Consider the following 56,202-nt stretch of genomic DNA (forward strand, 5'->3'; position numbering starts at 1 on the left):
GCGATGGACGCCGACCCGGCGCCGATGTGGATCTCCATCCTGCGGATGGCCGTCATGGTCGGCGTGATCGCCTTCGCGGCGCTGCGCTTCGCCAGCGGTCGCGTCGGCACCAGCTTCCCGATCTCCGGCATCATCCTGCTGGTCCTGGTGATCGCGTACTCCTTCTACACCCGCAACACGGCCGGCGGCCGGCACATCTACGCGGTGGGCGGCAACTCCCGGGCGGCCGAGCTGTCCGGCGTGAAGCTCAAGCGGGTCAACTTCTTCGTCATGATGAACATGTCCGTCCTGGCCGCGCTGGCCGGCATGATCTTCGTGGCTCGCTCGCAGGCCTCCGGACCGCAGGACGGCAACGGCTGGGAGCTGGACGCCATCGCCGCGGTCTTCATCGGTGGCGCGGCAGTCGCCGGCGGTATCGGCACCATCAGCGGCTCCATCGTCGGTGGTCTCGTCATGGCCGTGCTCAACAACGGCCTCCAGCTCCAGGGCGTGGGCACCGACAAGGTCCAGATCATCAAGGGCCTGGTCCTGCTGCTGGCAGTCGCGATCGACGTCTACAACAAGAGCCAGGGGCGCTTCTCCATCATCGGGAGCCTGATGCGGCCCTTCCGCCGCGACGACTCCGCCCCACCCGCCTCACCGCCGGACGCGGAGCGCGAGCCCGCCAAGGCAGCGGTGTCCGGCTGACGGCCACCGACCTCTCCACCCGCCTCACCATCTAGAAAGGCAAGTCCTCACCATGCGTAAATTCTTCGGCACGTCGGTGGTGGCCATCAGCGCCGCCGCCATGCTGGCCCTCGCCGGCTGCGGCTCCGGCCGTGACGGCGACAGCGACTCCGGCGGCGAGGCCGCCAAGGGCTTCCCGGCGAACTCGCTGATCGGTGTGGCCCTTCCGGCCAAGACCTCGGAGAACTGGGTCCTCGCCGGTGACCTGTTCACCAACGGCCTCAAGGAGGCCGGCTTCCAGGGTGACGTGCAGTACGCCGGCGCGTCGACCACTGTGGCCGACCAGCAGGCTCAGATCACCGCCATGGTCACCAAGGGTGCCAAGGTCATCGTCATCGGCGCGACCGACGCCGCGCAGCTGGCGACCCAGGTCGCGGCGGCCCACACGGCCGGCGTGAAGGTCATCGCCTACGACCGGCTGATCACCAACACCCCGGACCTCGACTACTACGTCGCGTTCGACAACTTCAAGGTCGGCCAGCTCCAGGGCCAGGCCCTGCTGGAAGGCATGAAGGCCAAGAAGCCGAACGGCCCGTACAACATCGAGCTGTTCTCCGGCTCGCCGGACGACAACAACGCCGGTGTCTTCTTCAACGGCGCGATGGACGTGCTCAAGCCGGAGATCGACAAGGGCAACGTGGTCGTCGCCTCGGGTCAGAAGGACGTCAAGCAGACCGCCATCCAGGGCTGGAAGGCCGAGGGTGCGCAGGCCCGCATGGACCAGCTGCTGACCTCGACCTACGGCAACAAGGAGCTGGACGGCGTCCTCTCCCCGAACGACACGCTGGCCCGCGCCATCCTGACCTCGGTCAAGGGTGCTGGCAAGCCGACCCCGGTCGTCACCGGTCAGGACTCCGAGGTTGAGTCGGTCAAGTCGATCGTCGCTGGCGAGCAGTACATGACGATCAACAAGGACACCCGCAACCTGGTGAAGGAGACCATCAACATGGTCAAGGCTCTCCAGGCCGGTAACGCCCCGCAGGTGAACGACACCAAGTCCTACAACAACGGCAGCAAGGTCGTCGACACGTACCTGCTCCCGCCGGTCGCCGTCACCAAGGCGAACGCGGCTGAGGCGTACGCCAGCGACCCGAAGCTCGCGCCGCTCACCAAGTAATCACCGCACGGTAGGCAGCAACGCCGATGGGTCCCGGATCTCCTCTTCCGGGACCCATCGTCGTCCTCACAGCCCCGCACCACCCGGCACCGACCCGGAAGGAGGTCTGACCGTGGCGTCACCCGTCCGGTCCAGGCCAGCCGGCGTCGGCCGCAACACCGACTCCCCGCTGCCGTCCGTCCCCGGCGCCAGCCAGGAGGAGATCCGGCGACAGAACCTCGGCGCCGTGCTGCGCTACGTGCACCTGCACGGGCCGACGTCCCGGGCCGAGCTCACCGGTCGGCTCGGCCTCAACCGCAGCACCATCGGCGCCCTCGCTGCCGATCTGGTGGCCAGCGGACTGGTCACCGAGGAGGCACCCACCACCGCCCGCCGCGCCGGCAGGCCCTCGCTGGTGGTCAGCCCCCGTTCCGACCGGGTCTACGCACACGCCCTGAGCATCGACGCCGACCGGCTGCGCGCCGCCCGGGTCGGTCTCGGTGGGCAGATCCTCGATCTGCGAGAGATCCCTCGACCCGGTGGCATGTCGGCGATCGACGCCGTCGGGCCTCTCGCCGACCTGGTCCGTGACATGGAACGCTCCGTGGCCCCCGACGCGCTGCTGGTCGGCGGCGCGGTCGCGGTCACCGACACCACCCGGGAACCGGACGGCAGGATCCGGATCGCCGGGGTGGACGAGACGCTCGGCACCGCGCTGGCGGCCGAGTTCCGCGCCGGCCCGGGTTTCGTGGCCGGCGACCTGGCCGACATCGCCGGCCTGGCCGAGCACGTGCGGGGCGTGGCGGTGGGCATCGACGACGTCATCTACCTGCACGGCGACCGGGGCATCAGTGCCGGCATCATCGTCGGCGGTCGACTGATCATCGGTCACCGTGGCCACAGCGGCAAGGTCGGCCACATGGTGGTCAACCCGAACGGTCTGCCCTGCGGCTGCGGCTCACGCGGCTGCTGGGAGACCGAGATCTCCGAAGCCGCGTTGCTGCGGCACGCGGGCCTGGACCCGAGTGACCGCGGGGCGGTGGCCGAGGTGCTGCGCGCGGCCGCGGAAGGAGACCGGACCGCCCGGGAGGCGGTCGAGCAGGTCGCCGACTGGCTCGGCTTCGGTGTGGCCAACCTGGTCAACGTGGTCAACCCGGACGCCGTGGTGTTCGGTGGAACTCTCCGCGACATCTTCACCGCGGGTGCCGAAGTGGTACGCGATCGACTGGACACCATGCCGCTGCCGGCCTCCCGCGAGCACCTGCGGCTGCGCGCGGCGGCCCTCGGCCGCGACGCCGTCCTGATCGGCGCCGCCGAGTTGGCGTTCGACAAGCTCCTGGCCGACCCGCTCAACGTCGGTGTCGTCGGCCAGGCCGCGAGCACCGAGCCCGCGTAGCCGCGACTGCCCCGTCGGTGAACCGTCAGGGAGCCGGCACCTCCTCCACCACGCTGCTGCCGCTGCCCGGCCGGGACTCCCACGACCAGGTCTCGTGCAGCCGGACCCGACCGTCGGGCAGCACCGACACCTCCGAGACGCAGTGCCCCGAGGACGTCTGACCGTCGGTGTTGAGCTGGACGTACCGGAAGTCCAGTCGGTCGCCCGTACGGGTGCCGACCAGGTGACCGCGTCGGATGGACCCGCCGGCGTACTCGGCCCACACCTCGCCGGCCCGTTCGTGGTACGCGAACACGGTCTGCGTGCCCACCTCGCCGGCCACCACGTCCACCACGGCCCGGAACCGCCGACCGTCCAAGGAGATCGTCATCTGCCGAACCTAATCGAGGCAGCGTTCCCGTATTCCCTACCGTATGTTGTACGGTAACGGCGGTTTGACGCCTGCGGGAGGGAAGCGCTGTGACGACGAGAGACGACGCGATAGTGGCGGAAGGGCTGCGTAAGCGATATCGGGACCGCTACGCGCTGGACGGCTTCGACCTGCGGGTGCGGCAGGGCACGGTGTGCGGCCTGCTCGGCCCGAACGGGGCCGGCAAGACCACCTCGGTACGGATCCTGTCCACCCTGCTGCGGCTGGACGAGGGCCGCGCCGAGGTCGCCGGGTACGACGTGGCCCGCCAACCCGACCAGGTCCGCTACCGCATCGGGCTGGTGGGGCAGAATCCCGCGCTCGACGAGGCGCTGAGCGGCCGGCAGAACCTGGTGCTCTTCGGCCGGCTGTTCCACCTCGGTCGCCGCCGGGCCCGGCAGCGGGCGGACGAACTGCTGGAACGCTTCGGTCTCGCCGACGCGTCCGAGCAGCCGGTCAGCACGTACTCGGGGGGCATGCGCCGTCGACTCGACCTGGCCGCCGGAATGATCCTGGCTCCCGCGGTCCTCTTCCTCGACGAACCCACCACCGGGCTGGACCCGCGTGGCCGCAACGAGGTGTGGGAGTCGGTCCGGGAGTTGGTGCGCACCGGCACCACAGTGCTGCTCACCACCCAGCACCTGGACGAGGCCGACCAGCTCGCCGACCGGATCTCGGTGGTCGAGGCCGGCCGGGTGATCGCCGAGGGCAATCCGGACGACCTCAAGACCCAGCTCGGCGGCGATCGGATCGAGGTCGTCGTCGCGGACCCGACCGACCTCGCCACCGCCGTCGCCCAGGTGCGCCGGGTGGCCGACCGCGAGCCGACGGTCGACGTGGACCGGCGGATGGTGAGCGTCCGGGTCGGTCACCAGGCCGGCGCGCTCGTCGACGTGTTGCGGGCGCTCGACGCCGGGAACGTCCCGGTGGCGAATGTCGCGCTGCGCCGTCCCACCCTGGATGACGTGTTCCTGCACCTCACCGGGCACCGGACCCGGACCGCCGAGGAGATGGCGGCATGAGCGCGACGAGCATGCCGGCCCCGACGGTGGACCTGACCCCCGGCCGGCCCGCCCTCCTGACCGACAGCGGCACCCTGATCTGGCGCGGCCTGGCCCGGTGGCGACGTGATCCCGGCCCGCTGATCGCCTCGCTCGGCTTCAACATCCTGATCGTGCTGATGTTCGCCTACCTGTTCGGCGGCGCGTTGCAGGTGCCCGGCGGCGGCAGCTACCGGGAGTTCCTGATGCCCGGCATGTACGTGATGACCATGGTGTTCGGCATCAGCCTCACCACGATCGCCGTCGCCGAGGACCTGGAGCGCGGGATGACCGACCGGCTCCGGTCGATGCCCGTCTCACCGCTGGCCCCGCTGGTGGCCCGGGCCGTGGCCGACATGCTGTTCGCCCTGGTCACCCTCGCGGTCCTGCTGTTGACCGGTCTCGCCATCGGGTGGCGGGCGCACGGCGGGGCCGGTGCCACGCTCGCGGCGGTGGGACTGATCCTGCTGCTGCGCTTCGCCCTGATCTGGGTCGGCATCTTCCTCGGCCTGGTCACCCGCGGGCAGACGGCCGTGGTGGCCGTGCAGACCCTGGAGTTTCCGCTCGGCTTCCTCTCCAACGCGTTCGTCGCACCGTCCACCATGCCCGCGTGGCTCGGCGCGGTGGCCGCCTGGAACCCGCTGTCGGCAACCGTCGGCGCGACCCGCGAGCTGTTCGGCAACCCCGGTTGGGGTGGTGACTCCTGGGCGGCGCAGCACTACCCGTGGCTGGCGGTGCTCTGGCCGGTCGTCCTGGTCGCGGTCTTCCTGCCGCTCTCGGTCGCCCGCTACCGGCGACTGGCCGGCTGACCCGCTCGACGAATGCGCCCTCGGTGGTCGACCCACCGGGGGCGCAATCCGTTGGCGACGGGCCGGAATCCGACTGCGCTCACGGGTGCTCGTCGAGGCCCCCGCCCCCCGACGAGCACCCGTCGCCCGGCTACGCGATCCGGCGGATCCGGCGCACCGCGAGGTAGAGCAGGAGCAGGGCGAGAGCGACGAAGACGCCCGTCTCGATGCCCTGGAACAGCCAGAACCGGTCCGCCGGTTGGTACAACTGCCAGTTGTACGCGCCCGGCTCAAGTCCCAGTTCCGCACCGCAGACCCGGCCCTCCGGCCCCTTGCCACCCGGCGGGCACTGGATCCGGCCGCCCTCGGCGATCATCGTGCCGTCGGGGTTCCGGACGCCCTGGGCGAGGATCCAGTCTCCCCGGCTGATCTCCGGTGGCCCTTCTCCCTCGATCGGGAAGGTCTGGGTGCGGGCCGGCTGGTAGTGCCGTCGGGCCAGGAGCTCCACCGCCGCCCGTACGCCGATGAACCCGGCGAGGGTGATGCCCATGGCGGGCAGCATCCGCTTCCAGACGGTGCCGGCGAAGACGCCCAGCGCCACGGCGAACAGCGTGTACCCGATCGGGACGATGCCCTGCAGATCGAAGACGATCATGCCGAACCGGCCCTCGTACGCGGCCTGGGTGAGCGGGTCGACCCACCACGACATGCCCAACCCGTAGACCGCCGCGAGGATCACCACGGCCGCGCTCACCAGCCCGAACTTCACCAGAGCCCAGCGGGTGCGGCCGACGCCCTGGGTCCAGACGAACCGGTGCGTGCCGTGCTCCACCTCGCGGGCTACCAGCGGGGCACCCCAGAACAGGCCGACCAGCGCCGGCAGGGTGATCAACAGCACGGCCACCAGGTTGAGGCTGCCGTACTGGTTGCCGAAACGCCGGAAGCCCGCGTCGCAGGCCTCCCGGGTCGCCGTCGTCACATTGGTGTCCGCGAGCTGGCGTGCGCAGTCCGTCAACCCGAGGTCGGCGAAGGTGTGCCGCATCGCCAGGCCGATCGGCACCAGCAGAGCGGCGAGCGCCGCGACCCCCAGCAGGGTGTAGAACGCCTGCTTGCGGTGTTGTCGCCAGGTCAGCCAGATCATGCTGCCACTCCCCACTCGCTGTGACTGGTCTGCGTGGTGCCGTCGGCCAGGTAGGCCAGCACGACGTCCTCCAGGCTGACCTCGCGGACCGTCCAGGCCGGGTCGGTGACCGGGCCGTCGGTGCGGACCAGCAGCGTGGACTGCCGGTCGGTGTGGCTGGCCCGGACCACGGCGGCGACGCCCCCGATGACGCCGCCGTCGTGCCGAGGGCCGACCAGGTGCCGGTGCCCGGCGACCAGGTCGTCGACCGTGCCGGTGAGCTGCACCTGGGCCGAGTTGAGCACGATCAGGTAGTCGCAGACCCGTTCCAGGTCGGCCAGCAGGTGCGACGAGAGCAGGACCGTGGTGCCGGAGTCCGCCACGCTGCCCATCAACGACTGGAGGAACTCCCGCCGGGCCAGGGGGTCGAGGCTGGCCACCGGCTCGTCGAGCAGCAGCAGCCGGGGCTGCTTGGCCAGCGCGAGCGCGAGCGCCACCTGGGCCCGTTGGCCGCCGGAGAGCTTGCCGACCGGTCGATCCGGTGGGATGCCGAGCTGTGCCAGCCGCTGGCGGGCCAACGCGGCGTCCCACCGCTTGTTCAGCTTGCCGCCGGCGATGACCAGTTCGGCGGCGGTGAAGTCCCGGTACAGCGGGGTGTCCTGGGCGACGAACCCGATGTCGGCCAGGCCCTCCGTGTCGCCGTACGGGGATCTGCCGAAGACCCGGACCGCGCCCGCGTCGGGCCTGAGCAGGCCGACGGCCAGGTGCAGCAGTGTGCTCTTGCCCGCGCCGTTCGGGCCGACCAGCGCGGCGATCCGACCGGCCGGCAGGTGCAGCGAGCAGTCCCGCAACGCCCAGGTGCTGCCGTACCGCTTGCCCACCCGGTCGGCCTCCAAGACCATGTCCATTCTCTGTCCTCTCGTTCCGCTCATGCGTGCTCCTTGCGCGGGACGTCGTCGGCGAGGGTGGCCCGCAGGGTGGTCTCCACCAGGGCGATGACGTCCTCGGCCGTGAGGCCGGCGGCCTGCGCCCGGTCCAGCCAGGCGACCAGGTCGTCGCGTAGCTCGGCCTGGTTGGGCAGGGAGGCGCCGGCCAGGGTGCGCTGGACGAACGTGCCCACCCCGGGTCGGCCGCCGACCAGACCCTCGATCTCCAATTCCCGGTACGCCTTCAGCACCGTGTTCGGGTTGATCGCCAGGGATTGCGCGACGTCCCGAACCTTCGGCAACTGGTCGCCCGGCGTCAGCAGGCCGACCCGCAGAGCCTGTTTCACCTGCTGCACGAGCTGCATGTAGGTGTTCACCTTCGACCGGCTGTCCAGTACGAACTCGATCACTCGCGATGATCCTTCCTGTTGTCCTACGACAGTAGGACTAATAGACAGCTTCATCGGCGGTCGGGGTGCTGTCAAGGCCGGCGCGGCGTGTCCGCTCCGGCACGGCGCGTCACAGGCGATGTCCCCGCGTGTCGATGGCGGTGGCACCGGCAGGCCAGAGGTTGGCACCGACGGGTCAGCCCGAGGGGAAAGGACCGGCAGCGATCCGTATGAAGGGGAGGTGTGCGATGGTCACCAACGAACTGACGACGTCGAGGGCGACTCCACTACAGGTGGCCCGCGCACGTGGGCGGGTACGCGGCCGGTTGATCCTGCTCGGCCCCGCGTTCGTCGCCGCCGTGGCGTATGTCGACCCAGGCAACTTCGCCACCAACTCCGCCGCCGGCGCCCGCTACGGCTACCTGCTGGTCTGGGTCGTGGTCGTGGCCAACCTGATGGCGATGCTGGTGCAGACACTCACCGCGAAGCTGGGTCTGGCCACCGGGCGCAGCCTTCCCGAGCTGTGCCGGGAGCGGCTGCCCCGGCCGGTGAACCGGGTGATGTGGGTGCAGGCCGAGTTGGTCGCCATGGCCACCGACCTGGCCGAGGTGATCGGCGGCGCAGTCGCCCTGTACCTGCTCTTCGGCATCCCACTGCTGCCCGGCGGGCTCATCATCGGCACCCTCGCGTTCGCCGTGCTCGCGCTGCGGTCGCGCGGATTCCGCGCCTTCGAGATCGCCATCGCGGTGGGACTCGGTGTGATCGTCCTGGCGTTCGCGGCGAACCTGCTCGCGGCCAACTCCGATCCGGGATCGGCAGTGGCCGGCCTGGTGCCTCGGCTCCAGGGCACCGACAGCGTGCTGCTGGCCGCCGGCATCCTCGGTGCCACCGTCATGCCGCACGTCATCTACGTGCACTCCGCGCTGACCCGTGACCGCATCCCCGCCAGCGACGACACCGAGCGCCGGATCCTGTTCCGTGGCCAGCGCACCGACGTGCTGCTCGCCCTGAGCGCGGCCGGCGCGGTCAACCTCGCCATGCTGCTCATCGCCGCCGCCAGCTTCCGCGGCGGTGGTCCGGTCGGCGCGGACAGCCTGGAGGGCGTGCACGCCGGGCTCGGCCAGACCATCGGCACCGCTGCGGCGTTCGGCTTCGCCATCGCCCTGCTGGTGTCCGGGCTCGCCTCCACCAGCGTCGGCACCTATGCCGGCGAGGTGATCATGCAGGGCTTCCTGCGGCGGCGGGTCCCACTGCTGCTGCGCCGCCTGGTCACCCTGCTGCCCGCCCTGGCCGTGCTCGCCATCGGTCTCGACCCGACCCAGGCGCTGGTGCTGTCCCAGGTCATCCTGAGTTTCGGCATCCCGTTCGCGCTGATCCCCGTGGTCGCCTTCACCCGCCGACGCGACCTGATGGGCAACCTGGTCAACCACCCGCTCACCACCGCCGCCGCGTCCCTGGTCGCCGTCCTGGTGGTCGCGCTCAACGCCTTCCTGCTCTGGCAGGTCGTCGCCGGCTGAGCCTGGCTGGCCGGCTTCGCCGGTTGGTCGGGCGTGGCTGGTTGAGCCGAGCCTCCGGGCGGCGACGTCCGCACGAGCGTGATGCCTGTGAGTCATCTTGATGACTCACAGGCATCACACGCGTTGGCGGCCCTGCCCCCCGGGCATGGACGGCCGGGCCGGCGGCGTGCGTGGTCAGGTGCGACGGCCCTCGTCGCGGGTGGGGATTTCCTGGCGCTGTTCGAGGGCGTCGGCCGGGTTGGCGTCGGCCGGCAGCGACGTCGCCTCCTCGAGCGTGCCCGCCGGGAGCGCGCCCTGCTCGGCCAGATCCGCCTCGGACGCTTCCGGGTCGACGTCACCCGACACCCGGTCCGGCGGCCCGTAGTCGACGGCGTTCTGCCGCTGTTCTTGGGCATCCGCCTCCGGGGGCGGAAACGTGTCGCCCTGATCATCCCGGTACGTGCTCATCGGAGCCTCCTGACCGGCGGGTGTCGACATGCCGCCGGGCTGCTGCCTACCCGCCGCTGCCGCTGGCACGCCTGGGTGGAGGCGCCTCGTCAGTCAGCCGGGACTGGTGTGCGGGACCGTTCGGCGCAGCCAGCGCGGCGTTCGGCTCCCGTCCGTGCCGTTCCCGGTCCGGGGCACCCCGGCAATCGTCAAGCATCAATGGATGTGTCGGGCGTCGCTGGTTCTCGGCGGACCGCACCCCACCGAGGTTCCGGACCACCTGCGAGGAGAGGGAACACCCATGCGATGGAACGCACGACGGGCCGCTGCCGGCGGCTTCGGACTGGTCCTCGGCGCCGTGCTGGCGCTGGCACAGGTCGCACCCGCCCAGGCCGAGTCGAACGGCGGCGTACGCGTGATGCCACTCGGTGACTCGATCACCGACGGGTACAACGTGCCCGGCGGGTACCGGATCAACCTGTGGCAGCGCCTGGCCGGTGGCGGTTACACGGTCGACTTCGTCGGCTCGGGGTTCAACGGGCCGGCCAGCCTCGGTGACCACGACCACGAGGGTCACTCGGGCTGGCGCATCGACCAGCTCGACGCCAACATCGTCACCTGGTTGCGGGCCACCGACCCACGCACCGTGCTGCTGCACATCGGTACGAACGACGTGAACCAGAACTACGACGTGGCCAACGCGCCGGCCCGCCTCTCCGGTCTCATCGACAAGATCAGGTCGACGGCCCCGGGTGCGGACATCTTCGTCGCCACCATCACGCCGGAGTCCGACCCGAACCGGGAGGCCCGAGTACAGGCGTACAACGCGGCGATCCCCGGCATCGTGGCGCAGAAGGGCAGCAAGGTGCACCTGGTCGACATGCACGCCGCGCTCACCACCGCGGACCTCGCGGACGGCGTCCACCCCAACGCCGGCGGGTACGACAAGATGGCCGCCCGCTGGTACGACGCGCTGCGCTCGGTGCCCGACAGCCTGGTCCCGGCGGGCGGGCCGCCGGTGGGCACCCCGGTCGGCCTGGTCAATCCCACCTCCGGGCGTTGCCTGGACGTCTCCGGCGCCAGCACCACCGCTGGTGCCCCCACCATCATCTGGGACTGCCACGGCAACACCAACCAGCGCTGGACCCGTACCGCCGCCGGGGAACTGCGGGTCTACGGCGACCGGTGCCTGGACGTGAACGGCGGAGCCAGCGCCGACGGCACCCGGGTGCAGATCTGGACGTGCAACGGCACCGCCGCGCAGCGCTTCACCTTCCGCACGGACGGGACGATCGTGCTCACCTCCGCCGGTAAGTGCGTGAGCGTGACCTCCGCCGGCACGGCCAACGGCACGACCACGCAGCTCCTGACGTGCAACGGCACCGGAGCGCAGCGCTGGTCCACCCGGTAGCGGACGCCCGTCCACCCGGTAACGGACGCCCGGCCGGTCCCACCCCGTACCCCGGTGGGACCGGCCCTGGGCGGCCTGTCACCGGCGCGCGGTCGCGGCCCGCGGCGGTCAGCCGACCGGGGCCTCCAGAATGAGGCGGAGCGACACTACATCCACCAGGGGTGCGGGCGCGTACCCCCGATGACCGCCGCCGGTGGCCGGGATCGGCCAGGATGGGCGGGTGGCCGGGTCACGGCCGCGACGAGGAGGGTGGGCGATGCGGGTACGCGGGCGGTTGAGGTGGGGGCGAGGTGCCCGTGTCGGGGCGGTGCTGGCGGCCCTGCTCACCGGCGTGGTGACACCTGCCGTGCTGCTCTTGCCAGGGGTGGCGGGCGCGGCGGCGGCCGGTGCGCCGGTGTGCCAGATACGCGACGACCGGCTCAAGGAGATCTCCGGGATGGTCGCCACCGACGACGGGTACGTGGTGGTCAACGACGGCGCCGACGACGAGGCCCGCCGCCGGATCTTCTTCCTCGACCAGCGCTGCGCTGTGGTCCGGACGGTGTCGTACCCGTCCCAGCCCCGCGACACCGAGGACCTGGCCGTCGGCCGGGACGGCACCGTCTGGGTCGCCGACATCGGCGACAACGACCGCTCCCGCACCAGCGTCGCGGTGTGGCGGCTCGCGCCTGGAAAGGACAAGCCGGTGCTGCACCGGATGGCGTACCCGGACCGCCCGCACGACGCCGAGGCGCTGCTGCTCGACTCGGACGGCCAGCCCCTGATCGTCACCAAGGGCGGCAGCGGCACGGTCTTCCTGTACGCGCCGAGCACCGCGCTGCGGCCGGGCGCGACGACACCGCTGGCCCCGGCCGGCCAGGTGTCCCTGCCGATGACCGACACCAGCAACCCGTTCTCGTTCATCGGGCGGGGTGTGGTCACCGGAGCGGCGAACGCGCCGGACGGGCGTCGGGTGGTGCTGCGCAGCTACGCCGACGCCTTCGAGTACGACGTGCCCGACGGCGACGTGGTCAAGGCGTTGACCTCCGGCACCCCGCGGATCACCCCGTTGCCGGACGAACCCCAGGGCGAGTCGATCACCTACAGTCGCGACGGCGGGTCGTTGCTCACCGTCTCCGAATCCGCCGACCAGCCGCCGGGGACCCGCCCGACGATCCTGCGTTACCCGGCCACCGACGGGCCGGTCACCGCCGCGAACCCGACGGGGTCCGCCGCCCCGGTGTTGCCCACCGCCGTCCGTCCGATCGCCGAGGACACCATCGGCCTGGGTGGCCGGACCTGGCTGCTGGTGGCCGGAGGCGGGACCCTGCTGGCCCTGCTGGCACTGGCCGGTGTGCTGCGGTGGAGGTACACCGCGCGTCCGTGAGTGGGCGGGTCGGTGCGGCAGGATGGGTCCATGTCCGTGCTGTCCACGTTGCGTCACCCGATCGTCGCCGCCCCGATGGCCGGCGGCCCGTCCACGCCGGCGCTCGCGGCAGCCGTCTCCGCGGCCGGTGGGCTGGGCTTCCTGGCCGCCGGGATGATCGACACCGGCCGGCTGGTCGCCGACGTCGCCGAGGTCCGTGCGCGCACCGACCGGCCGTTCGGCGTCAACCTCTTCCTGCCCGACCCCGGCGGCGTCGACGAGGCCGCCATCCAGGCGTACGCGCAACGGCTCGCCCCGCTGGCCGCCGAGCGCGGGGTGAGCCTGGGCGCACCGGTGGGCGGCGACGACGCGTACCCGGAAAAGCTGGCCGCGCTGCTCGCGGACCCGGTCCCGGTCGTGTCCTTCGTGTTCGGGCTGCCCGACCGGGCGGTGGTGGCCGCCCTGCGCGAGCGGGGCACCGAGGTGTGGGCCACCGTCACCCGCCCGGACGCCGCGACGGCCGCCGCGGGCCTGGGGGTGGACGCGGTGGTGGTGCAGGGCACCGAGGCCGGTGGGCATCGTGGCGGCCTGCCGGACGACGACGACTACGCGTTGCTTCCGTTGCTCCGCCTGGTCGCCGCTGGTTGCGACCTGCCGCTGGTGGCAGCGGGCGGCATCGTCGACGGCCCCGCGGTGGCCGCCGTGCTGGCTGCCGGCGCCGCCGCCGCGCAGCTCGGCACGGCGTTCCTGCGCTGCCCGGAGGCGGGCAGCTCGCCGATGCACCGGGCGGCGGTGGCCGGTGCCGCGCCGACCGCACTGACCCGGTCGTTCACCGGCAAGCGGGCCCGTGGCGTGGCCAACGACTTCCTGCGTCAGCACGACGCGGCAGCGCCGATCGGCTACCCCCAGGTGTTGCACCTGACGCGTCCGCTGCTCGCCGCCGCCCGCCGCGACGGGGACGCGTCGGTCGCCAACCTGTGGGCCGGGCAGGCGCACCCGCTGGCCCGGGACCTGCCGGCGGCCGAAGTGGTCACCGAGGTGAGCGCCGGGGCGCGGGCGGCGCTCGCCGCAGTGCTCGAGCGGTCGACCCGCTGGGGATGACCAGGACGCCGGCAACCGGCCCTGCCGGGCCGGGGCGGGTGGGCCGGAGACCCGTTAGAGTCTCGCCGTGATCGAGATCGGTGCGCAGGTCGAGCTGTCCCACCCACCCGACCGGGTCTGGCTCGCACTGACCGATCGGCAGCTGCTCGGCCGGTGGTTCGCCGACGCCGACACGGTGGAGGGCGTACCGGACCGGCTGCTGCTGCACACGGCCGGGTTGCCCGGCTTCGAGGCCAACGTCGAGGTCGAGGTGACCGAGCGGCGGGAGCCGGAACTCCTCGTCCTGGCCTGCGACGAGGCCGGCCGGCTCAGCGAGCTGACCTGTGCGGTCACTGCCACCCGGCAGGGCTGTCGGCTGGAGGTGCGGGAGGTCACCACGCACGGCGCGTGGTCCGCCGAACAGCACGATCCACGCGAGCAGCAACTCCGGCAGGCGCTGACCGTACGGTTGCCGGCGATCCTCGACTGGCTCGCCTTCCAGCAGGTAGATCTGCGCCGCGGCGACGGCGGGATGACGGCGGAACTGCCGTTGGTCGCCGTGTCCGGTGGGCCCTCCCGTGCCCGTCGCCGTCGCCGGCAGGTGGCCGCCGCGCTGGTCGGGGTGGTGGCCGTCGGAGGGGTGGCGGCGTGGGTGGCGCTTCCGGCCGGATCGGAGCAGCGCGCCGCGCCGCCCTCGGCCCCGTCGCCGTCGCCGTCGCCGTCCGCGACACCCGTCGCGGTCGCCGCCACGCCGCGGCCGACGACCTCGGTACGCCCCTCGCGAACGGCCGCGTCGCCGACCGCCCGTCCGAGCCGGAGCCCGTCGGCGAAGCCCTCGCCGACCCTCACGTCGGCGCCGCCGCCCCCACCGCCGCTGACGGCCAGCTACGACACCGACTCCAGCCGGCTGTTCGGCTATACCGGCGAAGTGGTGCTCGGCAACCCCGCCGCCACCGCCGTGGACGGCTGGGTGGTGGTGGTCAGCCTCGCCGACGGCAGCACCGTGGACGACGTCGACGGCGCGGACTGGCGACAGAACGGGCGGTCGGTCGCCTTCACCGGGGCGGCCGTGCCCGCCGGTGGGTCGCAGACGTTCCGCTTCGACGTACGCGACAACCGGCCGAAGGCCCGGGAACCGGAGACCTGCACGGTGGACGGCAACCCCTGCGCCGGCCTCTGACCTAGGCTGCGGTCATGGCACTGCTGCACCGGGCCACGCTGCGCCCCACGAAGCTCGACCTGCTGGCGGCCTGGCTGCCCAGCCAACCCTGGTTCCTCGGGCCGACCGACGTCGCTGGCGAACTGGCCGGCGTTACCGGCGGTCTGACCGGCGCCGATGTGGTGAGTCGGGGCGCGTACCGCTTCGACGACCCGGCCGACGAGGTCGGCATCGAGACGATGCTGGTCGGCACCGCCGACGGGCCGGTCCACCAGGTCCCGCTCACCTACCGCTCCGCGCCCCTCGACGGTGCCGACGACTGGCTGGTCGGCACCACCGAGCACTCGGTGCTCGGCACGCGCTGGGTGTACGACGGCAGCGCGGACCCGGTCTACGCCGCCGCGCTCGCCCACGCGATCCTCGCCGGTGGTGGCCAGGCTGAGCAGTACTTCGAGGTGGACGGTCGGCGTGAGTTGCGTGAGCCGACCGTGACGATCACCGTCAGCGGCGCCGGGGACGCCGACGTGGCGCCGGTCGGCGCCGTGCGTCAGGTGGTCGACGAGGACAACACCACCATCGTCACCGACTCCGTCGACCTGGTCGTCCTCCGTCGGCCGGGCGCGGGCGACGCCACCGGGCCCACCCTGCTCGGCAGCTGGAACGGGCAGCCGACGAGCGTGCCGCTGGCGTACGCCAGAACGCGGTGAGCGTGCGGTGGGCGGCCCGACGAGTCGGACCGCCCACCGCGTTCACCACTGCGCCGGAGGCGGGGGCGGCGACACGGGTGGCCGGTCGTCGCAGGTGATGGTGTTGGGCAGCAGCCACGGGGCGAGCCAACCGCCGTCGTTGCCGCCGAGGTCGGTCAGTGTGAACTCCGAACCGGCCGGGGTGAAGTGGAACGAACCGCAGTTGTTGACGCCGACAGCGCCCACGTTGCGGGCGTCCACGTTGGCGAACGAGGCGGACCCCGCCGTACGGGCGCTGAGGACGGAGGTGCCGGTGCCGTCGACCCGGACGTCCCGGAACCGCACGTTGCTGATCGAGTAGAGGTCCTTCACCGGCCAGTCGCTGACCAGCATGATCGCGTTGTACGTGCTGTCGAGGTATGCGTCACCGGTCACCTGGACGTCCGCGTCGATGCTCCGGTCCAGGGCGAAGATCCAGATCGCGCCCAGCCCGATGTTCCAGTTCAGCTCGTACGTGCCGGCGCGGGCGGTGGTGTTGCTGGTGAACCGCAGGTGCCCGGTGAACGGCTCCGCGCCGAAGCGGGAACCCGCGTGGATGGCGCTGCCCTCGCGGACCGGGTCGGCGACGAGGTTGTGCGAGACGGTGGTGTCCGTGCCGCCGTAGATGGCGATGCCGTTGGCCAGCGTCGGTGACTGCACCGTGTTGTGGTCGAACGTGTTGCGCGCGTTCGCCGTCTTCTCCGACCACATCGCCAGGCCGTCGTCGCCGGTGTTGCGGACGAAGTTGTGGGCCACGACAGAGTCGGTCACACCAGTGTGGAAGTTGAGCGCGTCGGCGATCTGGTCGACGATGATGTTGTTGGTGACCCGGACGTTGCGCATCGGCCCGTCGAACCACACGCCCACCTTGGTGTGGTGCAGGTAGAGCCCGTCGATGGTCGAGTCGCTCATCGCGCCACCGATCGCGTTGACCTGGTCGGTGTCGATGCGTTCCCGGACGTCTCCCTCGATCGCGAAGCCGGAGAGGTGGACGTTGCGGCTGCCGCCGTCGGCGGCGTCGCGGCCGTAGAACCCGACGCCGGTGTGCACCGAGCCGTCCGGTGCGGGGGTCGGCAGGGCGACCTCACGGCCCTTGATGATGGTGTGCCAGTTGCCGGCGCCCTCGATGGTCACGTCGTCGACGGTGATGTGCCGGTTGACCTGGTAGGTGCCCGGCGGGATGTAAACCTTGAGGTGGGTGCGCCTGGCGAAGGCGATGGCCCGGTCCAGCGCATCGGCGGAGTCCCGCCGGCCGGTGGGATCGGCCCCGAAGGCCAGCACGTTCGCCGCGAGCAGCCGGACGTGCGGTGGCGCGACCAACTCGGAGTCGAGCAGGTCGATGACGGTCCAGGCGGCGGCGCTGCCGGGCGGCGCGGTGAGCCGGATCTTGTCGCCGGCCCGGTAGGTGCGGCCCAGCAGGAGCCGCTGCTCGTCGTAGAACTGGCCGGGCCGGAACGGCGTGCTGATGCTCGGGGCCGGCGTGGTGGCCGACGGCACGCACTGGCACTCGGTGATCCACCAGTCCGGGTGCAGCAGCCCGGCCTGTGGGTCGTTGGTGAACGGGTACTGGTTGTAGAGCCACGAGTACTGCGACGTGAGCGTCATGGTGCGCACGTGCTTGCCGTTGACCGCGACCCGCAACGGCGCGGTGATCCCGCCGCCCTGCGGCGCGTCCGGGATGCTGTACCGCACGGTGATCCCGTTGGCCGCGCTGGGCAGGACGAACTCCACGTACTCGCCGGGGGTGAGCCGGACCGCCCGGCGGCCGGAGGCCTCCGCGGGCAGGGTGTAGGCGGACCGGTCGGGGCCGATGACCTCGCCGGTGGTGCGGGCGTTCTCCGCCTCCTGCTCGACGAAGTCGACGTCCGCGCCGCGCCCGGCGACCAACGCCGGGTCGAGTGCGGCCCGGGTGACGACCGGCTGGGCGCCGGCGGACGCGGATGGACTGGCGGTGGCCACTGTGGGCCCGGCGACCAGTACGGCGAGGCCGGCCGCGAGCGCGACAGCGGTGCCGCCGGGCCGGCCGGGGCGTCCCCGCGCCGGCATGAGGCTGCGAAACATCGGTGACCCTCCTGGGTGGGTGGTGGTGGAGGTCCGCCCGGCGTTCCCCCGACGCCCGACATTGATCGTCATGATGCAGCACCACACATCGCACTGCAAGACGACTATCGAACAATGAAAATAACGGGCTATCAGGCCGCAAGAAATGGACGGTCGTCGAGTTGAGGTCTCGCGCGTCGCCTGCCCCGCCCAGCTCACGCCGGGCGTAGGCTGGCCCTCGTGGATCAAGAAGACCGGATCGCCCTTTTCCTCGACTACGAAAACCTCGCGTTGGGCGCACGCGACAACCGTGGCGGCGCGGACTTCGACTTCCGGCCCATCGCCGACGCGCTGGCCGAACGAGGCCGTGTCGTGGTCCGCCGTGCGTACGCCGACTGGTCGTACTTCGACGAGGACCGCCGGATGCTCACCCGGTCGCACGTCGAGCTGATCGAGATCCCGCAACGGATGGGCGCGTCCCGTAAGAACGCCGCGGACATCAAGATGGCCGTCGACGCGATCGAGCTGGCCTTCGAGCGCGACTACATCTCGACATTCGTGATCTGCAGTGGCGACAGCGACTTCACCCCGCTGGTGCACAAGCTCCGCGAGCTGAACAAGCGGGTCATCGGTGTCGGGGTCGAGGGCTCCACGTCGGCACTGCTCCCACCGGCCTGCGACGAGTTCCTCTACTACGACCGGCTGGAGGGTGTGGACATCCCGCCGACCCGCAGCCGGCGGGGCCGTTCCAGCCGGCCGGCCGGCACGGACCAGCGCCCGCCCGAGCCGGAGCAGGAGCTCGAACGGGAGCGCGAGCCCGAGGTGGACCGTCGACCCGCCGGCGAAGAGCCGGGACGGGACGTCGACGCACTCGCCGTGCTGGTCGCCCAGACCGTGGCCGGGTTGCAGGGCAGCGCCAACGGCGACGTCACCGCCTCCCGGCTCAAGCGCACCCTGCTGCGTAAGGACCCGACATTCAGTGAGTCCGACTACGGCTTCCGCACCTTCGGGGAACTGCTGCGGCACCTCGCCGAGCAGACCGTGATCGAGCTGGCCGAGGGCCCCGCGAAGGGTGACCCCGAGGTCTCGCTGCCCGAACACGGCGACCGGGAGGTGGCCTTCGGGCTGCTCCGCGGTGTGGTGGCCGAGCTGGGCAGCAGCGGCAACCCGGTGGCGCTGTCCGGGTTGAAGAACCAGCTTCGCCGGGCCCGCCCCGACTTCAGCGAGAAGAAGCTCGGCTACCGCAGCTTCCTCCAGTTTTGCAAGGCCGCGGCCACCGGGGGAGTGGTCGATTTGCGCTGGAGCCCGGAAGCCGACGACTACCTGCTCACCACCCAGGGATGAGCACCGCCGCCGATCACTCCCTGTGATGTTCACATCACAGGCGAGGGCCGCTCGCCGCACCCGGCCCTCGGGGCAGGGCGGGTCGGCAAGCGCCCTGACCGGTGTACTCAGCGATATCTCAGATCCGCCTGATCCGCCACTCAGGGCGGGGAGGATCCGCCCTCGCGGTTCCTCCCTGTCACCAGATCGGTCGAAGTGCGCCTGAATTATGGCTATCGCCCTGGTATCCACCCGCCTGCGCCGTACCCTCGACGCAAAAATTGCTATACGGTCGGCGAATGAAGGTCGAGGAGCATTGGTGGAACGGAGACACGACCCCGCGCGGGCGCCGGGACGTGTATATCCGTACTGACGGGCAGGGTTGGGAGGTCCGCGCCCAGATCGGTGGGGCGTCGGGTCGTGAGCGGGTGCAGCAGTGCCCAAGCCGGGCCTCGGCGGCCATCCTCGCCGACGCATGGCGCGGCACCCACCCTTCCTGGCGCGAGCTAAAGCAGCGCTGATCCGGCTCCGGGCCGGGCCGGCAACGCTCCTGGGCTCCAGCCCGGCGCGCTCGCCGGCCGGCCCGGTGCTCGGTGCCCAGCGGCCCGGCGTTCGGCATCCAGGGGTCCGGTGCTCGGCACGCAGTGGTCCAATGCTCGGGATCCAGTGGTCCGGTGCTCGGCATCCAGCCAACTCGGCTGCGGGCGGCCGCCGACGACGTCTTCACCGCTTCTGCGACATGACCTGCGCGACGTTTGCCGCAGGTGCCGGCACACAGTCACGTTGCGACCGTCCCGATCGAGGCAGCCGCCTGTTTCCTGAGGGCCGCGGTCTCCGGGGTCGCCGAGGACGGTTGGTCTTCTCGATCGGTTTGATGCGCAGTGGCGTCTGTGTACCGGTGTCCCCGCCGTCAGGCCGGGTACTCGGAGGTCCCCGATCGCGGGTGCTCGGAGGCGCCCGGTCATGGCTGCTCGGAGGCACCCGGTCATGGGTGCTCGGAGGCACCCGGTCGAGGGTGTCGGAGGTTCCCGGTCGCGCCCGATGGAGGTCGCCATGTCGCACGGTCCCGACGAGGAGAACCCCAGGCTCGACAAGGAGGTCCGGGAGGCCGAGCGTCGGCTCGGCGACGACGCCAAGCCGTCGGACGACGCACTGACCGACGACGACGCCCGGGTGCCGGACGACGCCCTCTCCGAGCAGGACCCGGGAACCTAGCCGGACGAACCGTCCGTGAACCCGACACGTGCGCTCCCGACCGACCCGGCGCCGGCCGGCCGCCCGCGCGCCGGCGATGCCGCCAGCCTCGCCCGTCAGGCCCTCCGCCCGCCAGCGCGTCAGGCCGCCAGCGCGTCAGGCCGCCAGCGCGTCGGGCCCCCCGCCCGTCAGTCCACCGACTCTCAGGCCATGATCGGCTCGGCTTTCTTGAAATCGGGGTGTCGCAGGCGGTCTGACACCGCGACTTCATGAAAACCGAGTCGATCAATCGCACGCCGGCAACCCGAGACGGGCAAATCAGACAGAGTCCCGTCGACGGGCAAGTCCGGCCGACGGGCAAGTTCGGTCGACGGGCAAAGTCCGGTCGACGGGCAAGTCTGGTCGGCGGGTGAAGTCCCGTCGGCGGTGCGCGGGTGGAACGCCCAGGGGCCTGCCCGGCGGAAGATGCCGGACAGGCCCGTGGCCGTAGGGAAAAGCGGTCAGTGCTTGAGGGTGAACGTGAAGTCGCCGGAGAGCTTGCCGTTCAACCGGAGCGCCGAAACGAGCTTGCCCTGGACGATCAGTCTCTCGACCTCGCCTCGGGTAAGACCGCAACCTTCAGCGATCAGTCGTACTGGTCGGACCGGGATCCGCGCCGCGAAGCGGACCGAGACGTCGATCGTCTCGCCGTCCGGGTGATCCGATCCGCCGGTGTCGAGGCGCCAGGCGCCAGTCCAGTCGAGGGCGATGCGGTTGGCGCGCTGCACGTCCGGATCCTGGAGCAGATCGGCTGTCAGTCCAGGGTCGTTGCCGTGCAACCGATCCAGCAACTCCGGTGGGATGGTGCGAACGGTCATTCGCTCCAGGACGGTGAGCTTTGCCGTCTCCCCGCAGGCGGTGCAGAGCGCGAGGAGCCAGACGTCGATGAGTTTGTGGTTGGCGTTGACTCGAAATTTTCCGCTTGGCCGGAGGCGTTCGGACGCGCACGAGCGGCAACGGCGGTTGATGAGTGGCAGGCAGGTGGGCACGACGGCCCAGTTTCTGAGCACAGAGGTACACCGGTTTCAGTGAGAGGTCCGCAGCAAAAAGGAGCGCGGCGCACACGGCGCGACGCGCGACAGATCAGCGCTTGGGATGTCTCACAGGGTGTACAACGGCACGTCCTTGCCTAGACGACCTGGTTCCGCGCACGGTAACGGCGCCCAGCGGCGCCGATCCACTGGTTTTCGAGCGCTTCAGGACCGTCCGACCGGACAGGTGCCGGTTACGACAAGGTCAGACGGTGGGGACCGGCAGCACCGCGCCTTCGACCGCGGACCGGTGGGCCAGCTCGATCAGCTCGACCGTGGCGACCGAGTCCCGTGGGTCCACCGGCATCGGCGCGCCGTCGCGCAGCGCCGTCGCCACCTGCGCGTAGAAGCTCTGGTACGCACCGGGTTCCGTCGGCACCGGTCGCAGGTCGCCGTCGACACCGAGCTTGCCGAACCGCTCCGGCGGGACCTCGCCCCAGCCCGGCTGGTCCGGCCGGCCGCCGTCGTGCAGCGCCGCTTCCTGCACGTCCAGCCCGTACGTCGTGTAGCCGGCCCGGTCGCCCAGCACGCGCAGGCGGGGGCCGAGTTGAGCGGTGACCGCGCCCATCCACAGGTGCGAGTGGACCCCGTTGGCGTGGGTCAGCGCCACGAAGGCATCGTCGTCGACAGCTGCGCCCGCGCGGCGACGGTCCACCTCCGCGTAGACGCGGTCGACCCGGCCGAAGAGCTGCACCGCCTGATCGACGAGGTGGGCGCCGAGGTCGAAGAGTGCGCCGCCGGCCTCCTCGGGACTGGCAAGCTCCCGCCAGCCTGGCTTGATCGTCGGACGGAACCGCTCGAACCGGGACTCGAAGCGCAGCACCCGCCCCAACTCGCCCTGCTCGACGAGGCGGCGGGCGGTCAGGAAGTCGCCGTCCCAACGCCGGTTCTGGAACACCGTCAGCGGCACCCCACGCTCGGTCGCCTCGTCGACCAACGTGCGACCCTCGGCAGCAGTCGCGGCCAACGGCTTGTCGACGACGACCGGCAGGCCGGCTGCGAGCGCCGCCCGTGCCATCGGCACGTGCAGCCGGTTCGGCGTGGCCACCACGACCAGGTCCAGAGCGTCCGGCGTACGCCAAAATTCGTCGGCGTCGTCGACCAGGCGGGCGTCCGGGAAGTGCTGCCGGGCCTGCTCGCGCCGCTGCGGGTCGCGGGTCACGATGGCGGCGAGCCGCAGCCCGGGCGTCGCGGCGATCAGCGGTGCGTGGAACACCCGGCCCGCCAGCCCGTACCCCAGCAGGCCAACCCGCAGCGCCTCCGCCATGCCGTGCCCCCATCTCCCTGGTCCGCGCCCGACGTGGCGGCGGTACCGCTGAGGAAAACCTATCGCCCCGAGCGGCCCGACCCGATCTCGGCCCGACGCTGGTCAGCTCGCCGGGTCGGCCCGCAGGTAGGTGAGCACCGCCAGCACCCGACGGTTGGTGTCGTCGCTCGGTGGCAGGTCGAGCTTCAACAGGATGTTGCCGACGTGCTTGCCGACCGCCGCCTCGGTGACGTGCAGCCGGAGGGCGATCGAGGCGTTCGACCGGCCCTCGGCCAGCAGCGCCAGCACCTCGCGCTCCCGGGCGGACAGCGCGGCGAGCGGATCGCGGGGGCGGTGCAGCAGTTGCCGGACCACATCCGGGTCGATGGCGGTGCCACCGGCCGTGACCCGGCGCAGCGTGTCGACGAACTCGGTGACCTCGGCCACCCGGTCCTTGAGCAGGTACCCCACCCGTTGGCCGTCTCCGCTGTCCAGCAGCGCCGCCGCGTACCCGGTCTGCACGTACTGGCTGAGCACCACGACGGGGAGGTGGGGTCGCTCGGCACGCAACGCGACGGCCGCGCGCAGCCCGTCGTCGCGGCGGCCGGGCGGCATCCGGATGTCGGTCAGCACCAGGTCCGGTTCGTGCTCGCGGGCGGCGTCGAGCAGGTCCGGCGCGGAGCCGACCGCGGCGCAGACCGTGAAGTCGAAGCGGGTCAGCAGCGCGACCAGGCCCTCCCGCAGCAGTACCTCGTCCTCGGCGAGCACCACCCGGGTCAGCGACGGCACGGCAGCTCCACCCGGACCAGGGTAGGCCCGCCGGCCGGGCTGGACAGCAACAGCCGTCCGTCCACTGCGGCGACCCGGTCGGCGAGACCGGTGAGGCCCGTACCCCGGGTCGGGTCGGCACCGCCCCGGCCGTTGTCGGACACCTCGACCACGAGGGCGCCACCGGCCCGGGTGAGACGGACGTCCGCGCTGGTCGCGCCGGCATGCCGGACCACGTTGCCGAGAGCCTCGGACACCACGAAGTACGCGGTGGTCTGGACGATCTCCGGTAGCTCGTCGTCGAGGTCGGCGCGGACGGTGACCGCGACGGTGGCCGCGTCGGCCAACTCGCGTACGGCGCCGGCCAGGCCGAGGTCGGTGAGGCTCTGCGGCCGGATGCCGTGCACCAACTGGCGCAGCATCACCATCAGGCCCCGGGCCTGCTCGTGCGCCACGGCGAGCGGCCGGGCGGCGGGGGAGTCCTCGGGTACGTCCAGTCGGGCCAGGCCGAGCTGAAGGGTGAGGCTGGTCAGTCGCGGCTGCGCGCCGTCGTGCAGGTCCCGTTCGATCCGGCGGCGTTCGGCCTCGTACGCGCCGACCAGCCGGGTGCGGGACCGGGCGACCTCGCGCAGCGCCGCGGCGTCGATCGGCGAGGCCAGCGCCCACCGGGCCACGGCGGCCTGGGCGGCGGCGAGCAGACCGACGGCGTACCAGAGCACCGGGATCAGCAGCACGCCCACGATCGCGTACGGGATGGCTTCGCCGGTGGTGTCGATCGGCTGCCAGATCACGACGGGTTGGTTGGAGTCGCCGGCCAGCCAGGGGCTGGTGATCATCCCGAGGTCGAGCAGCACCACCACCAGGAACACCCAGTACGCGACCGGGGCGACCCCGCCGAGCCAGAACAGGTACGCCACCTCCCGCCACCCGGCGGCGCTGCGGTAACGGGCGGCCAGGCCGGGCCACGGTGACGTGGGCAGTGGGCGGCCGTCGACAAGCCCCAGCCGCCACCGCTCGATGACGGCCACCGGGAAGCTCATGAGCGGCGCCAGCGCCAGCAGGGTGAGACTGCCGACCGCCAGGAACAACATGAGCGGGATGCCCGGCGGCCGGCCGTGCAGCAGCAGCGCGTTGAGGGCGGCGAAGAGGGGCGCGCCGATGACGAGCAGCCCGACGGCGAGCACGCCCGCGATCGGCAGTGTGCTGACCAGGTAGGCCAGCGCCCGCCACGGCCAGGCGGAGACTAGCCAGTCGCGGCGACGCAGCGCCCTGGCCAGGTGAGAAGGGCTTTCCGGGGTCATGCCAGAGACGCTAATCGGGGACGACCACGCGCCCCAGCCGTCCAGATCCACTTTCCGGGGTATGCCCAGCACTACCCACCGAACGCCCGTGCGGCGCTGTCCGACGACCGCGAGGCGTTTCCGACCGGCCCTCGGCGGCTGCGCGTGGCCATCGGCCAGCCGCGCGGCGTACGTCGTACGCCCGCGTTGTTAGGATGGCCGCACCATGGCGAGTGAGCGCAAGGCGACCGCGGACCCGGCCCGCAGCCTGGCCATCCTCTGGCGCACCCGGGAGCCGACCAGCCGCAGCGCCGGGCCCGGCCTCAGCGTCGACCGGATCGTCCGGGCCGCGATCGACATCGCCGACGCGGAGGGTCTCGACGCGTTGACCATGCGACGCGTCGGTGAGGCGCTGGGTGTCGGCACCATGTCGGTCTACACGTACGTGCCGGGCAAGGCCGAACTCGTGGACGTCATGGTCGACACCGCGTACGGCGAGATGCCGCGACCCGAGGTCGAGGGTGACTGGCGGGCCCGGCTGGAGCGGATCGCCCGCGACAACCTGGCGCTCTACCAGCGGCATCCCTGGATGCTGCGGGCCGAGACGACCCGACCGGTGCTCGGCCCGCACCTGCTGGCCAAGTACGACTACGAGCTCGGCGCGGTCGTCGACATCGGTCTCAGCGACGTCGAGATGGACGCGGTGCTCACGCTCGTCCTCGGCCACGTGAAGAGCGCGGCGCGGGCCGCGTCCGAGGTGGTCGACCTGGAGCGCCAGTCCGGCATGACCGACGGCCAGTGGTGGCAGTCGCACGCGCCCTGGCTGGAGACGTTCATGACGGCCGGCAGCTATCCGATCGCCTCCCGCGTCGGCACAGCGGCCGGACAGCAGCACGGTGCCGCGTACGGCCCGGAGTACGCCTTCGAGTTCGGTCTGCAACGCGTCCTCGACGGGATCTCGGTGGTGGTCGCCGAGAGGGCGGCCAGCCGGTGACCGGCCCTGCAGAGCTAGCCTGATCCGTCGCCGTCGCCGTCGCCGTCGCCGTCGCCGTCGCCGTCGCCGTCGGGTGCCGCGCCCGCCGCGCTTCGGGCCAGCCGCGCGAGCGAGCGCGCCGACGGGCCACCCGGCTCGGCGTGGTAGACGACCAGCGACTGGGTGGTGCCGCTGATGGTGAACTTCTCGTAGCGCAGCTCCAGCTCGCCCACCCGAGGATGCCGGAACACCCGTAGACCACCGCCCGCGCGAACGGTGACGTCGTGTCGGGCCCACAACCGCCGAAACCGCTCGCTGCCGGCCGTCAGCTCCTCGACCAGCTCGGTGAGCCGGGGATCGTCCACCTCGGCGCCGACCTGTGCGCGCAGGCCGGCCACCGCGTTGGCCGCGACGGCCGTCAGGGCCGGGTAGAGGGCCGGCACGCTCGGGTCCAGGAAGACCGCGCGCAGCAGGTTCACCCCGGCCGTGAAGATCGGTGCCAGCGCGGTCGCGACGGGGTTGGCGAGGAGCACGTCCAGGTGTCGCCCGTGCACGAAGGCGGGGGTCTCGCTCCACGAGCCGACCAACTGCCGGATGCCCAGGGGCACCCGCTCCTGCCGGCGCGCCGCCGGACGGGCCGGCGCCGGCCGGGCCAGGCCGTACAGGTGCGCCGCGGCCTCCGCGTCCAGCATCAGTGCGCGGGCCAGAGCATCCAGCACCTGCGTCGACGGGTGCCGGTCGCGGCCCTGCTCCAACCGCAGGTAGTAGTCGACGCTGATGCCGGCGAGCAGGGCAGCCTCCTCGCGCCGCAGGCCGGGCACCCGCCGACGGCCGTGCGCGGGCAGCCCGACGTCACCCGGCCTGATCAGCTCGCGCCGGGCACGCAGGTATTCGCCCAGCGGGCCGGCTGTGCTCACCCGCTCATCGTAGGAGCCGCCACCGGTGCCCATCCTGGTCCTGCCAGTCCCAGGAAAAGCAGGGATCCGGCTGGCACCGGCCGCCTGGGTGACAGTGTCGGGGTAAGCGTGATCGAGAGACGGGACAGCAATGACAACTCGGATCAACACTCCCTTCGGTTTCGCCTCGACCGCCGACGAGGTCCTCGCCGGGGTCGACCTGACCGGCAAGCGGGCCGTCATCACCGGAGGCGCCGCCGGCATCGGCGTCGAGACGGCCCGTTCGCTCGCCGCCGCCGGCGCCGAGGTGGTGCTCGGGGTACGCCGGGTCGCCGCCGGCGAGCAGGCCGCCGCCGACATCGCCGCGAGCATCGGTGCGGACCGGGTCAGCGCCCGCGAGCTGGACCTGGCCGACCAGGACTCGGTACGCCGGTTCGTCGCCGGCTGGGACCAGCCCCTGCACATCCTGGTCAACAACGCGGGGATCATGGCGCTACCCGAGTTGGAGCGCACCGCCGAGGGCTGGGAGATGCAGTTCGCCACCAACTTCATGGGGCACTTCGCCCTGACCGTGGGCCTGCACGACGCGCTCGCCGCGGCCGGTGGCGCCCGGTTGGTGTCGGTCAGCTCCAGCGGGAACCTCTTCTCCCCGGTGATCTTCGACGACCTGCACTTCGCGTTCCGGCCCTACGACCCGCTGCTCGCGTACGGGCAGTCCAAGAGCGCCGAGGCGTTGCTCGCGGTCGAGGCGACCCGCCGCTGGTCCGGTGAGGGCATCCACGCCAACGCGCTCAACCCGGGCGCGATCGCCACCGGGTTGCAGAAGCACACCGGCGGGCTGCGTACGCCCAAGGAACGGCAGAAGACCCCGCAGCAGGGTGCCGCCACCTCGGTGCTGCTCGCCGCGTCCCCGTTGCTGGACGACGTGGGCGGTCGCTACTTCGAGGACTGCGCCGAGGCGGCGGTCGTCACGGAGCGCCCTGCCGACTACACCGGTGTGGCCGCGTACGCCGTCGACCCGGGTAACGCCGAACGGCTCTGGAATGTCGCGTCGGACCTGATCTCTCATCGCGTCGGCACCACCGGCCGCTGAGTACGACGCGCCGATGGATGACACGCCGCACCAGCAGCGGCCCGGTCGGCAAGACGTCGTGGAGTTGCGGGTCCACGGCGTGTCGGGGGCGCGACCCGAGCAGGTCCTCGGTCGGGCGCACGTCCGGCAGGTCGCGGGTGACGACAGCGGTGGTTTCCACCGCGCCGCCGAATCGGAGGACGCCGAGCCCGACGGTGTGACGCTGGAGGCGTACCGGTGGGGTGACCTGCCCTCCGGCACCGTGGCCCGGACGCTCTCGCTGGTCTTCCTGTTGCCGTTCATGCTCAGCAACGTGGCGGTCTGGATGCGGCCGACCGACCGTCGCAGCGGCGCCGGGGTCACCGTGCTGTGCCGGCTCCTCGCCCTGAACCTCACGGTGCTGTACGTGGTGTCCATCGGCGGGGTGGCCCTCGACCTGCTCGCCTGGCGGTGTCTGGGCGCGGCCCGGTGCCGTGGTCCCTTCGACACCATGGCGGGGTTGGACGGACGGGAGGTCGGGCCGCGGTTGGCGGTGCTCGCCCTGCTGCCGATCGCCGCCGTCGCCTTCCTCCGGCTGCTGGGCACCCGTCGGCCCCGTCCGGCCGGCAACCCGTTGTGGGCCGTCGAGCCGATGGTGGGACGGCTGCGTGCGGTCCACGTCGCCGCCGCGCTCGCGGTGCTCAACCTGATGCTGCTCGTGGCCCGGACCGCCGGCGGTGCGACGGCCTCGACGACGGTGCTGCTGACGCTCAGCGCGGCGGTGCTGCCGGTCTGCGCCGTTCTGCTCGCCGTCCCCGGCCTCCTGGACCGGGCGGCGACCATGCGGATGGTCACCCGGACCGCCAGCACGGTGGGCGCGGTGGCCGTTGCTCTGAGCGTGGCCACCCTCGTCGCCGTCGCCCTCGACGAGCGCCCCTGGCCGTCGTCGGACGGGCTGCCGGGCTACGACGAGGTCGCGAGCTGGGCCCTGCTCACGCAGATGACGCTGCTGGTGGCGCTGAGCGTGCTGGTGCTGGGGCACCACGGTCGGGGAGACCGCCGCAACGCGCTGCCGCAGGGGTTGGGCGCGGCGGTGGTCGCGGCCATCGCGGTCGGCCTCGGCAGCGCGTTCGCCGCCAACCTCGTCTACCAGGCCGGCAACCTGCTCGGCGGCTACCGCGGCGACGGTGGGCCGCCGCTGCCGTACCAGTGGACGCTGTTGGCCTTCTTCGTGCACGTCATCGCGGGCGTGGTGTTGTGCGGTGGGCTGACCCTCCTGTCGCGACGCCGCCGGTGGCGGGCGGCGGCGGCGATCACCGCCCGCGACTTCCCGGCGGTGGGGCCGGAGGGCGCCGAGCGCCTGCGACAGGTGACGAGGGCGGTCGCCCGCGCGCGGTTCGTCGAGTGGCTGGGACTCCTCGCGATCACGTACGCGGCCCTCTCGGTGATCGGTCTGGCCACGAGCCTGTTGAGGCTGACCGACCTGGCGCCGGACCAACTGGCGTGGCGTGTCCTCGGGCTGCCAGCCGGGGCCGTCGGCATGGGTCTAGCCCTGGGCAGTTATCTCGTCGCCGCGGTGCTGGTGGCCCTGATCCTCGGAGGCGTGTTCGCCTACCGCACGGCGTGGTTCCGCCGGCACGTCGGCATCCTGTGGGACCTGGGGACCTTCTGGCCCCGGGCCGCGCACCCGTTCGCACCGCCGAGCTACGCCGACCGTGCGGTGCCGGAGCTGGCCGACCGGATCACCCACCTGACCGAGCGGCACGACGGGGTGCTGCTCTGTGGGCACAGCCACGGGTCGGTGCTGCTCGCCCTCGCGGTGCTGCGGCTGCCCCCGCGGGTACGCCAGCGCGTCGTCCTGCTCACCTACGGGTCGCCGCTGGACCGCCTGTACGCCCGGCTCTTTCCGGCCTATCTCAACGAGACGGTGCTCCGCGCGGTGGGGGACCGTGTCGAGTGGCGGTGGCTCAACCTGTGGCGGGACACCGACCCCGTCGGTGGTTGGATCTTCGCCCCGCACCGGCCCGGCGATCCGCCTCCGGACCCCGCCGACCCGGCCGGCCGGGTCGACCGGCGGTTACGGGACCCACAGGGCCTGCTGCCTCCTCCGGGGGAGCGCCGTCCGCCACCGGTGCGGGGGCACCATCCGGGCGAGTCCGATCCCGACTTCCGGGCGGCGATGAGCGAGCTCGCCCGACGCCTCCGTCACTGAGGCTTCCCGACCGCGTGCCGGTCACCGGTCCTCGGTCGACCTGTCGGTCTCCGCCACCGTCGCTCGGACCTTTCGCAGTGTGGCATCGGGCGCACGGATCGCGGCCCGCCAGCGGTCCAGCGTCCGGTTGAGGATCCGGACCAGGAACTGCAACTGGTTGACCTGCTCGCGGAGGACGTTCAGCTCAGAGCGGGCGTTGAGCGCCTCACCCTCCAACTGGGTGATCCGGGTCTGCAACGGCTGCACCAGGGTGAGGGCGGCCTCGGTGAGGGTGTCGGCGGCATCGGCCTTGAACTTGCCCCGTTGCACCACCACGGTGGCGATCGCGGCCAGGCCGGTGCCGCCGCCGAGGATGCCGAGCACACTGAGCACCATCTGCACCCAGTGCGGTGCGGCCGGCGCCGGAGAAGTCATCACGTGATACCCGCCTGCAACTGTTCGTAGCTCACCAGCTCGCATGCCTGGGCCAGCCTGCGCAGGTCGACGGCGATCTGCGCCGCCCGCCAGAGCGACCCGATCGTCACCGCGACGACGAACGACGTCGCGACGATGGACTGCCGGCCGGACATGGCCACCACGGACACCGCGTACATGCCGGTGATCGTGCCGAGCACCAGCACCGACGCGAGTTCGATGCCCAGCCCGGTGGAGAGCCGGCCGGGCCACACGATGCCGAGCAGCCCGCCCACACCCACCGCGATGAGACCCAGCTCCCAGGCAACCTGGATGGGGACGGGCATGGCCGTCTGCACGGACGTCGGCCGGACGTCGAGGGTCAGCATCAGCACGCCACAGACGGGTGCCGCGGCCAGGACAGCGATCTCGTAGGGCTGGTGGCGGGATCGGATACGGAGGTTTCCCACGGCAACTCCTTGGTCGAGGACCGGCGTCCAGCAGCGGCCGGTGGGCCGGTGCCGTTCGGTGGGTCGCGACTGTGGAGCGGCGGTCCGTGCGGCGTGGCCCGTTGGTGCGCTGCCTGTGGACGGTCGTTGAGCGAGAAAGCTGCGACTCGCCGTCGTTGGCTGCCGATATCTGCCTGTGTAGCACCGATGCCCGGTTGTCGTCCACCAGGTGCGACGTCGTGTTACCGCAGCTCAGACCCCATTTCATGCCGGATCCGAGCGCGTGGGGTCGCCCGGAGCGCGGCGACCCGACCGCACCATCACCTCGGTGACGAAGAGTGTCGGATATCTTGCCGAGGGTAACAATGGTGCGATCGGGTCGCCGATCGGGTCAGCGGGCGAGCAGGGCCCGCAGTGCCCGGACCACCTCGGCGGGTGCCTCCTCCGCCATGAAGTGCCCGCAGGTGACCGTCCGATGCTCCAGATCCGGAGCCCAGGCGCGCCACACCGCGGCCGCGTCGTAGCCCAGCGCGGCACCCCAGTCCTGCTGGAGCACGGTCACCGGCACCCGCAGCTGGTTGCCGGCCTCCCGGTCGGCGGTGTCGTGGGCGACGTCGATCCCGGCCGACGCCCGGTAGTCGGCGACGATCGAGGTGACCGCCTCCCGGGACGCGCGCAGGTACTCCGCCCGGACGTCCGCCGGCATCGCCTCCGGATCACGGGTCCAGACGTCCAGGAAATGGCCGAAGAAGGCGTCCGGGCTGCCGCCGATCAGCGCTTCCGGCAGACCGGGCGGCTGTGCCATCAGGTACAGGTGGAACGCGACGGCGGCGGAGGTGCCGTGCAGCACCTCCCACGTGTCGAGGGTGGGCACCACGTCGAGCAGCGCGAGATGGCTGATCACCTCCGGGTGGTCGAGACCAGCGCGGAACGCGACCAGGGCACCACGGTCGTGGCCGGCCAACGCGAACCGTTGGTGGCCGAGCGCGGCAGCCAGCGCCACGACGTCGGCGGCGAGGGTGCGCTTGGCGTACCCGTCGCCCTCGGGGTCGAGGGGCTTGTCGCTGTCGCCGTAGCCCCGCAGGTCGGGGCAGATGACCGTGTGGTCGGCGGCCAGGTCGGCCGCGACGTGCCGCCACATGAGGTGGGTCTGCGGAAAGCCGTGCAGCAGCACGATCGCCGGCCCGGAGCCGCCCACGGCGACGTTGAGCGTCACACCGTCGGCGACTGTCACGCGGCGGTAGTCGAATCCGTTGATCCTGGGGTCCACGGGAAACCTTCCTGGTGAGCGGTGCCGGCAGGGGCGGTAGCCCTCGCCGTCGTACCTGGTCGAGCCTGCGCGGTGGTGATCAGCAGGCGATCAGTGCCGAGTCAGTGCGGTCCGCCCGGCGCGCCTAGATTGATGCCATGACCAGGCAACCGGCGGCACCGGACGCGGTGACCTTCGGCGTCCTCGGGCCGGTGACCGCCGTGACCGCGCGTGGCCCGGCCCCGCTGCGCGGGCACCGGCAGCGCCTGGTGCTGGCGCGGCTGCTGATCGCCCACGGGCGGGTGGTGCCGGTGGAACGTCTCGTCGACGACCTGTGGGAGGTCGCAACCGACGGCGCGGTGGGCGCCATCCGCACCTTCGTCGCCGACCTGCGCCGGGCCCTGGAGCCCGACCGACCACCCCGGCAGCCACCCCGGATCCTGATCACCGAGCCACCCGGGTACGTGCTGCGGGCCGCCCCGGCCGCGGTGGACGCCGGGCAGTTCGAGGCGGCCGTCGGCGAGGCGGGCCGGTTGCTGGCGGCGGGACGTCCCGCGCCGGCCCTCGCGACGCTCGACTCAGCAATGCGGCTCTGGCGCGGGCCCGCGTACGCGGACTGCGCCAACGAGCCCTGGGCGGTCGCCGAGATCAACCGGCTGGACGAGTTGCGGATGCTGGCCGTCGAGCGGCGCGCGGAGGTGCTGCTGGCCTTGGGTCGGCCCGACGAGGCCGCCGCCGACCTGCCGGCCCACCTGGCCAGCTATCGGCTGCGCGAGGATGCCTGGCGGTTGCTCGCGGTGGCCCGCTACCGCGCCGGGCGACAGGGCGACGCGCTGGCCGCGCTGCGCGAGGCGCGACACGCCCTGGTGACCGAGCTGGGCGTGGACCCCGGGCCCGAGCTGCGCCGGTTGGAAGCCGACATCCTGGCCCAGGCGCCGCACCTCATCCCGGCCCTCGACGACGACGCCACCCCCAGCCCCGTGCGACCCGTCGAACCGGGTCCGGCGCGGCAGCGCCCGTTCGTCGGTCGGGACACCGAACTGGATCGCCTGCGGCAGGCCGCCGAGGCCGCGTCCCGCCGCCGTGAACCCACCCTCGCGCTGCTCAGCGGCGACCCAGGGGCCGGCAAGACCGCGATGGCCGAGACCCTCACCGAGCGGCTCGCAGCCGAGGGCTGGACCACGGCATGGGGACACAGCCCGGAGTACGAGGGCGCGCCGCCGGCCTGGCCGTGGACCCAGATCACCGACGCGCTCGCCGGACCGGCCGATGGCCTTGTTGCCGACGATGGCTCGGGTGACCCCGCCGGGACGCGCTTTCGCCGACACCGTGCGGTGGCGTCACTGGTCTCGGCGGTCGCCGACCGCGGGCCGGTGCTGCTGGTCCTCGACGACCTGCACCGCGCCGACGGCGACACCCTGGACCTGCTGACCGCCCTGCTCACCGGCCCGCAGCCGGCCACCGGGCCGGTCTTGATCCTCGGCACCTACCGGGCCACCGAGATCAGCCCCGAGCTGACCGCCGCCCTGGCCCGCGCCGCCGGGCTGGAGCCGATCCGGGAATATCTCGCCGGCCTGCCCGTGTCGGCGACCGACGAGTTGGCCCGAGCCGTCGTCGGTGCGGCACTGGCCCCGGCCACCGCCCGGTTGATCCACGATCGCAGCGGCGGCAACCCGTTCTTCGTCCGGGAACTGGCCCAGTTGTACGCGAGCGAGGGGGAGGCCGCGCTGGCCGCGGTGCCGCCCGGGGTGCGCGACGTGATCCGGCACCGGTTGGCGCAGCTACCCACGCCGACGCGTACGGTGCTGCGGCAGGCAGCCGTGCTCGGCCGGGACCTCGACCCGGAGGTGCTCGGTGCGCTGGCCGGTGACCCCACCGCCGTGCTGGACGCCGTCGACCGCGCCCTACAAGCCGGTTTCCTCACCGAGCGGGAGCCCGACGGGCGGCTGCGCTTCACCCACATCCTGGTCCGCGACACGCTCTACGCCGACCTGTCCACGCCGCGCCGCGCCGCCTGGCACGCGGCCGTCGCGGAGGTGCTGCGACAACGGGAGCCCGTCGAGCCCGCCGCGCTCGCGCACCACCTGCTCCGCGCCGGCGGACCGGTCGCCGCCGGTCGCGCTGCGGCGTACGCCCGCACAGCCGCCGAGCAGGCCGAACGGGGCGGTAACCCGCACGAGGCCGCCCGCCTGTGGGGGCAGACGATCGAGGCGTACGACCGCGCTGGTGCGGGCGAGCAGCGCGAGCGGTTGACGGCGTTGCTCGGTCTGGGACGCGCGCTGGCCGTGACGGGCCGCCTGGCCGAGGCGCGGCGACGGCGTGCCGAGGCGATCACCGCCGCCGAGTCCGTCGACGATCCGCTGCTGATCGAGGAGGTGCTGGCCGGCTTCGACGTGCCCGCCATCTGGACGCGCAACGACGACGACCTGCTCTCCGGGCACATCGTCCGCGCTGCCGAGCACGCCCTGACCGCTCTCGGCCCGACCGGTTCGGCTCGGCGCAGCCGGCTGCTGAGCACCCTCGCGCTGGAGCTGCGCGGCACCGCCACCGACCGGGGCCGCCGTGCGGCGCACGAGGCCGAGACGATCGCCCGGACCGTCGGTGACCCGGGGCTGCTGGCCTTCGCGCTCAACGCCCGCTTCATGCACTCCTTCGACCGCGTCGGCCTGGCCGCAGACCGGGCCCGGATCGGCGCCGAACTGGTCGACCTGGCGGCCCGGCACCGGCTGGTGACCTTCGAGGTGCTCGGTCACCTCGTCCTGGTCCAGGCACACTGCGCGCTGGCCGACCGGCCCGCTGCCGATGCGCACGCCCGCGCCGCCGACCGCCTCGCCGAACGGTACGAACTGCCGCTGGTCGGCGTCTTCACCAGCTGGTACGCGGCATTGCGCCTGGCTCTGGACGGCGACCCGGCCGCGGCGGCGGACGCGTACCGGTTGGCTGCCGACCGGCTGAGCGCCGACGGCATGCCGGGCCTGACCCGCGGGTTGCTCCCGCTCGCCCTGCTCGGCCTGCGGCTCGCCGAGGCCGTCGGCGGTGACCGGCCGCACGCCGGTCCGGACCAGCCGATCCCCGGACCCGACGATGCGGGCTGGGCGGACAGGCCCGGCGGCGCGGGCTGGGCAGATGGGCCGGGCGGCGCGGGCTGGGCAGATGGGCCCGGCGGTGCCGGGTGGGCGGATCTGGACTGGGGGCCGCACGAGCCGTGGGTCCGGCCGTTGCTGCTGCTCGGCGACGGTGACCGGGACGCTGCCGAGGCGGCCCTGCGGACTCTTCCGGACGGGCCGCACGATCTGCTGCGGGAGGCGCGGCTCTGCCTCGTCGGCCGGGCGGCGCACGCCCTCGGAGACCGGGTCACGATGGAACGGGTCTACGTCGAGCTGCTCCCGGCGGCGGATGAACTGGCCGCCGGCAGTGGGGTGCTCACCGTCGGCCCGGTGGCCGGGCACCTCGCCGCCCTGGCCGACGCGCTGGGCCGCGACGAGGAAGCGGCCGCGCACCGCCGCGCCGCCCGCGCGGTCACCGCCCGGGCCCGCGCAGTCACGCCGGCGCCCTGACCGCCCGGGCCCGCGCAGTCACCCCCGCGCCCTGACCGCCGCCCGCTGCCGGCGGCGACTTGCCGATTCGCGTCGGAACCCCGCGGCGGGTGCGGTCAGATGGAACCACCGGCGCGTCCACCGTCGGCCGTCGATCAAGGGGGTACGCCGTGGAGGTGCTCGTCCTGATCGTGGTGCTGGGCGCGACCGTCCTGATCGGCACCACCCTCGGCGGTCGGTACCGGGTCGCCCCGCCGGTCCTGCTCATCGCGTTCGGGGTGCTGCTCGGCCTGACGCCGCCGCTGTCCGAGGTGACCCTGGAACCCGACCTGGTGCTGCTGATCTTCCTGCCGGCGATCCTGTACCGGGAGAGCCTCACCATCAGCCTGCGCGAGATCCGGGCCAACCTGCCGGTGATCGGGCTGCTGGCCGTGGTCCTGGTGGTGCTCACCATGGTCACGGTGTCGTTGACCGCGCAGGCGTTCGGGGTGAACCCCGCCGCCGCCTGGGTGCTGGGCGCGGTCCTCGCCCCGACCGACGCGGCGGCGGTCACCGGTCTCGCCAAACGGCTGCCCCGGAAGCTTCTCACCACCCTGCACGCGGAGAGCCTGATCAATGACGGCACCGCACTGGTGGTCTTCGCCGTGGCCGTGGGCCTGCTCAGCCAGAGCGCGGAGCCGGGCGTGCTGGGCATCGGCGAGGAGTTCGTCGGTGCCAGCGTCGGTGGGGTGGTCGCCGGTCTGCTGGTGGGGGCCGCCGTGGTGCTGATCCGCAAACGGCTCGACGATCCGCTGCGCGAGGGCGCACTCAGCGTGCTGACACCGTTCGGCGCATTCCTGCTCGCCGACTCGGTGCACGCCAGCGGTGTGCTGGCGGTGGTGGTCGCCGGCCTGGTGCTGGCCTATGCCGGCCCCCGGGTGATCCGCGCCCGGTCCCGGGTGCTGGCGTACGCGTTCTGGGACCTGTCCACGTTCCTGATCAACGGCGGTCTGTTCGTCCTGCTCGGCACGCAGATTCCTCGCGCGGTCCGGGGCATCACCAGCACCTCGGCCCAGCGGGCTCTGCTGATCGTGGTGATGGTCACCCTGGCCGTCGTCGGCACCCGCCTGGCATTCGTCTACCTGACCGCACAGGTCGCGAAGTTGCGGCGCCGCCGGATCCTCGACCCGAGCCAGGGGCCGTCGAGCTGGCGGGTGGGAACAGTTGCCGGCTGGGCCGGTTTCCGGGGCGCCGTGTCGCTCGCCGCGGCCCTGGCCGTCCCGACGATGACGGCCTCCGGTCGGCCGGTGGTCGAACGAGACCTGATCATCTTCGTCACCGCGCTGGTGATCGTGCTGATCATGCTCATTCAGGGCACCACCCTGCCGCTGGTGGTGCGCTGGGCCCGGCTGACCGGCGACCCGGAACGCGTCGACGAGACCCGCAACGCCCGGCGGCGGGCCACGGAGGTGGGCCTGGCCGCTCTTCCCCGGGTCGCCGCCGAGATTGGCGCCCAGCAGGAGGCGGTGCAGAGGTTGGAAGCCGAGTACCAGCGGCATCTGGCGGACCTCAACGAGAGTGGCGGGAGCACGGCCGAGGAGCGCCGGCTGGAACGCAGGCTGCGCCTCGGGGTCCTCGCTCACAAGCGTCGGGAGGTCACCCGACTGCGGGACAACCGGGAGATCGACGATCTCGTGCTTCAGGAGCTCCAGGCCGCGCTGGACAACGAGGAGATCCGGCTGCTGGGCCGCGGACCCAACGAGTGACGACCTGCGCCCCTGCTCCCGGTCGGCTCAGAGCACCTGGGCGAGGAACCGGCGCAGCCGAGGATGCTCGGCCCGCTCGAAGACCTGCCCGGGCGGACCGGCCTCCAGCACCACGCCCCGGTCCATGAAGGCCACGGTGTCGGCCACCTGCCGGGCGAAGCCCATCTCGTGGGTGACCACCACCATGGTCATGCCAGCGGCGGACAGGTCGGCCATCACCGCGAGGACGCCCTTGACCAGCTCCGGGTCGAGCGCGGAGGTGGCCTCGTCGAAGAGCATCACCTCGGGTCGAAGTGCCAGCGCCCGGGCGATCGCGACCCGCTGCTGCTGACCGCCGGAGAGCTGAGCTGGTCGGGAGTTGGCCTTGCCGGCCAACCCCACCAGCTCCAACTGGGCCCGTGCCACGGACTCCGCCTCGTCCTCGCCGAGCTTGCGGAGCCGGCGCAGCGCGAGGGTGACGTTGCGCAGCACGCTCATGTGCGGGAAGAGGTTGAACTGCTGGAACACCATGCCGACCCGCTGCCGCAGCACGTCCGGGTCGTCGCCCAGCACGCTGCGTCCGTCCAGCAGCACGTCGCCACGGTCCGGCTCGATCAGCCGGTTGATGGTGCGCAGCAGTGTGGACTTGCCCGACCCGGACGGGCCGATCACGCAGGCCGTGGCTCCGCGCGGCACCGTGAGGTCGACGCCGCGCAGCACCCGGTTCGGCCCGAAGGCGAGGTGCACGTCGCGGACGTCGAGGCTGACCGAGGTGGTCGTGTCGGTGATCATCGCCGGTCTCCTTCGGTCGGGACGTACGCCGGGGTGGTGTCTTCGTCGTCCTCGTCGGTCGGCGCGGCGGCCGGCCGACCGTTGCGCAGCCGTCGGTCGATCCAGTTGACGACGTGCGTCAGCGGGACGGTCAGCGCCAGGTAGAACACCCCTGCCAGCAGCAGCGCCGACTCGTTGCCGGTGGTGGCCGCGTAGTCCTGCCCGATCCGGAACAGCTCCCGCTGGCTGGCCACCAGCCCGAGGAAGTAGACCAGACTGGAGTCCTTGATCAGCGCGATGAGCTGGTTGACCCAGGCCGGCAGCACCCGCCGGATGCCCTGCGGGATGATCACCAGCCGCATCGAGTCGGACCAGGAGAAGCCGAGAGCACGGGCACCCTCCAACTGGGCGGCCTCCACCGACTGGATGCCGGAGCGGAAGATCTCCCCGATGTACGCGGCGGCGATGAGCGACAGCGCCAGGATCCCCAGCGGGTAGGGGTCCGGTCCCCAGACCTGCATGCCCAGCGGGGCCAGCCCGACGCCGATCAGCAGGATCGTGGCCGCGGCCGGCAGGCCACGGAACACGTCGGTGTAGACCCGCGCCGGCCAGCGCAGCCACCGGCTGCGGGAGATTCCGGCGACGGCCAGCAGCAGGCCCAGCACCGAGCCGAGCAGGGCGGCGGAGACCGCCAGGATCAGCGTGTTGGGCAGCCCGACGGTCAGCATCTCGGGCAGCGCCTCGCCCATCGCGTCCCAGTCGAAGAAGGTTTCCCACAGGGTGCTCAACGGATCCATCGGTTGCCTCTCCTACCGCCCTGCTCGCTCGTCACCGGTTCAGGACGCGGTCGACGTGGACGCCGACGGCGCAACGGACGTGGACGCCGACGGCGCAACGGACGCGGACGGTGCCGCCACGGTGCCGCTGCCCGGCGTGAAGTCCGCCGGGATCGGCCGGCCCGGGTAGTACTGCGCCTGCAACCGGCTCCACGTGCCGTCCGCGATGACCTCGTCGAGGCCCTTGTTCAGCGCCTCGCGCAGCTTGTCGCTGCCCTTGGCGACGGCGTACGCGGTCGGCGTCGGGCTGAGCTGCTTGGCCGCCACGGTGATCTTGCCGTTGCTGTCGGCGGCCGACTTCTCGCCGATCTCGGCCGGGGCGATCCACGCGTCGGCGGTGCCGGCCTTGAGCTGGTTGATCGCTCCGTTGTAGTCCGGCACCCGCACCGGGTCGAGCTGCTTTCCGCTGGCGTAGTCGTCCTGGACGGTGCCCTGCACCACCACGACCCGCTTGCCGGCGAGCTGGTCGAAGCCGGTGATCGGGGAGCCGGCCGGGACGTCCAGGCCGAAGTAGCCGAAGTCGTAGCCGTTGCCGAAGTCGACTGTCTTCTTCCGCGCCTCGGTGATGGTGATCGAGGAGCTGCCGACGTCGAACTTGCGGTTGTTGACCTGGGAGAGCAACGCGGAGAAGTCGGTGCCGACGAACTCCACGGTGAGGCCGAGCTTGCCGGCCACAGCGGTCAACAGGTCGTTGTCGAAGCCGGTGAACTTCCCGTCCTTGAGGAAGACGTTCGGCGGGGCGTCGGTCAGGGTGCCGGCCCGCAGCACGCCCGGCTGGGCCAGGCCGTACGGGTTGGCGGTGGCGTCGGACGAACTGTCGTCGCCGCAGGCGGTGAGCGCGGTGGCGGCCAGGATGGTGGCCGCGCCGAGGGCGGCGGCACGGGTCAGGGCAGGAAGAAGTCGCACGGGTGTCTCCGAGAGGTCGTGTCTCGGCACGCACGGGTGTGCGTCGCCGACGGTGCGCCCGATGGGCGTACCGGTGAGGGAGAGGGTTCGGGAGAAGTGCTGCGCTAGTGCGTCATGCCGCGACAGGCGGCGCTGCACATTCGCATCATGTCCACGTGCCGTCGCCGGGTCAGTGCCGGCGAGGGCCAACCGGCGCGGAGTTCTGCGACGTCGGTCGGTGGGGCGGTGCTGAGGATGCGCATGGTTCTCCCGGGTCTGTGCTGACCTGGGTGCCAGGCCACGCTTGCACCGACGTCGTGCCGGTGCCTGGTCTTCACCCGGGGCACCCCACCGCGGAGGAGGGTTGCCGGCCAGCGAGCCGGGGCTTCGCGCTGGCGCTCATGACCTGGGCCGAGGCTAGCAGCAGGCACCGGTGGGTCGTCCAGTCGTTATGAGCACGCTCACCGTGCGCGACGAGGTGCCCGGCACCGCAGGTCAGCCGGCGTGGACGTGTGGCCGGCGGCGTGGGTCGGGCTCCTCGTCACCGTGAGTATCCGCCCGCCGTACGGCGGGCGCCCGCCGGTGCGCGGAACCCAGCCGGCGCCGCGGCGGGTTTCGGGCCCGGGGCAGGGGGGAAGCAGCGCCCCCGGGTCGGCGGGCGTGCGCCGTGCCGGGCGTCGCCGGGGGGAGGGGACTGGGCATGGTCGGTGGCCGTCGCTTCCGCCCGGGTGGTGGCTTCGGTCGCCAACTCGACGAGTACGAGACCAGGGTGGGCGTGCCGCCGTCCACGGAGTCGGCCACTCCGCCCCCCAGCGGTCTGGTGGACAGCGCGGTCTACATCCGAGGGCACCGGATCGCCTCGCCGTCCGGCCTCGCCGAGACGTACCGCTGTCTGCAGGAGCAGGACGGCGCGATGGCCTGGATCGGGTTGTACCGGCCCGACATCGAGCAGATCACGTCGCTGGCCCGGGAGTTCCGGTTGCACGACCTGGCGGTCGAGGACGCGATCAACGCCCACCAGCGACCCAAGCTGGAACGGTACGGGGAGACCCTGTTCGTGGTGCTGCGTGCCGCCCGCTACGAAGACCTCCGCGAGGAGGTCGAGTTCTCCGAACTGCACCTGTTCATCGGGCCGGGCTTCGTGGTCACCGTCCGGCACGGCGAGGCACCGGATCTGGCCGCGGTGCGGCGGCGGCTGGAGACCGAGGCGCACATGCTCGCCCGGGGTCCGGAGTCGGTGCTGTACGCGATCCTCGACCAGGTCGTCGACGGGTACGCGCCGGTGGTGGCCGGGCTGGAGAACGACATCGACGAGATCGAGACCGAAGTGTTCGGTGGCGACCCGAACGCGAGCCGGCGCATCTACGGGCTCAGCCGCGAGGTCATCCAGTTCCAGCGGGCCGCCCGCCCCCTGCTCACGGTGCTCGACGCGCTGGCCGACGGCGCTGGCAGCGGCAGCAGGGACGAGGAGCTGCGCCGCTACCTGCGCGACGTCACCGACCACCTGACCCAGGTCGTGGAGCGGGTGGACGGGTTCCGGCACCTGTTGCAGAACATCCTCACCGTCAACGCCACGCTCGTCTCGCAGCAGCAGAACGAGGAGATGCGCAGCCTCACCGCGGCCAGCTACGCGCAGAACGAGGAGCTGAAGAAGGTCTCGTCCTGGGCGGCGATCCTGTTCGCTCCCACGCTCATCGGCACCGTGTACGGGATGAACTTCGTCCACATGCCGGAGTTGAACTGGCGCTTCGGCTACCTGTTCGCGTTGTTGCTGATGCTGCTGGTCTGCGGCACCCTCTACCTGATCTTCAAGCGGCGCGGCTGGCTGTGAGCCGCGCGGCCGGGATCACTCGATGCCGCGCAGGATGTGCCGTTCGTCGTCGACGTCGTCGTCGCCGGCACTGATCCGGCCGAGCAGCACGGCCGCGGCCCAGATCGTCAGTGGCGTGGCCGCCCCGGTCATTCCGCCCCCGGTCCGGTCGTCCCGGGTCTGGCTCCGCTCCGCGCGCGGTGGCCTGCGCTGAGCCTGCATAGGCACTGCCTCTCCTCGTCGAAGCCGCCTCGGCGACACGGGGTGCGCCCGTGCCACCGGCCGGGCCACCCGCGCTCGGGCAGGTCACCACCGGTACGGCATCCACGTCGAACCATCCCACGTCGGGCCGCGTCACCACCGCTTGTTTTCAATTTCCCGACTGTCGCCCGCCAAACCGGACATTTTGTGGTTGCCTCCCGCGCCCGTCAGGGGGCAGACCCCTGGACAGTGCTCAGGGCAGTGGATGGGCGATGCCGCGCGCGTGGTCGGTGAGCGCCGCGCCGACCACGGTCGCGGCCAGCGGCAACACCTCCAGACAGCGCCGCACCGCGGCGGCCATCAGCGCGTTCGGCACCCGCATGGAGAGCGTGCAGTGCGGCACCCAGCGACCCGGCTGGTAGTGCTCGGCCAGCGGGATGCCGGCGGCGGCGAGCCGGTCCGACACCAGGCGTTGGTGGGCCAGCAGCTCCGGGGTGGGCGCCGGGCCGAGCCAGAGCACCCGACCGACGAACTGGCCGGCGTGCTGGAAGTCGAGGCGCAGCGGGGCCGCGACCACCGTCCCTTGCAGCGCCTCGGCGACCTGCTCCGGGTCGAAGCGGGGCGCCACCGCGAGAGAGACGTGCGGTCGGTGGCGCCGCTCCAGCAGCGAACGCATGCTCTGGACGCCCTCGGCCTCCAGCGCATCCCACAGCACCCGGATGCGGCGGCTGGCGTCCGGGTCCAGATACAACTCCAACGCCGCGACCATTCGATCACCGTAGCGGCCGAGGTTTGAGCGCCCGTCTCCGGCGGTACCTGGTGCGAAACCGACCAGGAGGCGTGCCCGGTGGACGTGAGTGACCTGCTGACCGAGACATACGACCGGCTGCCCGACCTCGTCCGCGCGGCGGTCGACGGGCTCAGCCCGGAGCAACTGCGCCACGAGCCCGGGCCGGGCACCAACTCGATCGGTTGGCTGGTCTGGCACCTCACCCGGGTGCAGGACCATCACGTCGCCGACCTGCTTGACGCCGAGCAGATCTGGGTGAGCGGCGACTGGGCGGGCCGGTTCGGCCTCACCGCCGACCCCGACAACACCGGCTACGGGCACTCGCCCGCGCAGGTCGCCGCAGTGCGACCGGAGAGCGCACAGGCGCTGATCGACTACTACGAGGCGGTCGCGTCGCGTACCGGATCGTTCGTGGCCGGCCTGCGCCCGGCGGACCTGGACCGGGTGGTCGACGAGGCGTGGGACCCGCCGGTCACCCTCGGCGTCCGACTGGTCAGCGTCGCCGAGGACGACCTGCAACACGTGGGCCAGGCCGCCTACGTACGCGGCCTGATCAAGGCCGGCTGACCGGGGTCCGCCGGGCTCAGGGCACGATCACCGCGCGGCCGTCCAGTGTGCCGTCGCGCATCTGCCGGTACGCGTCGAGGGCGTCGTCCAGGGCGAAGGTGGTGGTCCTCGGCCGGATGAGGCCACGGGCACCCAGATCGAGCACCTCGACCAGCTCCGGGCGACTGCCCCAGTAGGTGGTCGCGATGCTCACCTCGTACGGCACGGAGAAGAACGACACCGCCACGGTGCCCCCTCCGATGCCCACGATGGTCAGGTCACCCACCGTGCGGGCCGCCGCCACACCGAGCGCCATGGTGGCGTCCGCACCGACGAAGTCCAGCACCACGTCGGCACCCCGACCGCCGGTTGCCTCGCGGATCTCCTCGGCGGCGGTCGGACCCGACATCACGGTGTGGTCGGCGCCGCACTCCTCGGCCAGCCGCAGCGCCTCGGCGCGGGTGTCCACCGCGATGACCCGCGCGGCTGTGGTGGCCTTGAGGATCTGCACGCCCACATGCCCCAGCCCGCCGACCCCGATGACCACTGCCGTGCTGCCCGGCGGCAGCTTCGACCAGGACCGCCGGACGGCGTGGTACGGGGTGAGGCCCGCGTCGGTCAGCGGCGCGGCGTCCACCGGATCCAGCCCCTCGGGAAGGGGTACGACGTGCCGGGCGTCCGGGACCAGCTCGAACTCGGCCATGCCGCCGTCCAGTCCGAGCCCGCCACCCCCGCTCGGCACCGGTGCACCGGCAGGGTTCTCGCAGTACGGGTCGACGCCGACCCGGCAGCGGGCGCAGGTGCCACAGCCCCACGGGCCGAAGACGGCTACTGGTTGCCCGACGGACAGCCCGGTCACGCCGTCACCGAGGGCGTGCACCCAGCCAGCGTTCTCGTGGCCGAGGGTGAACGGTGGGTTCCAGGGCATGGCGCCCGGCTCGAAGTCGTCCATCAGGTGCAGGTCGGAATGGCAGGCGCCGGCGCCGCCGATCCGGACCACCACCTGACCCGGCCCGGGCGTCGGGTCGGGGACCTCGACCAACTCCGGTTCCGACTTCCACTCCCGCAACCGCAGCGCGCGCATCCGATGCTCCGTCCGTCCTGACTCTCGGCTGGACCCGTGGCTGCCCGCTCTGCCGCCGCGCAAACGGGCCGACGCGGCCGCACGCCCGGTGGCCAGCCCTCACCCGATGCGGGTGAACCGGCGTCACCCCGGCGCCGGTGATCCTGCGGAGAACCGTGGGGAGGGGAACCTGATGCGTACGACGGCGGAGCAGTACCTGCGACAACTGGATTCCGGCCGGCGCCCCGACCTGCCCGAAACCACAGCGGGCACACTGCGGCTGGACGTACGCGCCGACGGCTGCACCGACCACTGGTATCTGACCATCTCCGACCAGCACGTCAACGTGGCCCGCTCGGCCGACGACGCCGAACTGGTGGTCCGCGCCGACCGGTCGGTCGTCGACCAGATGGTCAACGGTGAGCTGCATCCGGGCGCGGCTCTGCTGCGCAACGAGCTGACCGTGCAGGGCAACATCCAACTGTTGATGCTGCTGCGGCGGATCTTCCCGGGGCCGACCGGCGCCCGCCATCCGCGGGAGCTCGGCCGGGCCGCGTTGGCGCGCCGGGCACCGGAGCGGGACGCGGTGGCCACCCGGGAGGCCGGGCGGTGAGGCAGGAACTGCTCCACGTGATCGCCGGCAGCGTGTTCGCCAACAGCGACGCTCAGGGCGACATGGAGGTCGACCCGCAGCAGCCGGTCGGTCTCTTCGCGTTCGACACCCGCTTCCTGTCCCACTGGGTGCTCAGGATCGACGGCGAGCGGATCAACGCGCTCTCCCGCGACGACATGACGTACTTCGAGACCCGGTTCTTCCTGGTGCCCGGCGCGGCGAGTCACTACGTCGACGCCGACGTCTCGATCATCCGGCACCGGTCGATCCACGACTGTTTCCACGAGAAGATCACCGTGCTGAACCACTCGGCGCAGCCCGCCGAGTTCACCGTACGGATGGAGATGGGCAGCGACTTCTCCGACATCGCCGAGCTCGGGCTCCGGCAGCGGACCGTCGAGGCCACCGCCGACTCGGCGAACAACCAGCTCGTGCTGCGCTATCAGCGGGACCGGTTCGTCCGCCAGACCACAGTGCGAAGCACCCTTCCCGTCGAGGTGGACGAGGGGGGAATGACGTTCCGGATCCGGATCGACGCCGAGGGGCAGTGGGAGACGGACCTGCACGTCGCCATGACCATGGGCGGCGAGGACGGCCAGGACATGCGCGCCCACCTCAAGTCGCACCAGTGGGCCGTGCGGACCGGGATGCGCGAGGACCTGGCGGACTGGATGGACCGGGCGCCGCAGCTGGTGGCCGAGCGCCGCGGGCTGGAGGAGATGTACCGGGGCAGCCTGGCCGACCTGGCGGCGCTGCGGTACAGGCCGTTGTCGTACGACGATCGGGTGCCCGTCGCGGGTCTGCCGTGGACGATGTGGCTGTGCGGACGGCACAGCATCATCACCAGCCTGCAGACGATGGCGTTCACCCCCGAACTGGCCCCCGCGACGCTGCGCATGCTGGCGCTCATGCAGGGCGGTCAGCTCGACGACGACATCGACGAGGAGCCGGGCAAGATCCTGGCCCATCTGCGCTACGGCGAGTCCGGAGCGTTCGGCGACCGGGCGAACGCGCTGTACTACGGCTCGGCGGACACCACCCCGCTCTTCGTCGTCCTGCTCGACGAGTACGAGCGCTGGTCCGGTGACGCGGACCTGGTCCGCGAGCTGCGCCACCCGGCCCGGATGGCGTTGGACTGGATCGACGAGTACGGCGATCTGACCGGGGACGGCTACGTGCGCTACCAGCGTCGCAACGAGCGGTACGGTGCGATCAACCAGGTCTGGAAGGACTCCCCGCAGTCGATCACCGACGCGAACGGCCGGCAACCCGCCTTTCCCCGCGCCACCTGCGAGGTGCAGGGCTACGTCTACGACGCCAAGATGCGCGGCGCCCGGCTGGCCCGGGAGTTCTGGGGCGACCCCGCGTACGCCGACCGTCTGGAGCGGGAAGCCGCGGCGCTGAAGGAGCGCTTCAACCGGGACTTCTGGCTGCCGCACCAGGAGTATTACGCGTTGGCCCTCGACCCGTACGGCGAGCCGGCCGACGCGCTGTCATCCAACATCGGGCATCTGCTGTGGAGCGGGATCGTCCCGAACGACCGCGCCGAGGCAGTCGCCGGGCACCTGGTCGGGTCGCGGTTGTTCGGCGGTTGGGGGGTGCGCACCTTCGCCACCGGGCAGCGGTCGTACAACCCGATGGGCTCCCATCTGGGCGCCGTGTGGCCGGCGGACAACGCCCTGATCGCGGCCGGGCTGCGCCGCTACGGCTTCGACACCCAGGCAGGCACCATCGCGGCCGCCATCTTCGACATGGCGCAGACCCTCGGTGGGGCGGTGCCGGAGATGATCGCCGGCCACGAGCGCCGGCTGACGAAGTATCCCGTCCAGTTGCCGGCGGCCGGGCGCCCGCAGGCGTGGTCGTCGGGTGCGCTGCTGATGCTGCTGAGCACCATGCTGGGGCTGCGACCCACCGGCGACAACCTGCTGGTGAACCCGTCGGTGCCGGCCGGCTTCGGTCGGTTGGACCTGCTGGACATCCCCGGTCGTTGGGGTCACTCCGACGCCTACGCGAGGGACCGGAGCACCGCGCACAGGGCCCGACCGCGGGAGCGCTGAGACCCGCCGCCGTCGACGCTCAACGGCGCCCCGGTCAGCCCATGGTCCTGGCGCCGTCGATCGACTCCCGCAGGATGTCGGCGTGCCCGGCATGCTGGGACGTCTCGGCGATCAGGTGCAGCAGCACCCGACGAACCGTCCAACTCGCACCCGGCTCGAACCACGGCGCCTGCGGCAGCGGGTGCGCCTTGTCCAGGTCGAGGGTGGCGACCAGCTCGTCGGTCTGCGCAGCCACCTCCTGGAACCGCTCGACGAGCCCGGCCAGGGTCTCGCCCGGCTCCATCCGGAACTGACCGACCCAGTCGACGGCCTCGCGCTCCATCGCCTCCGCGCCGCCCACGGCGAAGAGCATCCAGCGGTGCTCGATGCCGGCAACGTGCTTGACGAGGCCACCGAGGCTGAGCGCGCTGACCGTCGGGCAGGCCGCCGCCTGCTCGTCGGTGAGCCCGTCGACGGTCTGCAGAAGGAAAGCGCGATGCCTGCGCAGACTCTGCAACAGGTCGGCCCGCTCACCGGTGAGCTGTTCCGTGCTGGTCATGCCGCCACCCTTCGTCGCTGTGCGCTGGACGCCGAAATCCCATCCGGTGTCACCGTAGGACGACGCACCGACACTTCCCGGGCGCGACACCGGGGCGACGCGCGACCCGCCAGCGGTTGCCGATCCGCGCCAGCGGCCGTCCACTGAATGACATGGGTGTAATCAAGGTGGGCACGTCGTCCTGGGCGGACCAGTCGCTGCTGCGCTCCGGGTGGTACCCGCGCTCGGCCAACACACCGGCCCGTCGACTGGGCTTCTACGCCGGCCGGTTCCCGTTGGTCGAGGTGGACACGTCCTACTACGCCGTCCCGGTGCCCGAGACCACGCAGGGCTGGGTCGACGCCACCCCGGACGACTTCACCTTCGACGTCAAGGCGTTCAGCCTCTTCACCGGCCACCCGACGCCGGTCGCCGCGCTGCCCCGGGACCTGCGCCCGACGGGTGGCCCGAGCCGGATCCGCCGCCGGGATCTGCCGCCGGAGGCGTACGACGAGTTGTGGGCCCGGTTTCGCGCGGCCCTCGATCCGATGGCTGCGGCCGGCAAGCTGGGTGTGGTGCTGTTGCAGTTCCCACCGTGGCTGGCCCGCGGCGTCGCGGCCGAACGCCGGATCGTCGAGCTGGCGCAGCGCTGCCGGCCGTGGCGGGTCGGCGTGGAGCTGCGGCACCGGTCCTGGTTCGACGGTCCGGCCGCGGCGGACACCCTGGACCTGCTGCGCGCGCACGACCTGTCCCTGGTCTGCGTCGACATGCCGCAGGGGCATCCGTCGTCGGTGCCACCGATCCTCACCACGACGGCGGAGCCGGCGATCGTCCGGTTCCACGGCCACAGTGCGGCCTGGCGGGACGGCGACAAGCAGGAGAAGTTCCGGTACGCGTACGCCGAGGAAGAGCTTCGGCACTGGGCCGGTCTGCTGGCCGAGCTGGCCACGGAGGCCGACGACCTGCACGTGCTGTTCAACAACTGCTGCGCCGGGCAGTCCCAACGCGACGCCACCCGGCTGGCGCAACTGCTCGCCGAGACGATGATGGCCGATCAGCCTGTCCCGGCCCGCGCGGCGTCGCCCACCGGTTGACGGTCGGGAGGGCCGGCGTTCGGGTCAGGAGCGCCGGCCCCGGGCACGGAACGCGTCCTGCGTCGACTCGCCGATGTCCGCGTCGTCGGGGAAGGTCCGGCCGCTGGGCGCCGGGTCGGGTGGGGCACCCGGACCGGCCATCGTCGTGCGGGTCGGCTCCACCGAACCGAAGCCGTGCCGTCCCGCCGGGTCGGACGGTCCCGCCGGGGCACCCGCGCGTCGCTCTCCGCGCCGTCCCTCGGGCACGGCGGTCTCCTCGCTGCCCTCGTCCATCGGTGAATCCTCGTCCGTGCCCCAGGGCGCGTCGGCGTCGAAGCCGTCGCTGGTGCCCCACGGCTGCGACGCCTCTGGCTCCTGCCGGTCGTTGTCGCCGCTGCGTGCCTCGTACGCCGCCATGGCCACCCCGCTCGTCGGTCCGCCGCTACCGGCGGACGGTGTGCCGTCCCCGCCCTCCGTCCCCGCCACCTGGCCTGCGCGGCGCGTCGGTGAGCCTGCGTAGGGCCAGCCAGCGCCCCGCCGTTGAGGTGGCGGCGGGACGCCGGCCGGCCCGACGTTCAGCGTCCGGCCATCGCCATCGGCCGCTTGCCGTTGCTCATCCCCGCCATCTTGATCATGGTCTTCGAGGCGCTCTTCATCCCGCCGCCCCGGCCGAGCATCCCCCGGAACACCTGCCCGGGCTTCTGCTGCTCGCCCATGTACGCGGTGACCACCACCAGGGTCCCGGTCAGTGCCGGAATGGCCCACTGGAGCAGCTTCATCTGCCGCTGCGAGGAGGCCACACTGGCCGGAGTCTGGTGGTTCGGTTCGGTGGCGCCGCTCACCGACGGGCCACCCGCCTTCTCCAACCGCATGCCGAGCAACCGGCTGTAACCGGTCACCGCGAGCGCCCCGATCGTCAACGCGGTCTTGATGACGCTCGTCCGGGCGACGCCGGACTGGGCCGCCACCCGTGGGCTCTCCGTCACCAGCTCGCCCACCGCGCCGGCCAGGTGTGCGCCGATCGCCGCCGCGTTGACGGGGGTCCACCTGGACCATCCCGCCGAGGCGACCGGGAGTCGCTGGGTCGAGTCGCTGATTTTCGCCGCTGCGCCGTTGACACCGAAGGCACCCATGAGGGAGCCGCCAAACCAGGCCGCCAGGCCCAGATCGTGCATCGAGCGCAGTGCGGTATGCCGTTCGGACATGTGATCCCCTTCCGCCGTGTCGGGCGCTGCGGCTTACCCGCCGGTCGGGCGGCTAACCCCGCCCCGTGCGGGCCGATCCACCCCGTACCGGGCAGCCAGGGGACGTTCCGGGCGCCGCTGGGCCGTATCGCGCAAGCAGGAGTCGTCCGCGCGGTGGCGGGTAGATCCCGAGCGACGCCGACGAGAGGGGAACGCGATGTCGCAGCCGGACGAGAGCCGGGAGAAGACCCCCAAGACAGACGCTGTGCTCATGCACCCGGACAACGACCCGCACAAGAACACCGCGGAGGTCGCGCCGCGCAAGGATCACGCGGCGATCCAGGTGGAGCGCGACGATGAGTTGGTGCCGCTGGAGCGGGACGAGTGAGTCGGCCGGCCGGGCCGTCGCACGGCGACCGGCCGGTATGACTCAGCGTGGCGGCAGGTCGCCGGCGAACTCGGCGACCCGCCGCGCCAGCGGTGCGCCCGCGCGGACCCAGGTGAAGTGGTCCAGCGGCGCGCCGGCCTGGGCCACTGTGTAGCGCTCCCGGGTCACCGGGGCCGTGGCGAGCTTCCCGCAGAGGTTGTCCACGGTCTCGTGTGGTGTGAACTGGTCGTCGTCCACGCTGACGGCCAGCACCGGTGTCCGCACCGCGCGTACCGCCGCCTCGGTGTCCGTGCCGTTGAGCCGGGGGAACCGGCCGGTGCGCGCGGTGTAAGCCCAGTCGCGGATCACGCCGCGCGCCTGCCGGCCGCCGAACCCCCAACCCGGCCACACGCCGAGCAGCGCCGTGGTGGCGGCGATCCCCTGGGTGTACGGCAGCACGCCAAGGCCGCGCCGACCCGGATAGTTTCGCCAGTACGGGATGCCGACAGCGATCAGCGCCAGCCCGTCCACCTCGTCGCCGCCGTGCAGGGCGAGGTGCAGCAGGGCGGCCTGCCCACCGAGCGAGTGCCCGACCAGCAACCGGGTGCGCCCGTCCAGTCGTGGCTTGAGCGCGGCCAGCACGGCGCCGACGTCGGCGGCCAGCTCCGGGTAGCCGTACCGGTCGGCCCGGCTCGGCGTGGGGGTGCTCGCCCCGGTGCCACGCAGGTCGGCGACGACCACGGCCAGCCCGGCGGCGCGCAGCTCGGCGGCGAAGGGCCGGTAGTAACGGGCGCGGACGCCCATCGCGGGCCAGATCACGGCCACCGGCGCATCGGTCACACCGGTCGGCTCCGGATAGACCTGCACACCCAGCCGACCACCGTCGACCTCGACGAACTCCTGCGCGTACTCCGGGTCCCCGTTCACCGGCCCAGCCTACGGCCTGACGTTACTGACGGGTAGCCGCAGGTGGTCGACACGACGGAGGCCCCGCCGATCGGCGGGGCCTCCGGGATGGCGACGCGGTCAGGAGACGGAGATCGTCCCGTTGCCGGCGCGGACGCAGGCCACCGACCGGGCGCTGGTGGAGGCCGCGCCGCTCAGGCACTGGCCGAGCACCTGGTGCCCGGTCGCGTTCGGGTGCCACGACTCCTGGCAGGTCTGGAAGTAGCTGACGCAGGTGTTGGCGATCCGCTGGATGGCGATCTTGTCCTTGCCGGCGAGGCTGGTGACGAAGGTGCCGGTCGCGCCGTCCTGGAGCCGGATCGGCGTGGCGAGCGAGCCCGTGGGGCTGTTCGTCTGCTCACAGAGCCGGGCGCCGTTGAAGGCCTGCTGCACGTTCAGGTACACCAGGTCGTCGCCGGGGAACTCGGCGGCCAGAGTGTCCCGGGTGGACTTCACGATGGTGCCCAGAGCCTGCGAGAAGCGGTGCCCGGGGGCCAGGCTGGCCCGGTGGATCGGGCAACCGGCCGCGTACCGCTCGGCACCCAGGTCGCGGAACTTGTCGCGGGTGTCGTCCCGGCTGTCCTCCTCGTGGAACTGCGGGTTCAGGTCCAGCGGCAACGGGTTCGTGTAGTCCTGGAACACCACCCGGTGCTGTCCGTCCGCGTCCACCTGGTCGAGGGTGGTCAGCAACTGGCGTACGGCGGCGGTGGTCTCCGCGGTCGCGGCGCTGATCTGCGCTGCGGTGGCCAGGTCGGCGTCGCTGCACGGCTTCTGCTCCACCGGCCCACCCAGGTACGCCCAGAACTCCCACCAACCGGTCCACGCGTCGGCGATGAACCGGTTGGCGCACTTCTCCGCGACGCTGCCGAACGTGAACGAGCTGTTGTTGGAGCCCAGGCCGATCAGCACCAGGTCGATGTCCTGGGTCTGCGCGACGGCGCGGAGCTGGTCGATCTGCGCGGCCACCGTGCGGCCCTTCTCTCGGGCGGCGGAGGCGGTGGCGATGTCGCGTGGCTGGCCGCCGGAGCAGGCCAGGTTGAACCGGTTCTGGATGCCCGGCAGGTTGGCCTTGTTGAGCGAGGCGTTCGCCGACCGGTGGCAGAAGAACGCGTTGTTGTTGGCCGCTGTCCAACCGGGGAAGCCCTGGGCGACCCCGTTGACGTCGACCACCGGGGTGTACGCCCCGGCGCCCTCGCCGCTGATGAAGCTGTCCCCGAGTGCCACCGCGGCGGTGGGCAGCGCGGCGGACGCGGGTGCGGGCAGCGCGACGGCGGTCGACAGCGCGGCCATGGCGATCGTGAGTCCCGCGGCGAGCGCGGTACGGCGGAACCTGGGCATGGGGCCCCCATCCATCGAAAGATGAAAGATTCTCTGAGAGCGAGATCAGATCACCCCTGTGCGACGGGCGTCAATGGCCCGTAACAGAATCGTTCGATGAAAGACATGCGCGCGTAGACGTACCGTGCGCCTCGCCGAGGTGGACCAGCACTTCCGGATGACGGTGGCCGTCGACCACGCCGGCCTTCGCCGGGTGGCCGCGCCGAGCTACCTGCCGCTCAGATCGCCGCCGCGCTTGAGCACGGCCGCGCCGGCGGCGTTCAGACCGACACCCCAGAGCAGCAGTACGCACAACCACTGCGCCCACCGCAGCACTGTCATGTCCCCCGAGAGCGGGTTGCGGACACTGCCGAGCGGGGTGAGCCACGGCTGCGCCGGACGCAGGGCGTCCACGGCGCCCAACAGCCCGAACAGGCCTAGCGGCAGGACGATCGTGGCGAGGAACGCGACCACCGTCGACCGCAGCAGCAGACCCAGCCCGGTGCCGACCAGGCCGGCGACGACCTGCACCAGCACGCTGCCCACCGCGACCGTGCCCGCGTGCCGCCACGGCTCGTCGGCGACCTCGGTCCGGTCGGCGGGAGTCGCCGCCGCCACCAGCGCCACCGCGCACAGCACACCCGCCAGCAGGGTGCCCACGAGCAGCCATCTCCGAGCGCGGGTGCCGAGGGAGCGTCGCAGGGCGTCACGTGTCGTCGCGTCCATCCCGGTCGCCTCCCGACGAATGCCCTCGACCAGCCGCGATCATGAGAGCGCACCGACGCCGGTACCTCTGCGTGGTCCCGTGATCACCCGCGGGCTGTTTCCTCGCTCACGTCCGGAGGCCCCCGCGCGGCGGGTCGCGCGGGCCCTCCGGGAGTTGTCCTAGCCTCGGGCTAGGCTCGCTGCGGCGCGCCACGCCGGCTGATGTCGCCGGTGACCGGCTGCACACCGCCGAGACCGGGGAGTACGACCAGTTGACCGCAGAGCCTGACACCCTGTACGGGGCCGATGACCTCACCCACCTTGAGGGGCTGGACGCTGTCCGCAAGCGGCCCGGCATGTACATCGGTTCCACCGACAGCCGTGGCGTGGGTCACCTCGTCAACGAGATCCTCGACAACTCCACCGACGAGGGTGTCGCCGGCCACGCCAGCACCGTCGAGGTGATCCTGCACGCCGACGGCTCTGTGCAGGTCGACGACGACGGCCGGGGCATCCCCACCGACGTGCACGCCAAATCCGGCATCTCCGGCGTCGAGCTGGTGCTCACCCGGCTGCACGCCGGCGGCAAGTTCGGCGGCTCCGGCTACAAGACCTCCGGCGGCCTGCACGGCGTCGGTGCCTCAGCGGTCAACGCGCTGTCCCGCCGGTTCGACGTGACCGTCCGCCGGGCCGGAAAGATCCACGCGATGTCCTTCCGGCACGGCGTCCCGGGCATCTTCGACGGCGACGGGCCGGACGCGCCCTTCACCGCCGGCCCCGGGCTCCAGGTCGTCGGCGCGGTCAAGCGCGGCCAGCGCACCGGCACGTCGATCCGCTGGTGGCACGACGCGCGCTACTTCGAGACCGGCGCCGCGCTCGACGTCGAGGCGGTCCACACCAAGCTGCGCAACACCGCCTTCCTGGTCCCCGGCGTGAGCTACCTGCTGCGCGACCTGACCGGCGAGGCACCCGCCGAGGAGCGGTTCCACTACCCCAACGGGCTCAGCGACATGGTGGAGTTCCTCGCCCCGGCCGGCGACCGGCCGGTCTCCGGCACCCTGCTGGTCAACGGCGAGGGGACCTACCGGGAGAACGCCGCCGACGCCAACGGCGTCATGCAGTCCAACGTGCAGCGGCGCGCCGAGGTCGAGGTGGCGTTCCGGTGGGGCACCGGCTACGAGCGCACCGTCGAGTGCTTCACCAACACCATCCGCAACGCCCACGGCGGCACCCACCGCAAGGGCTTCGAGCGGGCCCTCGTCCGCAGCCTCGCCGACGCGATCCGCAACACCCGCGGCCTACTCAAGGCCAAGGAGGAGCCGCCCACCCTCGACGACGTCCTGGAGGGGATGACAGCGGTGGTGCACGTGCGGATCCCCGAGCCGCAGTTCACCTCGCAGACCAAGGACGAGCTCTCCACCACCGGCATCACCAAGGTCATCCAGACGCAGGTCGACGCGCACGTCAAGGCCTGGCTGGAGGACCGGCGCACCAAGGCCGAGGCCCGCACGGTCCTTCAGAAGATCGTCGACGCGGCCCGGGTGCGGCTCACCCAGAAGCAGCAGAAGGACGCCGCCCGGCGCAAGACCGCCCTGGAGGGCGCGTCCATGCCGCCGAAGCTGGTCGACTGCCGGGCCACCGGCATCGACCGCAGTGAGCTGTTCATCGTGGAGGGTGACAGCGCACTCGGGACGAGTCGCATGGCCCGATCCTCGGAATACCAGGCGCTGCTGCCGATCCGCGGCAAGATCCTCAACGTGCAGAAGGCCAACCTCCAGCAGGTTCTGGACAATGCCGAGTGCGCGGCGATCGTCCAGGTCCTCGGCGCGGGCTCGGGGCGCACGTTCGACCTCTCCGCACTGCGCTACGGCCGGGTGCTGATCATGGCCGACGCCGACGTGGACGGCGCGCACATCCGCACGCTGCTGATCACCCTCTTCGCCCGGTACATGCGCCCGCTGATCGAGGCCGGTCGGCTCTACGCCGCGATGCCGCCCCTGCACAAGATCACCACCAGGGGGCGCAGCCCGCAGACGGTCTACACCTACACCCAGGCCGAGATGGAGACGACGGTCCGCAAGCTGGAAAAGGCCGGCAAGCAGATCGTCACGCCCATCCCGCGCTTCAAGGGTCTCGGTGAGATGGACGCCGACGAGTTGTGGGACACGACGATGAACCCGGCCACCCGCGCCGTACGCCGGATCACCCTCGACGACGTCGACGCCGCCGAACGCATCCTCGAACTGCTGATGGGCGAGAAGGTCGAGCCGCGCCGCAACTGGTTGATCGACTCCGCCGACCGCGTCGACCGGGATGCGATCGACGCATGAGCGAGCGACAGCGAGCGAATTTCGATACAGCGCGATGGTGTCTCATGCCGTTGCGAAGCGACGGCATGAGCGCTTTTTTCGCTCCGATGGAGAGCTGAGTCATGGCACGCCGTAAGGAAAACAAGGTCGACCTCTCCTCGTTCGACCAGGCCGGCGCGCGGGTCTTCGACAACCCGCTGGTCACCGAGGTGTCCGACTCCTACCTGGAGTACGCGTTCTCGGTCATCCACTCCCGCGCGCTGCCCGACGCGCGCGACGGCCTCAAGCCCGTGCACCGGCGCATCCTCTGGTCGATGTACGAGCAGGGCTACCGCCCGGATCGCGGGCATGTGAAGTCTGCCCGAATTGTGGGTGACTGCTTCGTCGCCGGCACACTCGTCTCGACGCCCGCTGGCCTTCGGACCATCGAGGAGATCGAGGTCGGTGACCTCGTTCTGGACGGTGCTGGCGCACCAGTGCCGGTGACCGCTGTCTATCAGAATCCAGTGTCCGACCTCGTGCGCGTGACCTGGAGCAACGGGCACACGATGCTCGTCACGCCGGGCCAACGCTTCCGCGTGGTCGCCGATGATCTTTCGGTTCAATGGGTGGAGGCTCGGGACCTCCCGGGGCGACTGGCGTTGGCGTACGGCAGCCGCCGAAATGTGGTGTCAACACCGACCGGCGACATCTACGACTACGTGCGTGGGCTGCTGGTAGCCGAGGGCTTCCCAGTGCACCGATCTCGCGCGGCGGACGGTCGGGTCCGGATCCACATGTGCGACATTGAGCCGCTCGATGTCGCCCATGGTTGGGCCATCGCCAGTGGGCTGAACGTTTCCCGAGGAAAGCGTGAGGCCGAGAATCCGCTGCACCGCGACCAGCACATTCTTACCTTCAGCCGACACGAAGGACTGCTAGAGGCCACGCGGCCGCTCAGCCGCGACAAGTGTGTGCCCGCCGACATCATTCGCGACCGGTCGGCCTGGGTGCCATTTCTCGCCGGCTTCTTCGATGGAGACGGCTACATTCGTAAGCGTTTTCGGGAGGTTGTCTTCGTCAGTACCAGCGAGGTGCTGGTGCGGCAGATTTACGCCATGCTTGCCGACCTGGGGCTACATGGGCACCATTGGACCAGCGGTCGTGGCTCACAGGAGCACCCTCTTCATGGCCTGTCGGTCAGCGGCCGCGACGCCTCGGATCTCGCCCGTCTTCTGCTGCCGTGGGTGCGGATCGGTTACAAGCACGACGATTTG

Annotated in this window: 52 protein-coding genes, 2 pseudogenes and 1 riboswitch (1 of these 55 running past the window's edge); of the genes and pseudogenes, 28 read left to right on the top strand and 26 right to left on the bottom strand. The window is 71.9% G+C overall.

Features of this window, described 5'->3' with window-relative positions; genetic code table 11:
- From mmsB to CLT68_RS16060, 3 genes are all read left to right on the top strand, one after another.
- Positions 1 to 687, top strand: the 3' portion of a protein-coding gene (gene mmsB, locus CLT68_RS16050; protein WP_099851853.1) for a multiple monosaccharide ABC transporter permease. Its footprint begins 612 nt before the window's first position; the window shows 687 of its 1,299 coding nt (coding positions 613-1,299); the start codon falls outside the window, past its left edge; the stop codon is at positions 685 to 687.
- A gap of 52 nt (positions 688 to 739) precedes the next feature.
- A complete protein-coding gene (locus CLT68_RS16055) occupies positions 740 to 1,843 on the top strand; it encodes a substrate-binding domain-containing protein (protein ID WP_099851854.1) in 1,104 nt (367 codons plus the stop codon).
- Between the two features lie 169 nt (positions 1,844 to 2,012).
- Entirely contained in the window at positions 2,013 to 3,218 is a 1,206-nt protein-coding gene (locus tag CLT68_RS16060; RefSeq protein WP_247671735.1) for an ROK family transcriptional regulator, read from the top strand.
- 25 nt (positions 3,219 to 3,243) lie between these two features.
- Here CLT68_RS16060 and CLT68_RS16065 read toward each other — a convergent pair whose 3' ends face one another.
- A complete protein-coding gene (locus CLT68_RS16065) occupies positions 3,244 to 3,588 on the bottom strand; it encodes an avidin-fold protein (protein WP_099851858.1) in 345 nt (114 codons plus the stop codon).
- 89 nt (positions 3,589 to 3,677) lie between these two features.
- Between CLT68_RS16065 and CLT68_RS16070 the strand changes: the two genes are divergently transcribed.
- A complete protein-coding gene (locus tag CLT68_RS16070) occupies positions 3,678 to 4,649 on the top strand; it encodes an ATP-binding cassette domain-containing protein (protein WP_099851859.1) in 972 nt (323 codons plus the stop codon).
- On the top strand, positions 4,646 to 5,476 hold the full coding sequence (locus tag CLT68_RS16075; RefSeq protein ID WP_099851860.1) for an ABC transporter permease: 831 nt from the start codon (positions 4,646 to 4,648) through the stop codon (positions 5,474 to 5,476). The genes CLT68_RS16070 and CLT68_RS16075 overlap by 4 nt, the downstream gene beginning before the upstream one ends.
- A gap of 130 nt (positions 5,477 to 5,606) precedes the next feature.
- Here the strand turns inward: CLT68_RS16075 and CLT68_RS16080 are convergent, their stop codons facing one another.
- Genes CLT68_RS16080 through CLT68_RS16090 form a run of 3 tightly spaced genes read right to left on the bottom strand, consistent with a single transcriptional unit; the run spans position 5,607 to position 7,911 of the window.
- On the bottom strand, positions 5,607 to 6,596 hold the full coding sequence (locus CLT68_RS16080) for a transporter (protein ID WP_099851862.1): 990 nt from the start codon (positions 6,594 to 6,596) through the stop codon (positions 5,607 to 5,609).
- Positions 6,593 to 7,483 (bottom strand): ABC transporter ATP-binding protein, encoded by an 891-nt coding sequence (locus tag CLT68_RS16085; RefSeq protein WP_099851863.1) that lies wholly within the window; start codon positions 7,481 to 7,483, stop codon positions 6,593 to 6,595. The genes CLT68_RS16080 and CLT68_RS16085 overlap by 4 nt, the downstream gene beginning before the upstream one ends.
- Before the next feature lie 20 nt (positions 7,484 to 7,503).
- Positions 7,504 to 7,911, bottom strand: a complete 408-nt coding sequence (locus CLT68_RS16090; RefSeq protein ID WP_088947160.1) for a GntR family transcriptional regulator — start codon at positions 7,909 to 7,911, stop codon at positions 7,504 to 7,506.
- Positions 7,912 to 8,138: 227 nt separating this feature from the next.
- Between CLT68_RS16090 and CLT68_RS16095 the strand changes: the two genes are divergently transcribed.
- Positions 8,139 to 9,407, top strand: coding sequence for an Nramp family divalent metal transporter (locus CLT68_RS16095; RefSeq protein WP_099851865.1), 1,269 nt, complete (start codon positions 8,139 to 8,141; stop codon positions 9,405 to 9,407).
- 174 nt (positions 9,408 to 9,581) lie between these two features.
- On the opposite strand, the gene CLT68_RS16100 is transcribed toward CLT68_RS16095, so the two are convergent.
- Entirely contained in the window at positions 9,582 to 9,854 is a 273-nt protein-coding gene (locus CLT68_RS16100) for a hypothetical protein (protein WP_099851866.1), read from the bottom strand.
- 280 nt (positions 9,855 to 10,134) lie between these two features.
- Between CLT68_RS16100 and CLT68_RS16105 the strand changes: the two genes are divergently transcribed.
- From CLT68_RS16105 to CLT68_RS16125, 5 genes are all read left to right on the top strand, one after another.
- A complete protein-coding gene (locus CLT68_RS16105) occupies positions 10,135 to 11,244 on the top strand; it encodes a ricin-type beta-trefoil lectin domain protein (protein ID WP_099851868.1) in 1,110 nt (369 codons plus the stop codon).
- A gap of 256 nt (positions 11,245 to 11,500) precedes the next feature.
- Positions 11,501 to 12,610, top strand: a complete 1,110-nt coding sequence (locus tag CLT68_RS16110; RefSeq protein WP_486482196.1) for an NHL repeat-containing protein — start codon at positions 11,501 to 11,503, stop codon at positions 12,608 to 12,610.
- 30 nt (positions 12,611 to 12,640) lie between these two features.
- A complete protein-coding gene (locus CLT68_RS16115) occupies positions 12,641 to 13,690 on the top strand; it encodes a nitronate monooxygenase (RefSeq protein ID WP_099851869.1) in 1,050 nt (349 codons plus the stop codon).
- A 67-nt stretch (positions 13,691 to 13,757) separates the two neighbouring features.
- Positions 13,758 to 14,849, top strand: coding sequence for a cellulose binding domain-containing protein (locus tag CLT68_RS16120; protein ID WP_099851871.1), 1,092 nt, complete (start codon positions 13,758 to 13,760; stop codon positions 14,847 to 14,849).
- Positions 14,850 to 14,863: 14 nt separating this feature from the next.
- On the top strand, positions 14,864 to 15,535 hold the full coding sequence (locus CLT68_RS16125; RefSeq protein ID WP_099851872.1) for a CG0192-related protein: 672 nt from the start codon (positions 14,864 to 14,866) through the stop codon (positions 15,533 to 15,535).
- Positions 15,536 to 15,577: 42 nt separating this feature from the next.
- On the opposite strand, the gene CLT68_RS16130 is transcribed toward CLT68_RS16125, so the two are convergent.
- On the bottom strand, positions 15,578 to 17,614 hold the full coding sequence (locus CLT68_RS16130; protein WP_099851874.1) for a glycosyl hydrolase family 28-related protein: 2,037 nt from the start codon (positions 17,612 to 17,614) through the stop codon (positions 15,578 to 15,580).
- A gap of 219 nt (positions 17,615 to 17,833) precedes the next feature.
- Here CLT68_RS16130 and CLT68_RS16135 point away from each other — a divergent pair, with 219 nt between their 5' ends.
- The 3 genes from CLT68_RS16135 to CLT68_RS32840 all read left to right on the top strand — a co-directional run bounded on the left by CLT68_RS16135 (position 17,834) and on the right by CLT68_RS32840 (position 20,131).
- Complete coding sequence (locus CLT68_RS16135) at positions 17,834 to 18,937, top strand: PIN domain-containing protein (RefSeq protein ID WP_088947169.1); 1,104 nt, start codon at positions 17,834 to 17,836, stop codon at positions 18,935 to 18,937.
- 278 nt (positions 18,938 to 19,215) lie between these two features.
- Positions 19,216 to 19,437, top strand: a complete 222-nt coding sequence (locus CLT68_RS16140; protein WP_030335934.1) for a hypothetical protein — start codon at positions 19,216 to 19,218, stop codon at positions 19,435 to 19,437.
- Positions 19,438 to 19,969: 532 nt separating this feature from the next.
- The gene (locus CLT68_RS32840; protein ID WP_158240892.1) at positions 19,970 to 20,131 is read left to right on the top strand and encodes a hypothetical protein; all 162 of its coding nucleotides are present in this window, start codon (positions 19,970 to 19,972) and stop codon (positions 20,129 to 20,131) included.
- 479 nt (positions 20,132 to 20,610) lie between these two features.
- Here the strand turns inward: CLT68_RS32840 and CLT68_RS16145 are convergent, their stop codons facing one another.
- The 4 genes from CLT68_RS16145 to CLT68_RS16160 form a co-directional block, all read right to left on the bottom strand.
- Positions 20,611 to 21,159: a DUF1062 domain-containing protein gene (locus tag CLT68_RS16145; RefSeq protein WP_099851875.1), complete on the bottom strand. Its 549-nt coding sequence runs from the start codon at positions 21,157 to 21,159 to the stop codon at positions 20,611 to 20,613.
- Positions 21,160 to 21,385: 226 nt separating this feature from the next.
- Complete coding sequence (locus CLT68_RS16150; protein WP_099851877.1) at positions 21,386 to 22,447, bottom strand: Gfo/Idh/MocA family protein; 1,062 nt, start codon at positions 22,445 to 22,447, stop codon at positions 21,386 to 21,388.
- A 102-nt stretch (positions 22,448 to 22,549) separates the two neighbouring features.
- Positions 22,550 to 23,215, bottom strand: a complete 666-nt coding sequence (locus tag CLT68_RS16155) for a response regulator transcription factor (RefSeq protein ID WP_088947172.1) — start codon at positions 23,213 to 23,215, stop codon at positions 22,550 to 22,552.
- Complete coding sequence (locus CLT68_RS16160) at positions 23,203 to 24,495, bottom strand: histidine kinase (protein ID WP_099851878.1); 1,293 nt, start codon at positions 24,493 to 24,495, stop codon at positions 23,203 to 23,205. Before CLT68_RS16160 ends, CLT68_RS16155 begins: the two co-directional genes overlap by 13 nt.
- Before the next feature lie 205 nt (positions 24,496 to 24,700).
- Here CLT68_RS16160 and CLT68_RS16165 point away from each other — a divergent pair, with 205 nt between their 5' ends.
- On the top strand, positions 24,701 to 25,468 hold the full coding sequence (locus CLT68_RS16165) for a TetR/AcrR family transcriptional regulator C-terminal domain-containing protein (RefSeq protein WP_099851880.1): 768 nt from the start codon (positions 24,701 to 24,703) through the stop codon (positions 25,466 to 25,468).
- Positions 25,469 to 25,482: 14 nt separating this feature from the next.
- Here the strand turns inward: CLT68_RS16165 and CLT68_RS16170 are convergent, their stop codons facing one another.
- The gene (locus tag CLT68_RS16170) at positions 25,483 to 26,364 is read right to left on the bottom strand and encodes a helix-turn-helix transcriptional regulator (RefSeq protein WP_099857234.1); all 882 of its coding nucleotides are present in this window, start codon (positions 26,362 to 26,364) and stop codon (positions 25,483 to 25,485) included.
- Positions 26,365 to 26,494: 130 nt separating this feature from the next.
- On the opposite strand from CLT68_RS16170, the gene CLT68_RS16175 reads away from it, so the two are divergent.
- Together CLT68_RS16175 and CLT68_RS16180 are read left to right on the top strand one after the other, a co-directional pair.
- Positions 26,495 to 27,436, top strand: coding sequence for an SDR family NAD(P)-dependent oxidoreductase (locus tag CLT68_RS16175; RefSeq protein WP_099851881.1), 942 nt, complete (start codon positions 26,495 to 26,497; stop codon positions 27,434 to 27,436).
- A gap of 13 nt (positions 27,437 to 27,449) precedes the next feature.
- Positions 27,450 to 29,606, top strand: coding sequence for a hypothetical protein (locus CLT68_RS16180; RefSeq protein ID WP_099851883.1), 2,157 nt, complete (start codon positions 27,450 to 27,452; stop codon positions 29,604 to 29,606).
- A 21-nt stretch (positions 29,607 to 29,627) separates the two neighbouring features.
- Here the strand turns inward: CLT68_RS16180 and CLT68_RS16185 are convergent, their stop codons facing one another.
- The 3 genes from CLT68_RS16185 to CLT68_RS16195 all read right to left on the bottom strand — a co-directional run bounded on the left by CLT68_RS16185 (position 29,628) and on the right by CLT68_RS16195 (position 31,718).
- Positions 29,628 to 30,020, bottom strand: a complete 393-nt coding sequence (locus tag CLT68_RS16185) for a hypothetical protein (RefSeq protein WP_327650356.1) — start codon at positions 30,018 to 30,020, stop codon at positions 29,628 to 29,630.
- Entirely contained in the window at positions 30,020 to 30,469 is a 450-nt protein-coding gene (locus CLT68_RS16190) for a hypothetical protein (RefSeq protein ID WP_099851886.1), read from the bottom strand. The genes CLT68_RS16185 and CLT68_RS16190 overlap by 1 nt, the downstream gene beginning before the upstream one ends.
- Before the next feature lie 370 nt (positions 30,470 to 30,839).
- The gene (locus CLT68_RS16195) at positions 30,840 to 31,718 is read right to left on the bottom strand and encodes an alpha/beta fold hydrolase (RefSeq protein WP_099851888.1); all 879 of its coding nucleotides are present in this window, start codon (positions 31,716 to 31,718) and stop codon (positions 30,840 to 30,842) included.
- 137 nt (positions 31,719 to 31,855) lie between these two features.
- On the opposite strand from CLT68_RS16195, the gene CLT68_RS16200 reads away from it, so the two are divergent.
- Together CLT68_RS16200 and CLT68_RS16205 are read left to right on the top strand one after the other, a co-directional pair.
- Complete coding sequence (locus tag CLT68_RS16200) at positions 31,856 to 35,254, top strand: BTAD domain-containing putative transcriptional regulator (RefSeq protein WP_099851889.1); 3,399 nt, start codon at positions 31,856 to 31,858, stop codon at positions 35,252 to 35,254.
- Positions 35,255 to 35,403: 149 nt separating this feature from the next.
- Positions 35,404 to 36,978, top strand: coding sequence for a Na+/H+ antiporter (locus CLT68_RS16205; RefSeq protein ID WP_088947180.1), 1,575 nt, complete (start codon positions 35,404 to 35,406; stop codon positions 36,976 to 36,978).
- A 27-nt stretch (positions 36,979 to 37,005) separates the two neighbouring features.
- Here CLT68_RS16205 and CLT68_RS16210 read toward each other — a convergent pair whose 3' ends face one another.
- Genes CLT68_RS16210 through CLT68_RS16220 form a run of 3 tightly spaced genes read right to left on the bottom strand, consistent with a single transcriptional unit; the run spans position 37,006 to position 39,470 of the window.
- Positions 37,006 to 37,749, bottom strand: a complete 744-nt coding sequence (locus tag CLT68_RS16210; RefSeq protein WP_099851891.1) for an amino acid ABC transporter ATP-binding protein — start codon at positions 37,747 to 37,749, stop codon at positions 37,006 to 37,008.
- Complete coding sequence (locus CLT68_RS16215) at positions 37,746 to 38,525, bottom strand: amino acid ABC transporter permease (protein WP_099851892.1); 780 nt, start codon at positions 38,523 to 38,525, stop codon at positions 37,746 to 37,748. Before CLT68_RS16215 ends, CLT68_RS16210 begins: the two co-directional genes overlap by 4 nt.
- 39 nt (positions 38,526 to 38,564) lie before the next feature.
- The gene (locus CLT68_RS16220) at positions 38,565 to 39,470 is read right to left on the bottom strand and encodes an ABC transporter substrate-binding protein (protein WP_099851894.1); all 906 of its coding nucleotides are present in this window, start codon (positions 39,468 to 39,470) and stop codon (positions 38,565 to 38,567) included.
- A gap of 274 nt (positions 39,471 to 39,744) precedes the next feature.
- Positions 39,745 to 39,856: riboswitch (SAM riboswitch) on the bottom strand.
- A gap of 293 nt (positions 39,857 to 40,149) precedes the next feature.
- Here CLT68_RS16220 and corA point away from each other — a divergent pair.
- Entirely contained in the window at positions 40,150 to 41,280 is a 1,131-nt protein-coding gene (corA, locus tag CLT68_RS16225; RefSeq protein WP_099851895.1) for a magnesium/cobalt transporter CorA, read from the top strand.
- 15 nt (positions 41,281 to 41,295) lie between these two features.
- Here the strand turns inward: corA and CLT68_RS32600 are convergent, their stop codons facing one another.
- Positions 41,296 to 41,487 carry a hypothetical protein gene (locus tag CLT68_RS32600; RefSeq protein ID WP_143743196.1) on the bottom strand — a complete coding sequence of 64 codons (192 nt, stop codon included), beginning with the start codon at positions 41,485 to 41,487 and terminating at the stop codon, positions 41,296 to 41,298.
- Positions 41,488 to 41,713: 226 nt separating this feature from the next.
- Entirely contained in the window at positions 41,714 to 42,229 is a 516-nt protein-coding gene (locus CLT68_RS16230; protein WP_099851897.1) for a 2'-5' RNA ligase family protein, read from the bottom strand.
- Between the two features lie 78 nt (positions 42,230 to 42,307).
- On the opposite strand from CLT68_RS16230, the gene CLT68_RS16235 reads away from it, so the two are divergent.
- Positions 42,308 to 42,817 (top strand): mycothiol transferase, encoded by a 510-nt coding sequence (locus tag CLT68_RS16235; RefSeq protein ID WP_099851899.1) that lies wholly within the window; start codon positions 42,308 to 42,310, stop codon positions 42,815 to 42,817.
- 16 nt (positions 42,818 to 42,833) lie between these two features.
- Here CLT68_RS16235 and CLT68_RS16240 read toward each other — a convergent pair whose 3' ends face one another.
- Positions 42,834 to 43,880 (bottom strand): NAD(P)-dependent alcohol dehydrogenase, encoded by a 1,047-nt coding sequence (locus tag CLT68_RS16240; protein WP_099851900.1) that lies wholly within the window; start codon positions 43,878 to 43,880, stop codon positions 42,834 to 42,836.
- 172 nt (positions 43,881 to 44,052) lie between these two features.
- Here CLT68_RS16240 and CLT68_RS16245 point away from each other — a divergent pair, with 172 nt between their 5' ends.
- Both CLT68_RS16245 and CLT68_RS16250 read left to right on the top strand, forming a co-directional pair.
- Positions 44,053 to 44,472, top strand: coding sequence for an SCP2 sterol-binding domain-containing protein (locus tag CLT68_RS16245; protein ID WP_099857236.1), 420 nt, complete (start codon positions 44,053 to 44,055; stop codon positions 44,470 to 44,472).
- A complete protein-coding gene (locus tag CLT68_RS16250) occupies positions 44,469 to 46,529 on the top strand; it encodes a glycogen debranching N-terminal domain-containing protein (RefSeq protein ID WP_099851902.1) in 2,061 nt (686 codons plus the stop codon). Before CLT68_RS16245 ends, CLT68_RS16250 begins: the two co-directional genes overlap by 4 nt.
- A gap of 34 nt (positions 46,530 to 46,563) precedes the next feature.
- Here the strand turns inward: CLT68_RS16250 and CLT68_RS16255 are convergent, their stop codons facing one another.
- A complete protein-coding gene (locus CLT68_RS16255) occupies positions 46,564 to 47,067 on the bottom strand; it encodes a DinB family protein (RefSeq protein WP_099851903.1) in 504 nt (167 codons plus the stop codon).
- Positions 47,068 to 47,219: 152 nt separating this feature from the next.
- Here CLT68_RS16255 and CLT68_RS16260 point away from each other — a divergent pair, with 152 nt between their 5' ends.
- Complete coding sequence (locus CLT68_RS16260) at positions 47,220 to 48,140, top strand: DUF72 domain-containing protein (RefSeq protein WP_099851905.1); 921 nt, start codon at positions 47,220 to 47,222, stop codon at positions 48,138 to 48,140.
- Positions 48,141 to 48,164: 24 nt separating this feature from the next.
- Here the strand turns inward: CLT68_RS16260 and CLT68_RS16265 are convergent, their stop codons facing one another.
- Together CLT68_RS16265 and CLT68_RS16270 are read right to left on the bottom strand one after the other, a co-directional pair.
- On the bottom strand, positions 48,165 to 48,605 hold the full coding sequence (locus CLT68_RS16265; protein ID WP_486482197.1) for a hypothetical protein: 441 nt from the start codon (positions 48,603 to 48,605) through the stop codon (positions 48,165 to 48,167).
- Positions 48,606 to 48,694: 89 nt separating this feature from the next.
- The gene (locus CLT68_RS16270) at positions 48,695 to 49,324 is read right to left on the bottom strand and encodes a hypothetical protein (RefSeq protein ID WP_088947191.1); all 630 of its coding nucleotides are present in this window, start codon (positions 49,322 to 49,324) and stop codon (positions 48,695 to 48,697) included.
- Positions 49,325 to 49,520: 196 nt separating this feature from the next.
- Here CLT68_RS16270 and CLT68_RS32845 point away from each other — a divergent pair, with 196 nt between their 5' ends.
- Positions 49,521 to 49,691, top strand: coding sequence for a hypothetical protein (locus CLT68_RS32845; protein ID WP_157743920.1), 171 nt, complete (start codon positions 49,521 to 49,523; stop codon positions 49,689 to 49,691).
- A gap of 42 nt (positions 49,692 to 49,733) precedes the next feature.
- Here the strand turns inward: CLT68_RS32845 and CLT68_RS16275 are convergent, their stop codons facing one another.
- From CLT68_RS16275 to CLT68_RS16285, 3 genes are all read right to left on the bottom strand, one after another.
- Positions 49,734 to 50,597: an alpha/beta hydrolase family protein gene (locus tag CLT68_RS16275; protein ID WP_099851908.1), complete on the bottom strand. Its 864-nt coding sequence runs from the start codon at positions 50,595 to 50,597 to the stop codon at positions 49,734 to 49,736.
- A gap of 99 nt (positions 50,598 to 50,696) precedes the next feature.
- Positions 50,697 to 51,953 (bottom strand): hypothetical protein, encoded by a 1,257-nt coding sequence (locus CLT68_RS16280; protein ID WP_099851910.1) that lies wholly within the window; start codon positions 51,951 to 51,953, stop codon positions 50,697 to 50,699.
- Between the two features lie 207 nt (positions 51,954 to 52,160).
- Positions 52,161 to 52,658, bottom strand: coding sequence for a hypothetical protein (locus CLT68_RS16285; RefSeq protein WP_099851911.1), 498 nt, complete (start codon positions 52,656 to 52,658; stop codon positions 52,161 to 52,163).
- Between the two features lie 251 nt (positions 52,659 to 52,909).
- Between CLT68_RS16285 and CLT68_RS16290 the strand changes: the two genes are divergently transcribed.
- From CLT68_RS16290 to CLT68_RS33820, 3 genes and pseudogenes are all read left to right on the top strand, one after another.
- Positions 52,910 to 54,967, top strand: coding sequence for a DNA topoisomerase IV subunit B (locus CLT68_RS16290; protein WP_099851912.1), 2,058 nt, complete (start codon positions 52,910 to 52,912; stop codon positions 54,965 to 54,967).
- 101 nt (positions 54,968 to 55,068) lie between these two features.
- Positions 55,069 to 55,323: pseudogene (locus tag CLT68_RS33815) on the top strand (DNA gyrase subunit A); the annotation flags it as partial.
- Positions 55,324 to 55,494: 171 nt separating this feature from the next.
- Positions 55,495 to 56,127, top strand: a pseudogene (locus CLT68_RS33820) (LAGLIDADG family homing endonuclease); the annotation flags it as partial.
- Positions 56,128 to 56,202: the final 75 nt, after the last annotated feature.

This window comes from Micromonospora sp. CNZ299 (genome assembly GCF_002754415.1).

Bases quoted from the DNA above. Each gene is read 5' to 3' on its own strand.
- CLT68_RS16285 (WP_099851911.1), bottom strand. From the start codon at position 52,658: ATGGACGCGACGACACGTGACGCCCTGCGACGCTCCCTCGGCACCCGC.
- CLT68_RS16180 (WP_099851883.1), top strand. From the start codon at position 27,450: ATGGATGACACGCCGCACCAGCAGCGGCCCGGTCGGCAAGACGTCGTG.
- CLT68_RS16210 (WP_099851891.1), bottom strand. From the start codon at position 37,749: ATGATCACCGACACGACCACCTCGGTCAGCCTCGACGTCCGCGACGTG.
- CLT68_RS16080 (WP_099851862.1), bottom strand. From the start codon at position 6,596: ATGATCTGGCTGACCTGGCGACAACACCGCAAGCAGGCGTTCTACACC.
- CLT68_RS16075 (WP_099851860.1), top strand. From the start codon at position 4,646: ATGAGCGCGACGAGCATGCCGGCCCCGACGGTGGACCTGACCCCCGGC.
- CLT68_RS16100 (WP_099851866.1), bottom strand. From the start codon at position 9,854: ATGAGCACGTACCGGGATGATCAGGGCGACACGTTTCCGCCCCCGGAG.
- CLT68_RS16130 (WP_099851874.1), bottom strand. From the start codon at position 17,614: ATGTTTCGCAGCCTCATGCCGGCGCGGGGACGCCCCGGCCGGCCCGGC.
- CLT68_RS16255 (WP_099851903.1), bottom strand. From the start codon at position 47,067: ATGACCAGCACGGAACAGCTCACCGGTGAGCGGGCCGACCTGTTGCAG.
- CLT68_RS16085 (WP_099851863.1), bottom strand. From the start codon at position 7,483: ATGGACATGGTCTTGGAGGCCGACCGGGTGGGCAAGCGGTACGGCAGC.
- CLT68_RS16200 (WP_099851889.1), top strand. From the start codon at position 31,856: ATGACCAGGCAACCGGCGGCACCGGACGCGGTGACCTTCGGCGTCCTC.
- CLT68_RS16150 (WP_099851877.1), bottom strand. From the start codon at position 22,447: ATGGCGGAGGCGCTGCGGGTTGGCCTGCTGGGGTACGGGCTGGCGGGC.
- CLT68_RS32840 (WP_158240892.1), top strand. From the start codon at position 19,970: ATGTCGCACGGTCCCGACGAGGAGAACCCCAGGCTCGACAAGGAGGTC.
- CLT68_RS16270 (WP_088947191.1), bottom strand. From the start codon at position 49,324: ATGTCCGAACGGCATACCGCACTGCGCTCGATGCACGATCTGGGCCTG.
- CLT68_RS16065 (WP_099851858.1), bottom strand. From the start codon at position 3,588: ATGACGATCTCCTTGGACGGTCGGCGGTTCCGGGCCGTGGTGGACGTG.
- CLT68_RS16125 (WP_099851872.1), top strand. From the start codon at position 14,864: ATGGCACTGCTGCACCGGGCCACGCTGCGCCCCACGAAGCTCGACCTG.
- CLT68_RS16230 (WP_099851897.1), bottom strand. From the start codon at position 42,229: ATGGTCGCGGCGTTGGAGTTGTATCTGGACCCGGACGCCAGCCGCCGC.
- CLT68_RS16260 (WP_099851905.1), top strand. From the start codon at position 47,220: ATGGGTGTAATCAAGGTGGGCACGTCGTCCTGGGCGGACCAGTCGCTG.
- CLT68_RS16245 (WP_099857236.1), top strand. From the start codon at position 44,053: ATGCGTACGACGGCGGAGCAGTACCTGCGACAACTGGATTCCGGCCGG.
- CLT68_RS16055 (WP_099851854.1), top strand. From the start codon at position 740: ATGCGTAAATTCTTCGGCACGTCGGTGGTGGCCATCAGCGCCGCCGCC.
- CLT68_RS16280 (WP_099851910.1), bottom strand. From the start codon at position 51,953: ATGCCCAGGTTCCGCCGTACCGCGCTCGCCGCGGGACTCACGATCGCC.
- CLT68_RS16215 (WP_099851892.1), bottom strand. From the start codon at position 38,525: ATGGATCCGTTGAGCACCCTGTGGGAAACCTTCTTCGACTGGGACGCG.
- CLT68_RS16115 (WP_099851869.1), top strand. From the start codon at position 12,641: ATGTCCGTGCTGTCCACGTTGCGTCACCCGATCGTCGCCGCCCCGATG.
- CLT68_RS16095 (WP_099851865.1), top strand. From the start codon at position 8,139: ATGGTCACCAACGAACTGACGACGTCGAGGGCGACTCCACTACAGGTG.
- CLT68_RS16105 (WP_099851868.1), top strand. From the start codon at position 10,135: ATGCGATGGAACGCACGACGGGCCGCTGCCGGCGGCTTCGGACTGGTC.
- CLT68_RS16165 (WP_099851880.1), top strand. From the start codon at position 24,701: ATGGCGAGTGAGCGCAAGGCGACCGCGGACCCGGCCCGCAGCCTGGCC.
- CLT68_RS32845 (WP_157743920.1), top strand. From the start codon at position 49,521: ATGTCGCAGCCGGACGAGAGCCGGGAGAAGACCCCCAAGACAGACGCT.
- CLT68_RS16240 (WP_099851900.1), bottom strand. From the start codon at position 43,880: ATGCGCGCGCTGCGGTTGCGGGAGTGGAAGTCGGAACCGGAGTTGGTC.
- CLT68_RS16160 (WP_099851878.1), bottom strand. From the start codon at position 24,495: ATGACCCCGGAAAGCCCTTCTCACCTGGCCAGGGCGCTGCGTCGCCGC.
- CLT68_RS16175 (WP_099851881.1), top strand. From the start codon at position 26,495: ATGACAACTCGGATCAACACTCCCTTCGGTTTCGCCTCGACCGCCGAC.
- CLT68_RS16140 (WP_030335934.1), top strand. From the start codon at position 19,216: ATGAAGGTCGAGGAGCATTGGTGGAACGGAGACACGACCCCGCGCGGG.
- CLT68_RS16110 (WP_486482196.1), top strand. From the start codon at position 11,501: ATGCGGGTACGCGGGCGGTTGAGGTGGGGGCGAGGTGCCCGTGTCGGG.
- CLT68_RS16185 (WP_327650356.1), bottom strand. From the start codon at position 30,020: ATGACTTCTCCGGCGCCGGCCGCACCGCACTGGGTGCAGATGGTGCTC.
- corA (WP_099851895.1), top strand. From the start codon at position 40,150: ATGGTCGGTGGCCGTCGCTTCCGCCCGGGTGGTGGCTTCGGTCGCCAA.